Genomic DNA, 57,671 nt, shown 5'->3' on the forward strand with positions numbered 1-57,671 from the left:
GAGTTTAGTGGCTTTTTTACGCGTAAAAAAGCCACTAAACTCCGTCCCCAACCGGCACTCGTCCCCAACTGGCACTTTTGACTTGTGTATAAAACCTCCAATATTTCCACATACTATCCATACAACGCAGAATATGGAAATATAGGTATAATACAGGAGGTTTATAGATGTATGAAGGCAACAGGAATTGTACGGAGAATTGATGATCTTGGAAGGATTGTGATTCCGAAGGAGATAAGGAGAACACTTAGAATCAGGGAAGGAGACCCTCTGGAAATATTTACGGATAGAGAGGGAGATGTGATATTGAAGAAATATTCTCCGATTGGGGAGCTTGGGATTGTGGCGAAGCAATATGCGGAAAGTTTGTCGAATGTTTTAAATTGTATAGTATGTATCACAGATCATGACCAGATTGTAGCGGCAGCGGGGAATGGGAAGAAGGAGTTTGAGGAACAATATATTAGTAAGATGTTGGGAGAGCAGCTTCAAAAAAGGGAAGTGCTTCTGGCTGTGCCGGGGGAAAGGAAGTTCGTTATGGTAGTGGACAAAATGAGCGAGTATGAAGGGGAAGCAATCTGTCCGATATTGTGTAACGGAGATGTTATCGGCGGGGTTGTATTTCTAAATCGCGATAAAAAACGTAAATTTGGGGAAATGGAGCAAAAGCTTATAGAATGTGCTGCCAGATTTTTAGGAATGCAGATGGAGCAGTAAAAATGTACTGGATCATTACCGGCCGACATATAATGTATAAGAATGCATAGCATAGAATTACAGGTGTGGAGGTGTGGGAATGGAGAATCGTAAGGATCAAAAACCAGATATACAAAAAGAAGCAGTGTGGATATTAAAGTCACTTTTGGGTGCATATGTAGTGACGGGAATCCTGCTGCTTCTTTTGGCGTTGTTTGTCTATAAATTGAATCTAGAAGAGAAGCAGGTGACTGTTGCGGTGATGGCAATTTATCTGGTATCAACATTTGTAGGTGGATTTATGATTGGAAAATGGAATCGGGTACAAAAGTTTTTGTGGGGAATGATTGTTGGAGCAGGTTATTTTATTTTACTATTGTTTGTCTCTTTCGGTATATATCATTCATTGAAAAACAGTGGGGGAAATGTAATTACTACGATGTTTTTGTGCATTGGAGGGGGATTGCTTGGAGGAATGCTGGCGTAAATGGAAGTTACGAAAACCATAAGAAATTATGAAAAAACTCTTTTAAATCCAACGCCATTGTGGTATAATCCTATGAAGTGAATGTATAACTGCCAAAGAGCAGAAATAGTAGGAGGAGATAACGATGAAACATATCAAAACATTGAATACTCAGACATTGAACAATACAGTGAAAAAAGGTGGATGTGGAGAATGCCAGACATCATGTCAGTCTGCTTGCAAGACTTCTTGTACAGTAGGAAACCAGACATGTGAGCACAGCAAATAATTCGAATCCATTGAGAGAAAGATGTGTGAGATACACATTTGCAGCGTAGGTGATACGCGAGATGGCAAGGCAGCGGCCTTAGGTCGCTGCCTTTAATATGTTAGGATAATAATAGAAAGCGAGGTATCATTGTGATACATCAGTACCAAAATAATGGATATAACATTGTTCTTGATGTGAATAGTGGTTCTGTTCATGTTGTGGATCAGGAAGCGTATGATGTCATTGCCTGTCTGGAGGCAGAGAATACATTTCATACTCCGGATACGCTGAAAAGCGAAGAGACATTTGCACATTTGAAAGAAGAACTTGGAAACAAGTATTCAGAAGACGAGCTGAAGGAGATTCTGGAGGCTGTTATTGAACTGACAGAGGCAGGTCAGTTATTTACAAGAGATATTTACGAAGCTTATATTGGGGAAGTTAAGAAGAGAAAGACCGTTGTAAAAGCATTGTGCCTTCATATAGCACATGACTGTAATCTGGCTTGTAAGTATTGTTTCGCAGAAGAAGGCGAATATCATGGAAGAAGAGCGCTGATGTCTTATGAAGTAGGTAAGAAGGCGTTGGATTTCCTGATTGCGAATTCAGGAAGCAGAAGAAATCTGGAAGTCGATTTCTTTGGTGGAGAGCCTCTTATGAACTGGCAGGTTGTAAAAGACCTGGTTGCTTACGGAAGAGAGCTTGAGAAACAGTATGATAAGCATTTCCGCTTTACTCTGACAACAAACGGTGTCCTGCTCAACGATGAAGTTCAGGAATTTGTTAACAAAGAGATGGACAACGTTGTAATGAGTCTGGATGGAAGAAAAGAAATCCATGACCATATGCGTCCATTTAGAAATGGAAAGGGAAGCTACGATCTGGTCGTTCCAAAGTACCAGAAGTTAGCAGACAGCAGAAATCAAGAGAAGTATTACATCAGAGGAACATTTACAAGAAATAATCTGGACTTCTCAGAAGACGTAATGCATTTTGCTGATTTAGGATTCAAACAGATTTCTATCGAGCCTGTAGTTGGTGACGATACAGAAGATTATGCAATCCAGAAAGAGGATCTGCCACAGATTTTTAACGAGTATGATAAGCTGGCGAAGATGATGGTGGAAAGGGAGCGTTCAGGAAAAGGATTTAATTTCTTCCACTTTATGCTTGATCTGGAAGGCGGTCCTTGTGTGGCAAAGCGTTTGTCGGGATGTGGTTCAGGAACAGAATATCTGGCAGTTACTCCATGGGGAGATCTTTACCCATGTCATCAGTTTGTAGGTCAGGAAGAGTTCCTGATGGGAAATGTTGACGAGGGTATTACAAAACCTGAGATTGCAGATGAGTTCCGCGGATGTAGTGTTTATTCTAAGGAAAGCTGTAAGAATTGTTTTGCAAGATTCTACTGCAGCGGTGGATGCATGGCAAATTCATATAAGTTCCATAACACGATCAATGATACATATGAAGTGAGCTGTGAGATGGAAAGAAAGAGAGTCGAATGTGCAATCATGATTAAGGCTGCGTTAGCAGATGAAGAAAGGATGGAAGGACATGAAGAAGCGTAAAGGGATCCTGAGTCTGATCGCAATCGTAGCATTGATGGCACTTCTCGGTGTGACTACAACGATTGGTCTTGGAAAAGGACATTCCGGAGCGGCTAAGAATATTAATCTTGGTCTTGATCTGGAAGGTGGTGTCAGCATCACTTATCAGGTAAAAGGTGATACTCCGTCAGATAAGGATATGGCGGATACGATTTATAAGCTTCAGAAACGTGTGGAGCAGTATAGTACAGAGGCAAGTGTTTACCAGGAAGGTGATAACCGAATCAGTATCGAGATTCCTGGTGTGACAGATGCCAATAAGATTTTAGATGAACTTGGACAGCCTGGTTCTTTGTATTTTATCGCACAGAAAGGAAGCGATGGTTCAGAAAACTATACTAGAGTTGGCACTACAGGCGATGCAGGAACAGATTTCCAGCTTAATAAGACGATTGAAGAACTGCAGGAAGATGGTTCTATTGTGCTGACAGGATCTGATGTGAAAACAGCTACGGCAGGTGCATATACAGACAGTACAACAGGTTCAAAGGAAAATGTTGTTGACCTTGAGTTTACAAAAGAAGGTACAGAGAAATTTGCAGAAGCTACTAAAGTTGCAAAAGAGGCAGGACAGAGTATCGGTATTTATTATGATGGAGCATTTGTCAGTGTGCCGAATGTAAAAGCAGTTATTTCTGATGGACGTGCCCAGATTTCAGGAAGCATGTCTTATGAAGAAGCTGACCAGCTTGCATCTACAATCCGTATCGGTGGATTAAATCTGGAACTGGAAGAGCTGCGTTCTAACGTTGTAGGAGCACAGCTTGGTGAAGAAGCAATCAGCTCAAGTTTGAAGGCCGGTGCAATCGGTCTGGCAATTGTATTTGTATTTATGTGCTGCGTATACCTGCTTCCGGGTTTTGCTGCAGGTCTTGCACTGTTGATCTATACAGGTCTGGTACTGGTAGCACTGAATGCATTTGACATTACTTTGACATTGCCTGGTATCGCAGGTATCATCCTTGGTATCGGTATGGCGGTAGATGCGAACGTTATTATTTTCGCACGTGTGAAGGAAGAACTTTCATCGGGAAAATCTGTAAAAGCTTCGTTAAATGCCGGATTCCAGAAAGCAATGTCTGCAATTTTGGATGGTAATATTACAACCCTGATCGCTGCTGCTGTATTATGGCTTAGAGGTAGCGGTACTGTAAAAGGATTTGCACAGACATTGGCACTTGGTATCGTGCTGTCTATGTTTACTGCTTTGGTAATTACAAAAGTAATTGTATATTCGTTCTATGCAATCGGAATCCGTAATCCAAAAGTATACGGACGTGTAAAGGAAGAGAGAAAACCAATCAACTTCCTCGGAAAGAAAAAGATTTTCTTTACAATTTCAATTGCACTTATCGTGCTTGGATTTGTTGCAATCGGTGTAAACGAAGGAAAAGGAAATGGCGCGCTCAACTACAGTCTTGAGTTTATGGGTGGTACATCATCTACAGTGACATTTGATAAGGATTATACATTGGAAGAAATCGACCAGAATATCGTTCCATTGATTGAAGATGCTGTCGGAGATAAGAATGTTCAGGTTCAGAAAGTACAGGATTCTAATCAGGTAATCTTTAAGACACAGACATTGAATCTGGAAAAACGTGAGGCATTTAATAAAGTAATGGCTGATAACTTTGGTGTGGATGAGAATGAGATCGCAACAGAGAATATCAGTTCTACAGTAAGCTCAGAGATGAGAAGAGATGCCATTGTAGCAGTTATCATTGCAACAATCTGTATGCTGCTTTATATCTGGTTTAGATTTAAAGATGTGCGTTTCGCAACAAGTGCAGTGTTGGCATTGCTCCATGATGTGCTGATCGTATTAGGCTTCTATGCGATTGCGAGAGTATCGGTAGGTAATACATTTATCGCATGTATGCTGACAATCGTCGGATATTCAATCAATGCGACAATCGTTATTTTCGACCGTATCCGTGAGGAGCTGAAAACAAAGAAACGCGGAACACAGCTGGATGAGCTGGTAAATAAATGTATTACTTTGACATTGACACGAAGTGTTTATACATCACTTACTACATTTGTTATGGTAGCTGTTTTATATATCATGGGTGTAAGCTCTATTCGTGAATTTGCCCTTCCTCTGATGGTTGGTATTATTTGTGGTGCTTATTCTTCTGTATGTATTACAGGTGCACTTTGGTATGTAATGAAAACAAAAATCGGTGTTAAGAAGGCAGAAAGAAAATAGAAAATGATAAAAGGGATAGGCATGAGTTTCGTGTCTGTCCTTTTTTGAAAATGAAAAGGGGACGGAAGATGGAGAAGTGGTTTGTGACGATGAAGAAGGCGGATTTTTATCAGATTGGTGAAATGTTTCAGATTTCTCCCATTCTTGCACGCCTGATCCGAAATCGTGAGATGGTAACAAAGGATGAAATCGAGTTTTATCTAAATGGAACGATAGCCGATCTGTATGATGGAATGTTAATGAAAGATATGGATAAGGCAGTCACAATATTAAAAGAAAAAATCCAGGCAAATGAGCCGATCCGTGTAATAGGAGACTATGATATTGACGGTGTCAATGCGACATACATTTTACAGGAAGGAATCTCGAATCTTGGCGGGGATGTCGATACGGATATCCCGGACAGGATCAAGGATGGATATGGGCTGAATAAAGCGTTGATCGATCGTGCGATCGAAGATGGGATTGACACAATCATAACCTGCGACAATGGCATTGCGGCGATGGATGAAATCGCATATGGCAAACAGCAAGGCTTAACGATCATTGTGACAGATCATCATGAAGTACCTTATATAGATGTCGGGGACGGAAAAGAGTATTTATTACCACATGCAGATGCGGTGATAGACCCGCACAGGGAAGATTGTCCATATCCATTTAAAGGGCTGTGCGGGGCTGCGGTTTCTTATAAACTGATAGAAGCTCTTTATGGTGTGATGCAAAAGGATGCGGAAGATGTTGATTATTTGATGGAAAATGTTGCGATTGCGACGATTGGCGATGTGATGGATTTGACCGGAGAAAATCGCATTTTCGTAAAACAGGGATTAGAAATGCTTAAAAGAACGAGCAATGAAGGCTTGAAAGCATTGATGGAATGTACCGGTGTGCCGGTGGATTCTTTGAATGCGTATCACATCGGATTTGTGATTGGGCCATGCATCAACGCAGGCGGGCGTCTGGATACAGCGAAGAGAGCTTTGAATTTGTTAAATGCAAAGACAAGAAGAGAAGCGGTGATGCTTGCGGAAGATTTGAAAGCGCTCAATGACAGCCGAAAGGAAATGACAGAAAAAGGCGTGGAACAGGCGGTTGCTTTGATTGAAAATACTTCATTAAAAGAAGATAAGGTGCTGGTTGTCTATTTGCCGGACTGTCATGAAAGTATAGCCGGTATCATTGCGGGGCGTATCCGTGAGAAATATTATCGTCCGGTATTTGTGCTGACACAGGGCGAAGAGGATGTAAAGGGGTCCGGTCGCTCAATTGAGGCTTATAATATGTTTGAAGAAATGAATAAATGCAGGGCATTGTTTACAAAATTCGGAGGACATAAGCTGGCAGCCGGATTATCTTTGAAAGAAGAAAATGTGGAACGATTCCGCGAGTCGATCAATGAATGTGCAAATCTGACAGAGGATGATCTGACAGAAAAAATTTCGATTGACATGCAGCTCCCACTTCGATATGTGAACGAAAGTCTGATTCAGGAGCTGGAGCTTTTGGAACCATTTGGCAAGGGAAATCCAAAACCATTATTTGCAGAGAAAAATCTGAAGGTGATCGATCCTCGTATTATCGGAAAGAATAAAAACGTATTGAAATTCAAGGTGCAGGACAAAGACGGATATGAAATGGATGCGATCTGTTTTGGTGATGTAGAAGGATGCCTGGAAACGATTGAGCAAAGTGAAACGATGGCATTTACTTATTATCCATCGATCAATGAATTTCGAGGTGAGAGAACGATTCAAATGGTAGTTCAGAATTATAATCCTTCAAAGTAAGCTTTGACTTAAAAAGCGCTTGATAAGCTGGAAAAAACAGATTATTTACAATTTTGAAAAAAATGCTATACTATTTACATATATGCATATTACAAATGAGAACAAAAGGGGGAATTTTGATGGCAGGGACATTAGAATATCAATTATTGAATAAAAATTTGGAGATTGTTGATAGTCATGCCGTCAAAAATCCGGAAGATTATCAAGACCCGGAAAAGTTATATCAGGCATTGATCGCCAGAGTGACCAAATATCATCCGTCTGCCGATATTTCATTGATTGAAAAGGCCTATAAGATTGCGAGTGAAGCACATAAGGAGCAGTTTAGAAAGTCAGGAGAACCCTACATCATTCATCCTTTGTGGGTAGGGATCATACTGGCAGACCTTGAGATGGATAAAGAGACGATCGTTGCAGGAATGCTTCATGATGTCGTGGAAGATACCGTGATGACACTGGATGATATTACGAGAGAATTCGGCTCAGAGGTGGCTCTTCTTGTAGATGGTGTTACAAAGCTGGGACAATTGTCTTATTCGAAAGATAAACTGGAAGTTCAGGCAGAGAACCTGCGTAAGATGTTTCTGGCTATGGCTAAGGATATCCGTGTCATTATTATCAAACTGGCAGACCGTCTGCATAATATGCGTACATTGGAATTTATGACACCGGAGAAGCAGCAGGAGAAGGCGCGCGAGACGATGGATATTTATGCACCGATCGCACAGCGTCTGGGTATTTCTAAGATTAAGATTGAGTTGGATGACCTTTCATTAAAGTATTCGAATCCACAAGTGTATTATCAGCTTGTAAGAGATCTCAATGAACGTAAGACAAAGCGCGAAGAATTTGTGCAACAGATTGTTGCAGAAGTGTCAAAACATATGGAGAATGCAAACATCAAAGCGAAGGTATACGGAAGAGTAAAGCATTTCTTCAGCATTTATAAGAAGATGGTAAATCAGAACAAGACATTGGATCAGATTTATGATTTGTTTGCGGTTCGTATTATCGTTGACACAGTAAAGGACTGTTATGCAGCTTTGGGTGTGATCCATGAGATGTATACACCGGTTCCGGGAAGATTTAAGGATTATATTGCGATGCCAAAGGCGAATATGTATCAGTCCCTTCATACGACTTTGATCGGACCATCCGGACAGCCGTTTGAGATTCAGATCCGTACAGAAGAGATGCACAAGACAGCTGAGTATGGTATTGCTGCTCATTGGAAATATAAAGAGAGCGGAGATGGAACGAAGGGTGTAGCAAAGAACCAGGAAGAAGAGAAGTTGAGCTGGCTGCGTCAGATTCTGGAGTGGCAGCGTGACATGTCAGATAACAGAGAATTTTTAAGTCTGTTGAAAGGTGATTTGGATCTCTTTACAGAAGACGTGTACTGCTTCACTCCGAACGGAGATGTGAAGAATCTGCCGAATGGCTCTACACCTGTGGATTTTGCGTATGCAATCCATAGTGCAGTGGGCAATAAGATGGTCGGAGCACGAGTGAATGGAAAGCTTGTAAACATTGATTATAAAATTCAGAATGGTGACCGTATTGAGATATTGACGTCACAGAATTCGAAGGGACCAAGCAGAGATTGGCTGAATATTGTAAAGAGTACACAGGCAAAGAGCAAGATCAACCAATGGTTTAAGAAAGAGTTTAAGGAAGAGAATATTGTTCGAGGACGAGAACTGATTGCAGCATATTGTAAGGCAAAAGCAATCAACCTGGCAGATGTCAGTAAGCCAAAATATTTACAGATCGTGCAGCAGAAATATGGATTCCGTGACTGGGAATCTGTATTGGCGGCAATTGGTCATGGAGGACTCAAAGAGGGACAGGTTGTGAACCGTTTGCTGGAAGAATATCAGAAGGATCACAAAAAAGAAATTACAGACGAGACGATTTTGGAGACATTATCAGGAGTGCCATCTCAGAAGGTTCATATTGCAAAATCGAAGAGTGGGATTATTGTCAAAGGAATCGATGATATGGCAGTGCGTTTTTCGAAATGCTGTAATCCGGTTCCGGGAGATGAGATTGTTGGTTTTGTAACCCGTGGTCGTGGTATGTCTATCCATCGTACAGATTGTGTGAATATGCTTCATTTGTCTGCGGCAGAGCGTGAACGTCTGATCGATGCTGAGTGGGAAGGCGCAGGTGATAATGGCGGTCAGTATCTTGCGGAGCTGAAGATGTATGCACATGACAGACAGGGGCTTTTGATGGATATTTCAAAGATATTTACAGAAGCAAAGCTGGATGTAAAATCTATGAATGTGCGTACAAGTAAAAAAGGAACAGCTACATTAGACATGGGATTTATCGTACATGGAAGAGATGAGCTGAACAGGGTTATCGACAAGCTCCGTCAGGTGGAAGGAGTACTGGATATCGAGAGAACTGCCAGCTAATAGAAAGGTGTAAACGCATGAACGCGAATCATTCAGAAAAATGAGGAGTAGTTTGTGCAGGAGGATAACATGAGAATTAAGAAATTTGTGATAGGCATGATTGGGACGAACTGCTATGTGGTAAGCAATGAGAATACAAAAGAGTGCTTTATTGTAGACCCGGCAGTTTGTGACAAGAATGTTATATCTTATATAGAAACAGAAGGATTGAGCTTGAAAGCAATCCTTCTGACACATGGACATTTTGACCATATTATGGGAATTGACGGTGTGCGGGAGAAGTTTCAGGTGCCGGTGTATGCGTCTGAGAAGGAACAAGAGATATTACAGGATGCAAGGCTGAATTTGTCTGCGGCATATGGCGGAGGATATACATTTTCTGATGCAACATATGTGCGTGATGGAGAAGAACTGGAGATTGCCGGCATGAAGATAAAAGTAATCGAGACGCCGGGACATACAGCTGGCGGATGCTGTTATTATATTGCAGAAGAAGAGGTGCTTTTTAGCGGTGACAGTTTGTTCTGCGCATCAATCGGGAGAACCGATTTTCCAACCGGAAGCAGTTCACAGCTTGTAAGAGCGGTGAGAGATAAACTGATCGTGCTACCGGAAGATACGATGGTTTATCCGGGACATATGGAAGAAACGACAATTGGATATGAGCGGAAACATAATCCGTTCATTTAAATGCTAAGATACGAATTGTTTAACAGGGGGCATTGATTAACAGAATGATTCAAATTCAATGTAAAGAAACATTATATACTTATAACTTATATCATATAACGAAAGCATTTTTCCCAAATGCGGAAATCAAACAATGTGTCGATGCAGAGCAAGAACCGTTGGTCCGGATTGAGCTGGATGACGGCTCTTGTTTTTTGCTGGATGCGAAGGAGTTTGAGGAAAATCAAAAGAAGGAAGATGCACAGGAAAAGAAAAAAATAGTAACGAAAATGGTGTACCGGTTTTTATCTGAAAAGACAGGGCAGGAGATGGCGTGGGGGATGCTTACCGGAGTTCGCCCGACAAAACTTGCAATGCACCAGATGGAAAATGGAATGAACGAAGCACAGGCAAAAGCATTTTTGCAGGAAGTGTATTGCGTGTCAGAGAAGAAAGCAGGGCTGGCTGTTGATATTGCATGCAGAGAGAAGGCATTGCTTAGCAAACTGGATTATCTAAATGGCTTCAGTTTGTATGTCGGGATTCCATTTTGCCCAAGCATCTGCTCTTATTGTTCATTTAGTTCTTCACCGATCGATGTGTGGAGTCCACGTATGGATGATTATCTGAAGGCACTTTGCATCGAGCTTCACCATATCGCAAAAGAGACAGAAGGAAAGACGCTCAATACGATTTATATCGGAGGAGGAACGCCGACAACTCTTACAGCCAAGCAGTTGGAAAAATTGTTAAATGTAGTTGACGAGTTATTCTTAAATGAAGAACGTGGCGCAGAGCTTTTGGAATATACGGTGGAAGCGGGAAGACCTGATAGTATTACGAAAGAAAAACTGGAAGTGATATGCAGGCATTCGGTGACACGTATTTCGGTCAATCCGCAGACAATGCAGCAGAAAACGTTGGATCTTGTTGGAAGAAAACATACCGTTCAGGCTGTGAAGGATATTTTCCACCTCGCAAGAGAGCTGGGATTTGACAACATTAATATGGACCTTATTGCAGGACTTCCGGGAGAAAACGCAGAAGATATGAGAGATACACTTCGCCAGATTGAAGAATTATCTCCAGATAGTCTGACAGTACATTCTCTGGCAATCAAACGTGCTGCCAGAATGGCACAGGAACAGCCGGTGAGAGATTTGCACACAGAAATCACAGAGATGGTAGAGGATGCGGCAAAAACGGCAGAAAAGCTTGGATTAGTTCCGTATTATTTATATAGACAGAAAAATATTGCAGGTAATTTCGAAAATGTCGGTTATGCAAAAGCCGATAAAGCAGGAATTTACAATATACTGATCATGGAAGAAAAACAAACTATTTATGCAGCCGGAGCAGGTGCAACAACAAAGATTGTGTTACCTGAAAAAATTAAGACAGAAAATGGGAAAGAAACAAATCTGATCCGTATAGAAAATGTAAAGAATATTGAAGCTTATATTGACCGTATTGATGAGATGATCAAACGGAAAAGCAATTGACATACTATAACACAAAAACTATAATAGTGAGAGGTGAAAGTAGGGGAATACCGGCAGTAAAGGCGAGATGAAGAGAAAAGTTGAAAGTCTTGTCTTTCTGCAGACAGACTCTTCAAGATATAGATTTTGATAAAAAGGAGAATAAATACATGGCATTAAAGAAGAAACCAGTTACAGGTATGAAGGACATGATGCCGGAAGAGATGGAAATCCGGGATTATGTGATTGGGTTGATCCAGGAGACTTACAAGTCATTTGGATTTTCCAGAATTGAGACACCATGTGTAGAACATATTGAGAACCTTTGCAGTAAGCAGGGTGGAGACAATGAAAAATTGATCTTCAAGATTTTAAAACGTGGTGAGAAACTGAAGATCGATCAGGCAAAAGAAGAGATCGACTTGGTAGATGGTGGACTTCGTTATGACTTAACTGTTCCGCTTTCAAGATATTATTCCAATAATGCAAATGAATTGCCGGCACCATTTAAGGCACTTCAGATGGGAAATGTATGGAGAGCTGACCGTCCGCAGAGAGGACGTTTCCGTCAGTTTATGCAGTGCGATATTGATATTTTGGGCGAGCCATCTAATCTGGCTGAGATTGAGCTGATCCTGGCAACATCTACATTGCTTGGAAAACTTGATTTCCATAACTTTACAATCCGTATCAATGACCGCCGATTCTTAAAAGCAATGGCTGCATACAGCGGATTTGAAGAGAAGGATTATGACAGCGTATTCATTACTCTGGATAAGATGGACAAGATTGGTCTGGATGGGGTTCAGAAGGAGTTAGAGGAAAATGGCTATGCGAAAGAATCAGTCGAAAAATATCTCCAGATTTTTAAAGAGATTACGAACGATGTCGAGGGCGTACGCTGGTGTAAAGAGAAACTGGCTGGGTATCTCCCGGAAGAAGCGGCACAGTCGCTGGAGATGATCATTACAAGTGTAGAAAGTGCGAAAGAGGCTGAGTTTAAGATGAGCTTTGACCCAACACTTGTAAGAGGTATGTCTTATTATACAGGAACAATTTTTGAGATTTCAATGGACGAGTTCGGCGGTTCTGTCGGAGGCGGCGGACGCTATGATGAGATGATCGGTAAGTTTACCGGTCAGGATACACCGGCGGTTGGATTTTCAATTGGATTTGAGCGTATTGTTATGCTGCTTTTGGAACGTGGATACAAGATCCCGACAACGAAGGTGAAAAAAGCATATTTGCTTGAGAAGAAGCTTCCACAGGAAAAAATCCTGGAAGTATTAGAGGCTGCAAAAGCTGAGCGTGCTGCGGGAAAACAGATCATGCTTTTGAATATGAAGAAGAATAAGAAATTCCAGAAAGAGCAGCTTCAGCAGCAGGGATATGAAGAAATTGTAGAAGTTTTCAACAGATAATATAAAAACGAAAAGAAAAGAGGAACAAAGTAATGGCAGAATCAATGCAGGGATTACATCGTACACATCGTTGTGGCGAGCTTTCTGCGGCTAATGTCGGAGAGACAGTTACAATTATGGGATGGGTTCAGAAGAATCGTAATAAAGGAGGTCTTGTATTCGTTGATGTACGTGACCGTTCAGGAATTATTCAGGTGGTATTTGAAGATGGTTCATGTGATGCGGATTTAATTGCAAGAGCAGCAAGTCTTCGTTCTGAATATGTAGTAGCAATTGTAGGTAAGGTTGAAAAACGTTCAGGTGCAGTGAATGAGAATCTTGCAACAGGGGAGATTGAAGTAATTCCGGAACAGATGAGAATTTTATCTGAGTCCGAGACACCTCCGTTCCCAATTGAGGAGAACTCTAAAACAAAAGAGGACTTACGTTTGAAATATCGTTATCTGGACTTAAGAAGACCGGATCTTCAGCGCAATTTAATGATGAGAAGTAAGATTGCAACACTGACTCGTCAGTTCCTTGCAGATGAGGGATTTCTTGAGATTGAAACACCAATCCTTGGTAAGACTACACCGGAAGGAGCAAGAGATTATCTTGTACCTAGCCGTATTCATCCAGGAAGCTTCTATGGACTTCCACAGTCACCACAGCTGTACAAACAGCTTTTGATGTGTTCTGGATATGATCGTTATTTCCAGATTGCAAAATGTTTCCGTGACGAGGATTTACGTGCAGACAGACAGCCTGAATTTACACAGATCGATATGGAGCTTTCTTTTGTAGATGAAGAAGATGTTATGAGTATCAATGAAAGACTTCTTGCTAAATTATTTAAAGAGGTTCTTGATATTGATGTAGAGCTTCCAATTCAGAGAATGACATGGCAGGAAGCAATGGATCGTTTCGGTTCTGATAAACCGGATATCCGTTTTGGTATGGAACTTGTAAATGTGACAGAGACAGTAAAAGACAGTGAATTTGTTGTATTTAAAGGCGCTATTGAGAATGGCGGAACTGTTCGTGGTATCAACGCCAAAGGTCAGGGCTCAATGCCTCGTAAGAAGATTGATAAGCTTGTAAGTTTTGCAAAAGATTATGGCGCAAAAGGACTTGCTTACATCGCAATCCAGGAAGACGGAACTGTAAAATCTTCATTTGCTAAATTTATGAGCGAAGAAGAGATGCAGAATCTGATCAAAGCAATGGACGGAGAAAACGGAGACCTTCTTCTTTTTGCAGCAGACAAGAATAAGGTTGTATGGGATGTTTTGGGTGCATTACGTCTGGAACTTGCCCGTCAGTTAGAACTTTTGGATAAGAATGAATACAAATTCCTGTGGATCACAGAATTTCCACTTCTTGAGTGGAGCGAGGAACAGAATCGTTATACAGCAATGCATCATCCATTTACAATGCCGATGGAAGAAGACTGGCAGTATATCGATACAGATCCGGGACGTGTTCGTGCGAAAGCATACGATATTACATTGAATGGTAATGAGATTGGTGGAGGAAGTATTCGAATCCATCAGAACGATATTCAGGAGAAGATGTTTGAAGTACTTGGATTTACAAAAGAAGAGGCTTATCGTCAGTTCTCATTTTTGTTAGATGCATTTAAATACGGAGTACCGCCTCACGCCGGACTCGCTTATGGTCTGGACCGTCTGGTTATGCTGATGGCAAAAGTAGACAGCATTCGTGACGTAATGGCGTTCCCGAAAGTAAAAGATGCTTCATGCCTTATGACAAATGCACCGAGTCAGGCTGATGATAAACAGCTTGCTGAACTGGGGCTGGAGTTGAGACCGGAAGAAAGTGCTGAAGAATAAATAATAGAAAAATTTCGAAAAATATAAAAAAATAGAAAAATAGTGTTGACAGACGGAGAAAAGTCGTGTATAGTATATTTTGTTCTGACAAAGAACTATATATGCGACAGTGGCTCAGCTGGTAGAGTACGACCTTGCCAAGGTCGGGGTCGCGGGTTCGAACCCCGTCTGTCGCTCTCTTTTGAGGAGGAGTGATGCAACATGTTGCATTGCTTCTTTTTTTATAATATTTAGCGAGGGATTACAGGATGATAAAAGCAGTATTATTTGATATGGATGGCGTGATTTTTGATACAGAGCGTATCAACGCAAAAGGATGGAAGAAGGTAGCAGCGAGATATAAAATCACTTTGACAGATGAACGAATCGGAATGCTTCGAGGGAGAACTGCGGACGTGGCGAGAAATTTATTTCACGAATGGTTTGGAGACGAGGTGGATTATGATGAAGCAAGAGGTGCGAGATTAGAAATGCTGATGCAGCATTTGGACGAGCATGGAACACCGTTAAAGCCTGGTGTCAGAGAAATTTTTAGCTACTTAAAAGAAAATCATATAAAAACAGCACTTGCAACATCAACACAGAGGGAGCGAGTGGAAATGTATTTTGAAAAAGGAAATCTGCCACTGCAATTTGATGCGACAGTATGTGGACGCGAGGTTAAGAATGGTAAGCCTGCTCCGGATGTATTTTTGAAGGCGGCAGAATTGCTTGGCCTTAAGCCGGGAGAATGTCTTGTGATTGAAGATAGCTATAATGGGATACGTGCTGCAAATGCAGCGGGATGTCAGGTCGTTATGGTTCCGGATATGGACGAGCCGACCGAAGAAACAAAGGCAGTTTGTACACAAACATTGGAGTCTTTGCATGATGTAATCCGGTATTTAGATGAATTGAAGAAATTGTCAGAAAAATAAAGAAAAATTCAGATATAAAAAATGAAAAAAAGAGTTGACAATAGAGTATGTATCGTGTATAGTAGTTATTGTTCTGATGCAGAACAACTAACATATGCGACAGTGGCTCAGCTGGTAGAGTACGACCTTGCCAAGGTCGGGGTCGCGGGTTCGAACCCCGTCTGTCGCTCTCTTATTAAGGGCAATGCGAAAGCATTGCTCTTTTGTTTTGTGTGGAAGCATTGTAGCTGGTCACAGTTACTGTAAAAGAGCCAGAAAACCCCGTCCCGAACTGGCTCTCGATAACAACTTTTTAAAAATTGTACTAGAATTTTTAAAATACCTGTGTTACAATACACAAAATGCATTAGGGTAAAGTATTAAAGCATTAATGATTTTACAAGACCTTGCAAAGTATTTATAGTAGTCAGGAGAGGAAAACATGAATACAAAAAAGATAAAAGTAGCACTATTAGGAGTTGGTACAGTTGGTACTGGTGTATATAAATTAATCCAGCGTCGCGCTGATGTGATGGTTCGGACAATTGGAGCACAGATGGAAGTAAGCAAGATCCTTGTCCATAATCTGAACAAGCAACGTGAAGGTATCAATGCTTCACTTTTGACAGATAATTGGCAGGAGATTGTAAATGATCCGGAAATTCAGATTGTCGTAGAAGTGATGGGTGGAATCGAGCCGGCGAGAACGATGATACTTGAAGCATTGCATGCAGGAAAGCATGTTGTGACGGCAAACAAGGATCTCTTAGCTGCACATGGAAAAGAGTTGTTGGATGCTGCGGAAGAAAAGCATTGTGATTTGTTGTTTGAGGCGGCAGTGGCAGGCGGAATTCCAATTATCCGACCATTGAAGCAGTGTCTTGCGGGAAATGAGATCGATGAAGTGATCGGTATTGTAAATGGTACAACAAATTACATTTTAACAAAGATGTTTGAAGAGAACATGAGCTTTGAAGAAGCCCTGGCTAAGGCTACGGAGCTTGGATATGCGGAGGCTGATCCGACAGCAGATGTAGAAGGTCTGGATGCAGGACGTAAGGTTGCGATCATGGCATCAATCGCATTTCATTCAAGGGTTGTATTTGACGATGTCCATACAGAAGGAATCACAAAGATTACTTCAGATGATATTGCATATGCAAAAGAATTTGACAGCGTGATTAAATTACTTGGTGTTGCACATAATACTGAGGGCGGAATTGAAGTCGGGGTCTATCCGATGCTGTTGAATAAAGAACATCCTCTGGCATCCGTAAGAGATTCTTTTAATGCAGTATTTGTACATGGAGATGCAGTAGATGATGCAATGTTCTACGGACGTGGGGCAGGAGAACTTCCTACAGCAAGTGCAGTTATGGGAGATATCATTGATGTTGCCAGAAATATTGAGTATGGATGCAATGGTCGAATCAGTTGTACATGTTATAGAGAAACACCGATCAAAAAGTTTGATGAGGTAGAAAATAAGTTTTTCCTTCGTATGCAGGTGAAGAACCAGCCGGGGGTGCTGGCAAGTATTGCAACGGTATTTGGAAATCATGGCGTAAGTATTGCAAGAGTTGTTCAGAAGCATATAAAAGGCGATCAGGCCGAGCTTGTTATCGTAACAGATAAGGTGAGAGAAGATTATTTGAAAAATGCACTGGAACAGTTGAGAGATAGTGAAAATATTTTTGAAATCAGCAGTGTGATTCGAGAATATTAGGAGATTATAAAACTTAAGATAAATAAAGAATTTGCTTTGGATAAAAAAGGGGTTAGTTACAACAAACTTCTTCGTGAGATTTATTTACAAAAAGAAAAAACTGTGTTATAACTTAATATAGCAAGCTAGCGAATGTATAGCAACAAAAAGCTGCGCTCACAGAAAAACACCATAGCAAGTAGATGTTTTTCTGTGAGCCTTATTCATGTGAAGAGGCCAAAGGAGGAAGTTTATAATGAGTTATGCAGATAAAGTATTTATCGATATGTGTAAAGATATTATAGAGAACGGGACAAGTACAGAAGGTGAGAAAGTGCGTCCGGTGTGGGAGGACGGCACATCTGCTTATACGATTAAAAAGTTTGGTGTGGTGAATCGATATGATTTATCGAAAGAATTTCCGGCGCTGACGCTGAGAAGAACAGGAATTAAGAGTTGTACTGATGAGCTTTTATGGATCTGGCAGAAGAAGTCGAATAATATCCATGATTTGAACAGTCATATCTGGGACAGTTGGGCGGATGAGGATGGCTCAATCGGAAAAGCATACGGATATCAGATGCAGGTGAAACACCAGTATAAAGAAGGAATGATGGATCAGGTGGACCGCGTGATCTATGATTTGAAGAACAATCCGTACAGTCGTCGTATTATGACTAATATTTATGTACATCAGGATTTGCATGAGATGAATCTTTATCCATGTGCATACAGTATGACATTTAATGTAACAAAGGAAGCGGGAAGCGATAAGCTTACTTTGAATGGAATTCTCAACCAGCGTTCTCAGGATGTTCTGGCAGCAAATAATTGGAACGTTTGTCAGTATGCAGTTCTTTTACACATGCTGGCACAGGTTTGTGATATGAAGGTAGGAGAATTTGTACATGTCATTGCAGATGCACATATTTATGACAGACACGTGCCGCTTATCAAGGAATTGATATCAAGAGAGCCGCTTCCGGCACCGACATTCTGGTTAAATCCGGAAGTAAAAGATTTTTACGATTTCACACCGGATGATGTAAGACTGGATAATTATGAAACACATCCACAGATTAAAAATATTCCGATAGCAGTGTAGGAGGTTTTAGATAATGAATGCAATAGCAGCAGTAGATGCAAACTGGGCAATAGGAAATAAAAACAGACTTTTAACAAGTATTCCGGCGGATATGAAGTTCTTCAGAGAGAAGACAATGGGACATGTTGTTGTAATGGGAAGAAAAACTTTGGAAAGCTTCCCAAACGGGCTGCCTCTTAAGAACAGAGTTAATATCGTGTTGACAGCGAACCGTTCTTATAAAGTGAAAGATGCGGTTATCGTGCATACAAAAGAAGAATTGTTGGAAGAATTAAAAAAATATGATTCAAATGAGCTGTATGTAATCGGAGGAGGAAGCATTTACGAGATGCTGATCCCATATTGTGATACAGCGTATATCACAAAGATCGATCATGCATATGCAGCAGATACGTATTTCCCAAATCTGGATCAGATGGATGATTGGGAGATGACGGAGGTCAGTGAGGAGCAGACTTGTTTTGATTTGGAATATGTATTCGCAAAATATGAACGCAAATAATCAAAAAATAAATAAAAAGAAGAAAAGAAATTTTATATTCAGAGGTGTGAGTATACTCTGTACAATAGCATTTCTGGTCAGTGGATTATGCGGCTGTACAGCAGATGACAATGGAGAAGAAAATCATCCAAAAGACCAGAAGAAGCTTCGGGTCGTGACAACTATTTTCCCGCAGTACGATTTTGTACGGCAGATAGCGGGAGATAATGTGTCACTAACCATGCTTTTGAAACCAGGAGAGGAAACACATTCTTACGAACCAACACCACAGGATATCATTGCAATCCAGAATGCAGACTTGTTTATTTATGTCGGCGGAGAGAATGACGAGTGGGTGGAAGATATTTTGGAATCACCGGAGATGGAAGATGTGAAGAGACTTCGTCTGGTAGATTGTGTTGGAAATATTCTTGCAGAAGAGCATGTGGAAGGAATGAAGGAAGAGCGCGGGCATTCTCATGAAGATGAGGAAGAGGAGAGCCACGATGAAGAGGAACATTTTCTTCATTCTGCAGAAGAAACGGAAGAAGAGCATAATGAGCATGTACACACGATGGATGAGCATGTCTGGACATCACCGTGCAATGCGATTGACATTGTAGAGCATATCACAGAGGAATTATGTTCTTTGGATCCAGAGCATGGACAGACATATAAAGATAATGCAGAAGCGTATGAGACACAGTTGAAGGAACTGGATACATCGTTTCGCAATGTAGTGAAAAATGCGAAGAATCATACACTCTTGTTTGGAGACCGTTTCCCATTTCGATATTTTGCGGCAGAGTATGGACTGGATTATTATGCAGCATTTTCGGGTTGTGCATCAGATACAGAACCAAGTGCGGCAACGATGGCATTTCTGATTAATAAGGTTAAAGAAGAACATATCCCGGTCGTGCTGAAGATGGAGCTTAGTAATGATAATATTGCAAATGCGATTGCGGAGGCGTGTGATGTTCCGGTGAAAGTATTTTACAGCAGTCATAATATTAGTGCTAAGCAGTTTGAAGCGGGAGTAACTTATTTGGATTTAATGAAAGAAAATGTAGAAACGTTAAAGGAGGCTTTGAGATAATGGCTTTGATTCAATGTGAAAATATATCAATTGCATACGAAGGTCAGACAGTCATTGAGGATTTATCATTTCAGATGGATCAAGGGGATTATCTTTGTATTGTCGGGGAGAATGGTTCCGGAAAGAGTACTTTAGTCAAGAGTCTTTTGGGGTTAAAGAGTCCGTCGAAGGGGAAAATTATTTTCGGAGATGGATTGCTTCAAAGAGAGATTGGGTACCTTCCACAGCAAAATGATGTGCAGAAGGATTTTCCGGCAAGTGTGTATGAAGTAGTATTGTCAGGACGGTTAAATGGACGTGGTTTTCATCCATTTTACAAAGCAGAGGATAAGAGGCGGGCAAAAGAAAATATGCAGCTTTTAGGAATCGATGACCTTGCAAGAAGTTGTTTTCGAGATTTGTCCGGCGGACAGAAGCAGAGAGTTCTGCTCGCAAGAGCTTTGTGTGCGACAAAGAAGCTTCTTCTTCTGGATGAGCCGGTGACAGGACTTGATCCAATCGTGACAGCAGAGTTTTATCAACTGATCAAAGAGATAAATCAGAAGTCAGGGATTGCTGTTGTGATGGTCTCTCATGATATTGAAAGTGCACTTCGAGATGCAACACACATTTTACATTTGCAGGAAAATGCAAGGTTTTTCGGGACGACAGAGGATTATAAGAAGAGTGCTGTCGGCAGACAATATATTAAAAGTGGACAGATTGATGTTCAGGAAGCGGTAGTAGAGGAACGTCTGAAACAGATGAAAGGGGGAGATAAGTCATGAATACAATGATTGAGATGCTCTCCTATCCATTTATGGTGAGGGCGTTTACAGTAGGAATTCTGGTCTCTTTATGTTCCGCACTTTTGGGCGTGAGCCTGGTATTAAAGAGGTATTCGATGATAGGCGATGGCTTGTCGCATGTGGGATTTGGCGCACTGGCAGTTGCAGCAGCGTTAAATGTAGCACCGCTGGCGGTCGCAATTCCGGTCGTGATCATTGCGGCGATACTTCTTCTTAGGGTGAACAGTAGCAGTGTGCTCAAAGGTGATTCGGCGATTGCACTGATTTCCACCAGTGCACTTGCAATCGGTGTTATGGTAATATCCATGACAACAGGAATGAATACAGATGTTTACAATTACATGTTTGGAAGTATTCTGGCAATGAGTGCAGAGGATGTCCGCATGAGTGTGATTTTATCGGTAGTCGTATTATTGTTGTATATATTTTTCTATAATAAAATATTTGCGATTACATTTGATGAAATATTTGCAAAAGCAACAGGTGTGAAAGCTGATTTATATAATACATTGATTGCAGTTCTGACAGCTGTGACAATCGTGCTCGGAATGAGAATGATGGGAACATTGCTGATTTCCAGTCTGATCATATTTCCGGCACTTACATCTATGCGAGTCTGCAAGACGTTTCGAGGAGTGATTGTAAATTCAGCGATTATTTCTGTTGTGTGCTTCTGCATTGGCATTTCGGTGTCATACTTTTTTGCAACTCCGGCAGGAGCCAGTGTGGTTGTTGTAAATCTGGCATTTCTTGGTATTTATACAATAATAGGATTTATCAGACAGCGAAAATAACGTTTGCAAACAGGACGTTTTTATAAAGGGAGGTTTTTCTATGAAACAGATTTCAGGTAATAAGTTGTTAGTAAAAGCATTGAAAGAAGAAGGGGTAGACACATTATTTGGTTATCCGGGGGCTTGTACGATCGATATCAGTGATGAGCTTTATAAACAGGATGATATACGTGTGATTCTGCCTCGACATGAGCAGGCTTTGGTTCATGCTGCCGATGCATATGCCCGTACGACAGGTAAAGTCGGAGTCTGTCTCGTAACAAGCGGACCGGGAGCGACGAACCTTGTAACAGGTCTTGCAACAGCAAACTATGACAGTGTGCCATTGGTTTGTTTTACTGGTCAGGTTTCAAGACATTTGATCGGAAACGATGCTTTTCAGGAAGTAGATATCGTAGGTATTACAAGAAGTATTACGAAGTACGGTGTTACTGTCCATAAACGTGAGGACCTGGGTCGTATTATCAAAGAAGCCTTTTATATAGCAAGAACAGGGAAACCGGGTCCGGTACTGATTGACCTTCCGAAAGATGTTATGGCAGAGCTTGGAAGTGCAGAGTACCCGAAATCTGTAAATATCCGTGGATACAAACCGACTACGGCTGTTCATATCGGACAGTTGAAACGAGCTTTGAAAATGCTTGGAAAAGCAGAACGTCCGTTATTTCTTGCAGGTGGCGGAGTAATCATTGCAGATGCAAAAGAGGCATTTAAAGAAGTTGTAGAGAAGACAAATGTACCGGTTGTTACAACTGTTATGGGACGTGGTGCGATTCCAACGAACCACCCATTGTTTATAGGAAACCTTGGTATGCACGGTGCGTATGCGGCCAATATGGCAGTTAGTGAGTGTGATCTGTTGTTCTCTATCGGAACGAGATTTAACGACCGTATTACAGGGAAATTACATGAGTTTGCCCCACATGCACAAATTATCCACATAGATATTGATACAGCGTCCATTTCGCGAAATATCCATGTTGATGTTCCGATTGTTGCAGATGCGAAAGATGCAATTACAAAAATGAATGAATATGTTGTTCCATGTAAGACGAAGAAATGGCTAGATGAGATCAATGAGTGGCAGCATGTACACCCGTTGACAATGAAAAAGCATGCAGAAATGGGACCGATGGATATTATCGGGGAGATTAACAGACAGTTTGATGAGGCAATCATTGTAACGGATGTAGGTCAGCATCAGATGTTTGCGGCACAGTTTACAGAGATTACAGAGAAGAAGCAGATTATTATGTCAGGCGGACTTGGAACGATGGGGTATGGATTCCCGGGAGCAATCGGAGCAAAACTGGGCAATCCGGATAAGCCGGTCATTATGATCTCAGGAGATGGCGGTATGCAGATGAACATTCAGGAATTTGCAACGGCAGTATTGGAAGAACTTCCTGTTATCTTGTGTGTATTTAACAATACATATCTTGGAATGGTACGTCAGTGGCAGAAATTATTCTATGGAAAACGTTATGGAATGACAGATTTGCGCGCAGGTGCTTTGACAAGAAGAACAAATGGAGAAGAAAAGCCGGAGTATACACCGGATTTCATTAAGCTGGCAGAGAGTTATGGAGCAAAGGGTATACGTGTTACAAAAACAGATGAGATTGCAGCAGCATTTGAAGAGGCTAAGAAAAATACAAAAGTTCCGACATTGATTGAATTTATCATTGATCCGGAAGAAATGGTGTTCCCAATGATTAAGCCGGGCGGAACATTGGAAGAAATGATTATAGAGTGTTAGGAGGACTGAAAAATGGAGAATAGTATAAAGAAAAGATGGATTTCATTGTATGTAGAAAATCAGGTAGGTGTTCTTTCGAAAATTTCAGGACTCTTTTCCGGAAAGGCATATAACCTGGATAGTCTGACAGTAGGAACAACAGAAGATCCTACAGTATCACGAATGACAATCGCAACAGTCAGTGATGATGAAACATTTGAACAGATAAAAAAACAATTGAATCGAATGGTAGAAGTGATTAAAGTAATCGACTTTACAGATTTATTTGTCCGCATGAAAGAAATTTTATATGTAAAGGTTAAGAAATGCAGTAGAGAAGATAAGGCAGAGCTGTTTCGAATTGCAGAGACATATAAAGCAAAACCGATGGATATCGGAAGAGACAGTCTTTTGATTGAATTCGTTCAGACTGCAACAAAGAATGATGCAGTTATCAAACTGATGAAGGAAGAGTTCCAGAATATTGAGGTTGTACGTGGCGGAAGCGTTGGAATTGAGTCGATTAGCATGATGGAAAGATAAAAAATATAAAAAACAGAGTGCACTCTTGAATTTTCTTTTTAATCGTATTATAATCGACTAAAGATAGAAAGCTTGATATTGGAATGGAGGAACTACAGATGGATAAGAAAAATATTGATTGGGAGAATCTTGGATTTGGATATGTTCAGACAGAGAAGCGTTATGTTTCAAACTTCAAAGATGGAAAATGGGATGATGGAGTCCTGACAGAGGATGCGAACATTGTTCTGAATGAATGTGCAGGAGTACTTCAGTATGCACAGACAGTATTTGAAGGTATGAAAGCATATACAACAGAAGATGGACGAATTGTTGTATTCCGCCCTGATTTGAATGCAAAACGTATGGTTGATTCTGCGAAGAGACTCGAGATGCCTCCGTTCCCAGAAGAGAGATTTGTAGATGCGATTGAAAAGGTTGTTAAGGCAAATGCTGAATATGTACCACCATACGGTTCAGGAGCAACTCTGTATTTAAGACCTTATATGTTTGGAAGTAATCCGGTTATCGGAGTAAAACCTGCAAATGAGTATCAGTTCCGTATTTTTGCGACCCCGGTAGGACCATACTTCAAAGGTGGAGCGAAACCTGTAACAATCTGTATTTCAGATTTTGACCGTGCTGCACCGCATGGAACAGGACATATCAAGGCGGGATTGAACTATGCTATGAGCCTGCATGCAATTGTGACAGCTCATGCAAATGGGTTTGATGAGAACATGTATCTTGATTCTGCTACAAGAACAAAAGTAGAAGAAACAGGTGGAGCAAACTTCATTTTTGTAACAAAAGATAATAAAGTTGTAACTCCTCATTCAAATACAATTCTTCCATCTATTACAAGACGTTCTCTGATGTATATTGCAGAGCATTATCTGGGACTTGAAGTAGAGGAAAGAGATGTATATGTAGAAGAATTGAAAGATTTTGCAGAGTGTGGTCTGTGTGGAACAGCAGCCGTTATCTCACCGGTAGGTAAAGTTGTTGATCACGGAAAAGAAATCTGTTTCCCAAGCGGAATGGAGAAGATGGGACCAATCACTCAGAAATTGTATGATACATTGACAGGTATCCAGATGGGACGTATTGAAGCTCCGGAAGGATGGCTGAAAGTAATCGAATAATTCGGATAATATTTTAAATATAATTTGAAGAAATAGTCTGCAAAGTATTTGCAAGGTGGATAAAAGAGGGTGCATTCGCAAAAAATGTGAATTGCATCTTCTTTTTTTGACAAGGCTGTTTACAAGCATTTTACAGAATGATATGATAAAATGAAATGGAATTTTAGAATGGAAGTAAAACAGTAATGAAAAGGTATGTATATACTCTTGCTTTTTTCTGTATGCTTTGTTTTGGGTGGATGTTGAATCCCTTGACTGTGCATGCGGAGATTGCATCAGACCGGGCGTTTGATGGAGCAGTGTGGGAGAAGATTATAGAGGATGATATAGAAGCGGCAGAGGGTGTCGTACAATCTATGTGTGTGACAGATTATTATATCATTATGATGGAGAATGTTGCAGAGGATGGCACGACACCGGATATTATAAAAGCATATTACCGGTATGACCATGACGAGAATGGACAGCCTGTTGAACGGTATTCTCTTGCAAAACGTGTGCAGGATATGTGTTATGAACATTGTAACGGAATGGCATTTAACCCAAATACGCGTGAAATTGTGGTTGCGTTGTATACAAGCTATAATGCGGAAAACCGAGGCTGTGTTTTTTTGCTGGATGCGGATACATTAGAATTCAAAGGCCGGCTGAAGATTACAGATGATTATAATATACTTGGAATCGGTTATGATCAGGCAGAGGATTGTTACTATATCCAGACAAATGCAGATGGAGGATATACGTTTAAAAAGCTGGATAGTCAGTTTCAGATTATAGATGATTACGGAACGATGGAAGGCTATTCTAAGGGAACAAATTTTCAGGATCTTTGTGTAAGTGGAGATTATATAATTAATTTACCATTAACCTTGCACATGGGAATCGGTGATTATATTAACATGTATTCTATCTCCAGAAGAGTGATGGTGTCGGATACACAGATGAATTTCAATTTTGAAGGAGTAAGTGGAGATGAACCGGAAAGTATCTGTGAATTAGAACCTGGATTATTTGCGGTAACAGTAACGCAGTCATATGCAGACGGAAGAAGAACTGTGGCGGTCTATAAGACAATGGTTCCTTATAATTTCCCGGCAGCAGATATACAAAAGAGTACAGAGCCGATAAGTGAAGGTGTGAGTACGCCGGAAATAGTGGCCAGTGAAAAACAAGAAGAACAGCATGTTATATCAACTCCTGTAAAGCAAAAGATGTCAAGCCTTGCGAAGTTAAAGAGCAAGATCAAGCTGCCATCAGTAAAACAGGTTTTGAAGGTTATGTTATTGCTTGTGGTTGCAATTGTTATATTCCTTGCATTTTATATGCGGCTTATTGCCATCAGACGAGAACGTCAGCGCAAGCTGGAAAAGGCAAGGAGAGAGCGAAAAGTAATCAGAGAGAGATACGAGGACTAAGAAAGAAGAATATATTGATAAACGAGGTAGAAGATGGAAGCATATACAAGTTTTGCAGTAGTTTATGATACGTTCATGGATAATGTGCCTTATGAAGAATGGGGAGAATATTTACATGGATTGTTATTGGAATATGGGGTTGAAGACGGGTTGATTTTAGACCTTGGATGCGGAACCGGAACAATGACTGAAATTTTAGCTTCAAAGGGCTATGATATGACCGGAGTAGATTTTTCGGAAGAAATGTTAGATATTGCAATGCAGAAACGCACGAAGAGTGGACATGATATATTATATTTGATGCAGGATATGCGGGAATTTGAATTGTATGGAACAGTCAGAGCCATTGTAAGCGTTTGTGATTCTATGAATTATCTTACAGAAGATGGTGATTTGGAGCAGGTGTTCAGACTTGCCAATAATTATCTGGATCCGGGCGGATTATTTATTTTTGATATGAATACAGAATATAAATATCGTGAAATGCTGGGGGACCAGACAATCGCTGAAGAACGTGAGAATTGTAGTTTTATTTGGGACAACTATTATTATGAGGAAGAAAAGATCAATGAATATCAGTTGTCTTTGTTTGTGGAAGACCCGGTTTTAAGTGAAAAGACGGGACAGGATATTTGCAGAAAATTTCAAGAGATGCACTATCAGAGAGCGTACAGTCTTGCAGAAGTAAAGGCTGCATTGGAAGTGGCAGGGATGGAGTTTATTGCTGCTTACGATGCATTTACAAGGAATCCGGTGCATCAGGAAAGTGAGCGTATGTATATCATTGCGAGAGAACAGGGAAAGTAAGAGAGGAGAATAGATATGTCAGATTATATAGTAAGAGCAACAGCGGCAAATACACAGATTCGTGCATTTGCTGCATCAACAACAGAACTGGTAGAGGAGGCACGCAAGCGTCATCAGACAAGCCCGGTTGCGACAGCAGCGTTGGGACGTCTGCTTACAGCAGGTGTGATGATGGGAAGTATGATGAAGAATGACAGTGATGTATTAACATTACAGGTTCAGTGTGGCGGTGAGATCGGAGGAATGACGGTGACTGCAGACAGCCACGGAGATGTAAAAGGATATGTGAATAATCCGGATGTTATGCTGCCGCCAAAGAATGGCAAGCTGGATGTTGGAGGCGCATTGGGACCAGGATTTTTGAATGTAATCAAAGATATGGGACTAAAAGAGCCATATTCGGGACAGACTATGCTTCAGACAGGTGAGATCGCAGAAGACCTGACATATTATTTTGCAACATCAGAGCAGGTACCATCATCTGTCGGTTTGGGTGTTTTGATGGAGAAAGACAATACAGTGCGCTGCGCCGGTGGATTTATTGTACAGGTAATGCCATTTGTAGATGATGAGGTTCTTGATAAATTAGAGGCCAATATCCAGAAGATTCAATCTGTAACAGCGATGCTTGATAATGGACATACTCCGGAAGAGATGCTGAATCAGGTTTTGGAAGGGCTGGATGTAGAGATTACAGATACGCTTCCTGCTAAATTTAGCTGTAATTGCTCAAAGGATAGAATTGAAAAAGCAATTATCAGCATTGGTAAAAAGGAAATACAGGCTATGATCGATGATGATAAACCAATTGAAGTGAAGTGTCATTTCTGTAATACAGCGTATAAATTTGAAGTGGAAGAGTTAAAAAAACTGCTTAAGAAGGCAACGAGATAAGACGATTAATATCATGACAATGAAAGTTCTAAGTTAAAAGAACCGGATAAGAAACAGGAGTGATGAAAGATGAAACAGGGATTTGTAAAGGTTGCAGCCGTAACACCAAATCTTCAGGTTGCAGATGTAGAGTACAACACAGAAAAGATTTGTGAGGCAATTGATAAAGCTTATGAGAACAGAGCGAAAGTTGTTGTTTTTCCGGAGCTGTGTATTACAGGATATACGTGTAGTGATTTGTTTTTGCAGGATATATTGCTGGAGGAGTCAAAAAAGGCATTATTAAAAATAGCAAAATATACAAGAGACAAGGATATGCTGATTTTTGTCGGAATGCCGCTTATGCAGGATGGAAAGCTCTACAATGTGGCAGCAGCCTTAAATAAGGGAGATGTTTTAGGATTTACTACAAAAACATTTCTTCCAAATTATGGTGAATTTTATGAAATGCGTCAATTTACACCGGGACCAAAAGAAGCCAGATGGATTTTATTTGAGGGCAATAAAGTTCCGTTTGGTCCGCAGATTTTATTTGAATGTACAACGATGCCAAATCTTGTAGTTTCAGCTGAAATATGTGAAGATGTATGGGCTCCTATGCCGCCTAGTATTCAGGCAGCGTTAGAAGGGGCAACACTTATAGTGAACTGTTCAGCCAGTGATGAGACGATTGGTAAGAGCAGTTACAGAAGAGAATTGATCAAAGGACAGTCGGCTCGTTTGCTTGCCGGATATATTTATGCTAATGCGGGAGAGGGCGAGTCAACAACAGATCTTGTATTTGGCGGACATAATATTATAGCTGAGAATGGTTCTATATTGAGAGAATCAAGAAGATTTGTGAATAGAGCAATTTATTCAGAGATTGATATCAACCGTCTGGTTGGTGAGAGACGTAAGAATACAACATTTCAGGCAAATGATGTGCCAGGGCTGATACGTGTTCCTTTTTATCTTGAGATGGAGAAGACCTATCTTACAAGAAAGTTTTCAAAACACCCATTTGTACCATATAACGAGCGTGAGAAGGCAAGAAGATGCGAGGAAATTTTAAATATCCAGGCAATGGGATTGAAAAAACGTCTTGCACATACACATGCGAAGACAGCGGTAGTTGGAATATCAGGCGGCTTAGATTCTACGCTTGCATTGATTGTAACGGCAAGAGCATTTGATATGCTAAAGAAAGATAAAAAGCAAATTATAGCGGTTACAATGCCTTGTTTTGGAACAACGGACCGAACATATCAGAATGCCTGCAAGATGTCGAAACAGCTTGGAGCAACACTTATAGAAGTGCCAATCGCAGAAGCGGTGAATATTCATTTTCGTGATATCGGACACGATCCAAAAGATCATAGTGTAACATATGAGAATGGACAGGCGAGAGAGCGTACACAGGTCTTGATGGATATTGCAAATAAAGATGGTGGTATGGTTATCGGTACAGGTGATTTGTCAGAGCTGGCGCTTGGATGGGCAACATACAATGGCGATCATATGTCTATGTATGGGGTAAATGCTTCAATTCCAAAGACACTGGTAAGACATCTTGTACAGTATGCGGCGGATACGACAGTGGATAAAGAGTTAAAACATGTACTTTATGATGTGCTGGATACACCGGTAAGTCCGGAATTATTGCCTCCGAAAGATGGCAATATCGCACAGAAGACAGAAGACTTGGTTGGACCGTACGAATTACATGATTTTTATTTATATTATTTACTTCGTTTTGGGTTTGAACCAAGTAAGATTTTCCGCCTTGCGAAATATACATTTGAAGATACATATGATGATGTTACGATTTTGAAATGGCTGGAGACATTCTGTAAAAGATTTTTCGCGCAACAGTTCAAACGTTCATGCCTTCCGGATGGACCAAAAGTAGGTAGTGTAGCATTATCTCCGAGAGGAGACTGGAGAATGCCGAGTGATGCTTGCGTAGCTGTGTGGTTGAAGGATTTGGAGAATATTTCGTTGTCAGATATTTAAAAGAATAAGTTGTTAGCTGTGAAGAGAAAATCTTTGCAGACAGATAATAAAGAAAAGAGGCAGGATATCCGTTGAACGGACAACCTGCCTTTTTTCTCTTTAGGTGTTGAAATAAGTATAGCTATAAAAATAGCAAAATTGATCTTGAAAGATAAATCTTATAAAAATTAAAGTGAAATACGTGTACCAGTTACTCCATTGATACCGTCTTTTGCTTTTTCAAGCAATGTGATCAATGCCTGACGACCAGGTTTTGATTCTGCAAAGTCAACAGCAGCCTGAACTTTTGGAAGCATAGAACCAGGAGCGAAGTGACCTTCTTCCATGTACTGTTTTGCTTCCTCTACTGTCATATGATCGATCCATTTTTCATCTGGTTTTCCATAGTTTACAGCAACTTTTTCTACAGCTGTAAGGATGATAAGGAAGTCAGCATCCAGATCTTTAGCCATCAGGCAGCTTGCGAAGTCTTTATCGATAACTGCGCTGGCACCTTTTAAGTGATTTCCCTGCAATGTAACAGGAATACCGCCACCGCCACAAGCGATAACAAGTTCACCTGCATTAACCATGTTAGTGATTGTTCCAATCTCAACGATTTCCTGTGGCTTTGGAGAAGCAACAACACGGCGATATCCACGTCCTGCATCTTCTTTCATGATATAGTTATATTTCTCAGCCATCTCATCAGCCTGTTCTTTTGTTAAGAAACGTCCGATTGGTTTTGACGGATTTTCAAAAGCTGGATCATTTTCATCTACACGAACCTGTGTGATCATTGTAGCAACCGGAATATCTGTGATTCCACGATTTAACAATTCTTCACGTAATGCATTCTGCAAGTCATAACCGATATAAGCCTGGCTCATTGCAACACAAACAGAAAGTGGTGTGTTAGGCTGTTTTTCATCTTCATGAGTTAAAGCAAGCATAGCATTATTGATCATACCAACCTGTGGTCCGTTACCATGTGCAACAACAACTTCACAGCCTTCCTCAATCAAATCAACGATTGCACGAGCTGTAATTTTAACTGCTGCCATCTGCTCTGGAAGTGTATTGCCAAGAGCATTTCCCCCAAGAGCAATGACAATTCTCTTCTTTTTAGACATTTTATATTCCTCCAAACGAATTTTTTGTTTTTAAAACCAGAAGCGAAACAGGCTCGCTTCTGGTTCGTTATAAGACTATGTTTAATTTGTGCTCAAAATCTTATTCGAAAATTCTTGGGCATCCTTTTTCTTCCAGTTTTTTCAAGATCTCTGTTGGGTTCTCGAATTTAGCAAGGAAGATCATAGCTGCGATGATATATGGTTTGAAGCTAGCTTCTTTGTAAAGTGGATCTCTGTAACGATCGAATACAGTAGCGTCTACTTCACCTTCTTCACAGCTTACGCCTGTGATATCAGCTGGCAGGCAGTGCATGTAAAGAGCTTTTCCGTCTTTTGTTGTAGCCATAAGCTCTTCTGTACAAGCCCAATCTTTGTGCTCTGCGTTCTGAGCAAGAAGTTCTTTCTCAAGTTCTTTGATACCTTCTGTATCACCATTTCCGTACAGTTCTGTACGTTTTTCCATAGCTGCAAATGGAGCCCAGCTCTTTGGATATACGATATCAGCATCTTTGAAAGCTTCTGCCATGTTGTTTGTTTTTGTGAATGATCCGCCTGATTTTTTAGCGTTTTCTTCAGCAACTTTTTCTACATCTTCGAATACTTCGTATCCTTCTGGATGAGCAAGAACAACGTCCATTCCGAAACGTGTCATAAGTCCGATAATTCCCTGTGGAACTGAAAGTGGTTTACCATAAGATGGAGAGTAAGCCCATGTCATAGCAAGTTTTTTACCTTTCAAATTCTCAACTCCGCCGAACTCGTGGATGATGTGAAGCATATCAGCCATTGCCTGTGTTGGGTGGTCGATATCGCACTGAAGGTTAACAAGTGTAGGTTTCTGCTCTAAGATACCGTCTTTGTTTCCCTGTGTTACAGCGTCAACAACTTCGTGCATATATTTGTTACCTTTTCCGATGTACATATCATCACGGATACCGATTACATCAGCCATGAAAGAAATCATGTTAGCTGTTTCACGAACTGTTTCACCGTGAGCAACCTGAGATTTTCCTTCGTCAAGATCCTGAACTTCAAGACCTAACAGGTTACAAGCAGAAGCGAAAGAGAAACGTGTACGTGTAGAGTTATCACGGAATAAAGAGATTCCAAGTCCGCTTTCAAATACTTTTGTAGAGATGTTGTTTTCTCTCATGTAACGAAGAGCGTCAGCTACTGTAAATACAGCTTCGATTTCGTCGTCTGTTTTCTCCCATGTTAAGAAGAAATCACCATTGTACATCTCTTTGAAGTTTAATGCGTTTAATTTGTCAATATATCCCTGTAATTTTGCGTCCATTATAAAATCCTCCTGATAATTGTTTTTTAATAATTGTTTTAATGGATGGCGTCCGGCGGACCAGACGCCTGAATTTGGTTTTGAGTATATAATGCTAAGCAATGAGGTAACACATTCGGACATCGACTCGAAAAGACCTCGTCTGATGCCGAAGTGTACACAATCGCTAAGCTCAATGCAATTTCGCTAAGCGATTAGTGCATTATTTCACATATGATTTTGGAAGAGCAGCGTAAACTGCAGCACATGTAACAAGATCCTGTTTCCATGTCTTCTCGTTTGGTGCGTGAGCCTGAGCCTCTGCTCCAGGTCCGAATCCGATACAAGGGATTCCGTTACGTCCCATGATAGATACACCATTTGTAGAGAATGTCCATTTGTCTGTTAATGGACGAGCCTGTCTCATCTCAAGTGTCTCTTCAGCACCGATACGTGCATCTCCGTAAAGTCCTGTATAAGCTTCTTCAAGAGCTTTTGTTACAGCATGGTCTTTTGGAATAGCCCATGTTGGGAAGTAGCACTCGATTTCATATACACATCCTGTGTAAGAAGGACGGTCATAGTTGTACATAGAAACTGTTACGTCATCACCGTATTTCTGTACGCTAGGTAAAGCACGGATCTCATCTAAGCAGCTTTCCCATGTTTCTCCGAATGTCATACGACGGTCAAGAGATACTGAGCAAGAGTCAGCTACTGCACAACGGCTTGGAGATGTGTAGAAAATCTGAGATGTTGTAACTGTACCACGTCCAAGGAAACGAGCTTCTTCATAGTCTTTGTTGTATTTAGGATCAAGCATTTTAACAAGACCTTTGATTTCTGTTCCGTCTTCAGCGTCGTTCTCATTCAAAGCACGGATATCCTGGAGAATGTCAGCCATTTTGTAAATAGCATTGTCTCCACGCTCTGGAGCAGAACCATGGCAAGAAACACCTTTAACGTCAACGCGGATTTCCATACGTCCACGCTGTCCACGGTAGATACCACCATCTGTAGGCTCTGTAGAAACTACGAATTCAGGACGAACTTTGTCTTCGTTGATGATGTACTGCCAGCAAAGACCATCACAGTCTTCTTCCTGAACTGTACCAACAACCATTACTTTGTATCCTTCTGGGATAAGATCCTGTTCTTTCATGATCTTAGCACCATATACAGCTGATACGATACCGCCACACTGGTCAGATACTCCACGTCCACCGATCTCTGTCTCTGTCTCGTATCCTTCATATGGATCGAATGTCCAGTTGTCGATGTTACCGATACCTACTGTATCAATATGAGCGTCAAATGCGATGATCTTGTCGCCTGTTCCCATGTATCCGATTACATTTCCCTGAGGATCGATCTGAACTTCATCAAATCCTACTTTTTTCATCTCAGCAGCGATAGTGTCGATATGAGCTTTCTCATCACAGCTTTCTCCTGGGTTTTTTACGATTGCACGTAAGAATGCAGTCATTTCTTTCTCATATCCCTGTGCAGCCTCTTTGATTTTGTTTAAATCCATTGTTAAAAATCCTCCTTTTTAAAATATAAATTAATTTTTTCCTATTATATAAGTCTTATTAGACTTATTTTTCATTTCCATCCCAAACGATTGATTCATAACGTTCTGGGTCTGTGTTACCTTCTGTAGAGAAGAGTAATACTTTTGAGTTCTCATCTAATCCAAGATGTTCTCTTAATTCTTTGTATTCATCCATCATCATGATGCAAGCAAGTGTTCCGAATGGAGCAGCTCCTGATTCACCAGATGTAACCGGTTTGTCTCCTTTGATTGGAGCAGCAAGCATACGCATACCTTTTGCAGCAACCCAGTCAGGAGTAGAGATGAATGTATCTACATGGTTTTTCAAAATATCCCATGAAATTGTGTTTGGTTCACCACAAGCAAGACCAGCCATGATAGTAACCATATCGCCATCTACAATCTGGATACTTCCGTCACCAACAGAAGCACCTTTGTAAAGACATGCAGCAGCTTCAGCTTCTACAACAACAACTTTCGGTGGGTTTTCCGGATATCTGTTAGCGAAGTAACCCTGAACAGCACCGGCAAGTGATCCAACACCAGCCTGGATAAATACGTGTGTAGGACGCTCGCATCCATAATCCTGAAGCTGATCATAAGCTTCCATAGCCATTGTTCCATATCCCTGCATGATCCATGCTGGAATTTCTTCGTATCCGTCCCAAGCTGTATCCTGAACCATGATTCCGTTCTCTGTCTTCATAGCCATGTCATTTGCCATACGAACACATTCATCGTAGTTATATTCTTCGATAGTAGCTGTAGCACCTTCAGCAAGAATGTTGTTCAGTCGTGTCTGTGTTGTTCCCTTTGGCATTAAGACAACTGCTTTCTGTCCAAGTTTGTTTGCAGCCCATGCAACTCCACGTCCGTGGTTACCGTCTGTAGCTGTAAAGAATGTAGCCTGTCCGAACTCTTCTTTAAGAGCATCAGAAGTAAGTACATTATAAGGAAGTTCTGAAACATCTTTGCCTGTCTGCTTTGCAATGTAACGAGCCATTGCAAATGAACCTCCGAGTACTTTGAAAGCGTTCAGTCCAAAACGATAAGATTCATCTTTGATGTACACTTCACCAAGACCGAGCATGTCAGCCATCTTATCTAATTTAGTAAGTGGTGTTACTGTGTACTGTGGAAAACTCTCATGGAAAGCACGAGCTTTTTTAACTTCTTCCAGACTCATGACTTTCAGGTTTTCATCGTTTGTCTTTGGCATCTTATTGACTGCCCATTTGATTGATTCCATTTGGAATAACCTCCTTTATATTTTATTATTTGTTTTTGGGTTCCTATTTTGTTACTTGTTAGTCGCATCCATGTAATTATAGAGCGTAAACTTTGAAATGCCTAATAGGGAAGCAACTTTGTCGCCGGATTTTGTGATAAGAAAAGCACCCGCGCTATTTAAAAATTGTACAACCTTAACTTTGTCGTCTTTGTTCATTGCTGCGATAGGTTTGCCGACAAGTGCAAGAGCCTGTTCGATTAAAGAATCAAGTAGTTCATTTACATTGTGGGTGATTTTCTGCGGCTGTGCGATACCGCCATCAGAAATTCCGCTCCCTGTTTCCAACTCCAGCTCGGATTCTGTTGTGATCAGAGAGTGAAGAGCATTTTCTACCGTTAACAAAGAAGTAATATCGTAGTTTAAAGCAAAGATATACTCAATATTGTCATCATCACCACGAACATACATTGTACTGGACTTTAAAATCTGTCCGCTTTCTGTCTTAGTTAAATAAGAAAGTCTGTCGTGAATCCTAGATGGATCTCTTTTCAATGTTTCAAGAACAATGCGTGAAGGTCCGTCGCCGACCTGGCGTCCGGAGATAGAACCGTTTTCTACATATACAATAGAATGTTCGATTTCACGTTTTGTTAAGTCGTGGATGACAATTTCACAATTACTACCGAAGTGAACCGCAAGTCCATGACTAATCTGTTTTAATAAATCAAGCCTTTTACCCATGAATCTGTAACTCCTCTCTTTAGCATGAAAATGTCTTGTCATTTTTATTTGCTTCTGAATCCATCATAGCATAAAAAAAATGAAAATCAATACTTTTCTAAAAAATTTTTAGATATCTTAATTTTTTTAAGAATTTTGTTGCATTCGAGGTGGCATTATGGTATCATATTACAAAGAAAGTGGTTCAGAAATGTAATTTGTTGTGCGAAAATTACAAAAAAATCAGACAAATTAAACAGTTAAAAAAACTGAAAAAAAGAAAAGGAGAGATGCATATGTTGATTATTGGTAATGGTAGAGTAATCACAAGAGATTCCGCTAATCCTTATATTGAAAGTGGAGCCGTAGCAATTGAGGGAACACAGATTAAGAAGGTAGGAGATCTTGAGACTCTTAAGAAAGAATTCCCGGATGCAGAGTTTATTGATGCTAAAGGCAAGATTATCATGCCGGCATTTGTTAATGCACATGAACATATTTATAGTGCATTTGCAAGAGGAATGTCAGTCAACGGATATGATCCAAAAGGATTTTTAGATATTTTAGATGGTATGTGGTGGACAATCGACCGCAACCTTACATTGAATGATACTTATTTAAGTGCGATGGCAACTTATATTGATTGTATTAAGAATGGTGTTACAACAATTTTTGATCATCATGCAAGTTTTGGCTCTATCGAAGGTTCTTTATTCGAGATTGAGAGAGCAGCAAAAGAAACAGGAGTGCGCTCATGTCTTTGTTATGAGATTTCTGACAGAGATGGCATGGATAAGGCAAGAGCATCTGTTAAAGAGAATGCTGATTTTATCCGCCACGCATTAAAAGATGATACAGGCATGATCGCAGGTATGATGGGTATGCATGCACAGTTTACAATCTCTGATGAGACAATGGAGCTTGCTGCTGCTAACAAACCGGATGGAGTTGGATATCACATTCACGTTGCAGAAGGTATTGAAGATTTACACCATTGCCTGAAGCATTATGGTAAACGTATCGTAGATCGTCTTATGGATCATGGTATCCTGGGAGAGAAAACTCTTCTTGGACATTGTATTTATGTAAATGAGCATGAGATGGATTTGATCAAAGATACAAATACAATGGTAGTGCACAACCCGGAATCTAACATGGGTAATGCATGTGGATGTCCTCCGACAATGCATATCGTGCACAAAGGTATTCTGACAGGTCTTGGAACAGATGGATATACACATGATATGACAGAATCTTATAAGGTAGCGAATGTGTTACATAAACATCATTTATGTGATGCAAATGCAGCTTGGTCAGAAGTACCACAGATGCTTTTTGAAGGAAACGTACAGATTGCAGAACGTTACTTCCCACAGAAGCTGGGCGTGTTAAAAGAAGGTGCAGCAGCAGATGTGATCGTTGTAGACTATATTCCACCAACACCATTACATGCAGGTAATGTGAACAGTCATGTTCTGTTTGGTATGACAGGAAGAGATGTTGTTACAACAGTAGCGAATGGTAAAGTATTAATGAAAGAGCGTGAATTGTTGAATATCGATGCAGAAAAAGTACTTGCTGATTGCAGACAGGCAGCCGGAGCGCTTGCTGATAGAATTAACTCAAGATAATACTGGGAATATAGGAGGAAATACAATGGGCAAAAGTAAAGATAAAACTGGAAGCGATGAACTTTTTAGATGGGACGGCAATCCGACACCTGGACAGATTGCGCCACTGGCGATTCAGCATGTATTGGCAGCGGTAGTAGGATGTGTAACACCTGCGATTCTGGTTGCGAATGCTGCTAACAATGCTGGAGGAAGCGTAGACACTGGATTATTGATTCAGATGTCTCTGGTATTTGCAGCATTGTCAACGCTGTTACAGTTGTATGGAAATAAGATCCATATCGGATCAGGCCTCCCGGTTATTATCGGAGTCAGCTTTGCTTATGTGCCAACAATGACAGCAATTGCTTCTCAGGCAAAGGGCGTCGATACGATCCTGGGAGCGATGGTAATTGGCGGTATAGTAGCAATTTTAGTAGGATTATTTATTAAACAGATTCGAAAAGTATTCCCGCCACTTGTTATCGGAACAGTTATTTTCGCAATCGGACTTTCTTTATATAAGACAGCGATCAACTATATGGCTGGTAACGCAGCAAACACATATGAGTTGATAGTAGAACAGCAGGGTAAAACTGCTGCATTAGTATATGGTTCTTGGCAGAACTGGCTGATTTCAATCATTACACTTGCAATTGTAATAGGATTGAATCACTATGGAAAAGGCTTATTTAAACTTGCTTCTATTTTGATTGGTTTACTTTGTGGATACGTTCTTGCTCTTTGCTTTGGAATGGTTGATTTCTCAGCATTGCATTCAGCAGGATGGTTTCAGCTTCCAAAACCAATGGCATTTGGTATGAGTTTTGATGTTTCAGCAATTATACCACTTGCATTGTTATTCCTGGTTAATTCTATTCAGGCAATGGGAGATTTCTCAGCAACAACAACTGGTGGTATGGACAGATTACCTACGGACAAAGAGTTAAACGGCGGTATCATCGGATATGGTATCAGTAATATCGTAAGTGCATTCTTCGGATGCCCTCCGACAGCAACGTTCAGCCAGAATGTAGGTATTGTAGGTTCTACAAAAGTAGTAGCAAGAAAAGTATTTGCAACTTCCGCAGGAATTTTGCTCGTTGCAGGTTTAATTCCTAAGTTTTCTGCATTACTTCGTACAATTCCACAGTGTGTACTTGGTGGAGCTGTAGCTTCTGTATTTGCGTCAATCGCTATGACAGGTATTAAGCTTCTTGTAAGTGAAGGAATGTCAGCCAGAAACACAACAGTTGCAGGTATCGCAATTGCAATTGGAATGGGTGTATCACAGAGCAGTGGATGCTTGAACCAGATGACACAGAGCATTTACAATGGTCTTGGCATGACAATGGGTCTGGAAAATTTCCAGTCAATTATTAACAATACATTTGCATCATCACCGGTTGTATTAGCAACAATATTTGCAGTATTGCTCAATTTGGTATTACCGAAAGATGAGGTAAAGAAAAATTAAGTAAATTATACTCAGGGAGGTTTTAATATGAGTGAATTAATGACACCTATGTCGTTCGAACATCTTTTAAACTGGATTTTAAAAGAACACAAACAGTATGGAACAGTTTTTGGGGAACATGATCCATATGTTGCAGATAGCAAAAACAATCGTGAAATTTTCGGCCGTGCGCTGGAAACTCCAATTGGACCGGCAGCTGGTCCTCATACACAGCTGACACAGAATATCGTTGCTGCATACTATACAGGAAGCCGTTTCTTCGAATTGAAAACAGTTCAGAAAATGGATGGAGCAGAGCTTGCAGCATGCGTAAATAAACCATGTATCGTTGCAGATGATGAGTGTTATAACTGCGAGTGGTCTACAGAGTTATATGTACCACAGGCAATGGAAGAATATATCAAAGCATGGTTCTTATTGAAAGTATTGGCAAAAGAATACAAGCTTGGCGATCCTGACGGATTCCAGTTCAACATCAGTGTTGGATACGATCTGGAAGGAATTAAGAGTGAAAAGATTGATACATTTTTAAATACAATGCAGAATGCAGCAGACTGTGAAGTGTTTAAAAACTGCAAACAGTATCTGCTAGATCATGTTGATCTGTTTGAGAATGTAACAAAAGAAGATATCGAAGCTATTCAGCCGGAAATCTGTAATTCCGCTACAATTTCTACATTACACGGATGCCCTCCGCAGGAAATTGAAAGAATTGCAATGCACTTGATCACAGAAAAAGGATACAATATATTTATTAAATGTAATCCAACACTTCTCGGATATGAGTATGCAAGAAAAACAATGGATGATATGGGATATGACTATGTTGCATTCGGTGATTTCCATTTCAAAGATGATCTTCAGTATGAAGATGCAGTTCCAATGCTTCAGAGACTGATGGCTGTATGTAAAGAACGTAATCTGGAATTTGGTGTAAAAATTACAAACACATTCCCAGTTGATGTAAAACAGAATGAGCTTCCAAGTGAAGAGATGTATATGTCAGGTAAATCACTGTATGCATTGTCTATGTCTGTAGCAGAGAAACTTGCGAAAGACTTTGATGGACAGCTTCGTATTTCTTACTCTGGCGGTGCTGATTACTTCAATATTAAAGGAATCGTTGATTCTGGAATCTGGCCTGTAACAATGGCAACAACAATGTTGAAACCAGGTGGATACCAGAGAGTAAAACAGATGGCAGAAATTCTTGAAAAAGAAAATGACGTATTTACAGGAATTGACGCAGAGGCAGTATCTGCATTAGTAGAAGCAGCTAAGAAAGATCCACATCATGTAAAAGCTATAAAACCACTTCCTTCAAGAAAGATGAAAGAAAGCGTTCCGCTGTTGGATTGTTTCGAAGCACCATGTAAAGCAGGATGTCCTATTCACCAGGATATCACAACTTATCTTGAGCTTGTAAGCGAAGGAAAATATGAAGAGGCAATGGAAGTTATCACAGAGAAAAACCCACTTCCGTTTATTACAGGTACAATTTGTGCACACAATTGTATGAGCAAATGTACACGTAACTTCTACGAAGATCCTGTACACATCCGTAATATGAAACTGCTTGCAGCTGAGAACGGATATGAAGCATGGCTGAAGAAACAGGGCGTACCTGCAGTGACAAAAGAAAGTAAGGCAGCTGTTATCGGTGGTGGACCGGCTGGTATGGCAGCAGCATACTTCTTAAGAAGAGCTGGAATGGATGTTACAATTTTTGAGCAGAACGATGCTCTCGGTGGAGTTGTAAGACATGTGATTCCTGAATTTAGAATTGCTTCAAGCGCAATCGATAAAGATGCAGAGATTTTAAATACACTTGGAGTTCACGTTGAACTTAATACACGTGTTAAGAGTGTAGACGAATTGAAAGCTGAAGGATTTGATAAAGTAATCCTTGCAGTAGGAGCATCAAAACCTGGAACATTGAGATTAGAAGAAGGGGATGCTACAAATGCATTAGAGTTCCTGGCTGATTTCAAGGCAAACAATGGTGAGTTAAACATTGGTAAGAATGTTGTAGTTATCGGTGGTGGTAATACAGCTATGGATACAGCAAGAGCAGCAAAACGCACAACAGGTGTTGAGAATGTATATCTTGTATACAGAAGAACAAAGAGATTTATGCCTGCTGATGCAGAAGAGCTGGAGATGGCTATCGAAGACGGTGTAGAATTCAAAGAGCTTCTTTCACCAGTTAAAGTAGTTGATGGAAAACTGACATGTAAAGTGATGAAACTTGGGGACATCGATGAGTCAGGAAGACGCAGTGTAGTTGAGACAGATGAGATTTGCGAGATTGCAGCAGATACAGTGATCGCAGCTGTCGGAGAAAAAGTTCCAACAAAATTCTATGAAGCAAATAGAATCAATGTAAGTGAAAGAGGAAAAGCACTTGTAAACGATGATACATTAGAGTCTAATGTAGAGGGTGTTTATGTAGTTGGTGATGGTCTCGGCGGACCGGCAACTGTTGTTGAAGGAATTCGCGATGGTAAGAAAGCAGCAGAGGCAATTATCGGAACAACTCTTTCAAGAGACTTTGATGAGAACCTTGAAAGTGAAACAATCTTTGCAAGACAGGGAATCTTAGAATCAGAGAAAAAAGGACAGGCTGAGTCAACACGTTGTCTTGGATGTTCAACAATCTGTGAGAACTGTGTTCAGGTATGTCCAAACCGTGCAAATGTAGCAGTACATGTACCGGGAATGGAAAAAGCACAGATTATCCATGTGGATTCTATGTGTAATGAATGTGGTAACTGTAAGAGCTTCTGCCCATACAGCAGTGCACCATACAAAGATAAATTCACATATTTTGAGAAACCAGAAGATATGTCTGACAGTACAAATCAGGGATTTGCAATTCTTGATAGAGAGAAAGTAAGCTGCAAGGTAAGATTCCTTGGAGACGAGTTCATCTGGACAAAAGGAGAAGCTACAAAACTTCCTGAAGGACTGCAGAAATTAATTGAGGCTGTAATTGCAGATGGTATTTTATGATTTTACAATATAACTTAGGTAATTTACAAAAAGTAAATAACTACCGAGAGGCATTCCAACTTGTTGGAATGCCTTCTCAGGTTATTTCTTTTGTTGGAGGCGGAGGAAAAACCACTACAATCCGCCGTTTGGCAAAAACATATTGGGAAGAGGAAATTCCGGTAGTCGTGACGACGACAACACATATGAGATATGAAGATGTGCCATATATGCTGCTGGAGGAATCAATAGAAAAATTAATTGAATTATTAGATGTTTATGGAAAATGTGTTGTGGGAAACGCAACAGACAGGAAGACAGCAGACGGAACATCAAAATTTTGTTCAGCTTCAGAATCATTTTTTGAAGAAATATGTCAGGAAATGGAGCGAAGAGGTGGTATTGTTCTTGTAGAAGCAGACGGAGCAAAGGAGTTGCCATGTAAGGTTCCGGAAGAATGGGAACCGGTAATTCCAAAACAAACAACGCAGGTTGTGGCTGTATACGGACTTGATGCTATTGGAAAAACATTTGCAGAAACTTGTTTTCGGGCTGAATTAGCGGCAGAGTTACTGCATAAAAAAATAGAAGATAAAGTGACGACAGACGATATTGTTTGTCTTGCAGTATCTGAATTGGGCTCGAGAAAGTCTGTAGGAAACAAGAAATTACATTTATTATTAAATAAGGCAGATTCAGATGAGCGTATTGCGTATGCATTGCAAATTTGTAAAAAAATAGATACAATGGCAGAAAAGCCCGAAAATATTCTTATTACGGGATATGATTTATATGAAAGCAGATAAAGGAGATTGTCATGAAGATTTGGATTAGAGGTGCTGGGGATTTGGCAACAGGAATCGCATCCAGATTATATAGAAGTGGACATCAACTCTTGATGACAGAGCTTCCGGTACCTTTGACAGTGCGAAGAACGGTAGCATTGTCAAGAGCAGTTTATGAACAGCATGCAGAAGTGGAGGATATGTCTGCGTTGCTTGTGGATTCGATAAAAGAAGCACTGGAAGTACAAGCTATAGGAAAAATCCCGGTTATTATCGAAGAACCAGAAGTGATTTTAAAAGAATATCAGCCGGATGTTGTTGTGGATGCAATTCTTGCTAAAAGAAATCTGGGAACAGAAATTTCCTGGGCACCATTTGTTGTAGGCGTAGGACCTGGATTTACAGCAGGAGTAGATTGTCACTGTGTTGTTGAGACAAAGCGAGGTCATACATTGGGAGATGTAATCTGGGAAGGAGAACCGATTCCAAATACTGGAGTACCTGGAAATGTTGGAGGATTTACACTTGAACGTTTGATCAAAGCTACGGCAGATGGAGTGATTGAACCAAAGGTACAGATTGGGGATATTGTGGAAAAAGGACAGCTTGTAGCAATAACAGGCGGGGAACCGGTCTACGCAAAGATGTCTGGAATTGTGCGCGGAATGCTTCAGCCAGGAGTGACTGTGCAGAAAAACCTAAAAGCCGGTGATATTGATGCAAGATGTGAGAGAAAAAACTGTTATCTCATTTCTGACAAGGCAAGAGCTATCGGCGGAGGCGTATTGGAGGCAGTTACTCAGTTTGAACGCATTTACGGGCAATATGCAGTTGTTGTGCTTGCAGCCGGAAGTGGAAGCCGATTTGGTGGAAATAAATTGCAGGAATTAAAGTCCGATAAACCGATGTACCAATATATGTTAGATAAGATGGAAGGGCTGAAAGGTTTTCCGACATATATTGTAACCGGAGCAGATGATATTGCGGAGGAAGCGAAGAAGTATGGAATGAATATTGTAGAGAATAAGAAACCGGAAGAAGGAATTTCCCGTTCGGTAAAACTTGGACTGGAGGCATGCTTAGCAGAACATCCTGAGATAAGAGGAATTTTGTTCAGTGTTTGTGATCAGCCGGAACTTACATTTTCCACAATGTTTACATTAATCCGTAAGGCTATGCTTCGCCCACAGCAGATTATTTGCACAGGAAAAGACAAAGAAATGGGCAATCCGGTACTTTGGGATAAAAAATATTTTTCAGAGCTGATGGAACTTACAGGTGATGTTGGCGGAAAGAAAGTTATGCAGAATCATTTACAGGATATTATTATAGTAGAAATAGATGAAGCAGAATTAAAGGATATTGATTATCGTAGAGATTTGGAATAATCTGTACAATCAGAATCGTGCATGATATAATGGACAAGAAAAAGCAACAGTTTATGTATTAGACACAATAAAAGGAGGCCTAATTATATGTGGACGAGAGCAGATTTAAAAACAAGAGCAAAAGTTGCATTTAAACGAAATTATTGGACAGCAGTGCTTGTTGCATTTGTTATGACAATATTTGGTGCAGTTGGAAGTGGAGGCAATGCGGCAAAGAGCATATCCGACGGATATAATTCCGGAGGAAGTGCAGAAGCAATTGCATTTTCATTGGTAGTGGCTGCCATAGCAGCACTTAGTGGGCTGGTATTGCTTGTATTGTCTATCTTTGTTGGGAATGCATTGGAAGTTGGTGGATGTCGATTCTTTATTACCAATCAGACAGAACAGGCACAGGCAGGAACACTAGCCTATGCGTTCAAATCAGGAAATTATGGAAATATAATCCTGACTATCTTTTTGAGAGATTTGTACACAGTCTTGTGGTCATTGTTATTTGTAATACCGGGAATTATTAAGAGTTATGAATACCTTATGGTTCCATATATTCTGGCAGAGAATCCGGGGATGAACAGAAAAGAAGCATTTCTTATAAGTAAAAAGATGATGATGGGTCAAAAATGGAATACATTTGTGTTAGATTTATCATTTCTTGGTTGGAGATGTTTAGAGGCAATTACATTTGGTATTCTTGGAATCTTTTATGTTGAACCTTATATACAGGCAACAAGAGCGGAATTATATGCTTATAATCGTACGATAGCATATCAGAATGGATATATAAGATAATGAATATGTAAGACAGATAAGTTAAAAAACTGATTTATTTGGTCGAAGCAAATGGCTGCGGACAGCACATGCTGTGTGCAGCCATTTTCCTCTAACTTATTGAAACAACGAATAATTCGAAGTTCCTGTATCGTATGAAATTATCTTATCAAACAATTGTGACTGAAAGGTGTCATAGATAAAAAGAATTTCTTAAAATTCTTAAATTGGTATGAACTGGAAATCATTTATCATTTACAATGTGCATGCAGTCATGATCGGCTGCATGCCATTTTGTTTTATTTGATTCATATTGTTCAAATAGCCAGGAAATTGCATCATCCATGCCTTCTTCAGAAATAGGGAAGGATGCAGAAGTCTTTTCCTCATCGGGAGTTTGCTCAAAACACCATGGTTCAGGATAAACAAAAGCTGTAAAGCTTTCTTTACTATCATCACAAAGGAAATAATATCGCATGCCATGATGACATCCGGAAAAAGGTTCTTTTTTTAGTCCATTTACAGGAACAAGTCTTTTATCGATCATAAATACACATCCAATCTTTATAGAGTATCAAATAGAAATATAAAATTAGTATATAATAAGTATAAGGAAAAATTCAAGAGATAACGTGGAGAGAGTTTCTTGGACTAAAGAAAGAACAGAAAAATATTTTTAGACAAAAAGGAAGAGCCACATCGCTGTGACTCAAGGGGGAAAAAGTTTATGAAAAAGTGTTCTTTCTTTTGAACAATTACAGTATAGGAAAAAGATATGAGGAAACTATGATTCATTTTTGAACGAATTGTTAACAAATTAGAAAAAAATGTGTATTTGCCCCGAAAAAGTACAAAAAATCGATTTTTTAAGAAAATCTTGTATTATTTTATAGCCTTTTTGGCAAATTCAGTAGTTACTAAATCTTCATAAGGGACACGTTTTTCTAGTTCACCCGCAGTTTCAAGGATATCTTGGAGTAGATCGAAGCTAGATTTTTCAAAAACTAAATTATCTTTCCAAGTGTCCTGATCATAGTATCGGGTTACAATTGTAGTAATGGTATTCAAATCTGTTTCCGGAAATTGTGGTTCAATTACTTTTGCAATTTCAAAAGGAGAGTGGGACTGTACATAGTCCATTCCTTTTTGTAAAGCATTTGTAAATCCTTGAATGGTGTCAGGATATTGATTAATATAACTTTGTTTTGCACTGTAAGCGGTGTAAGGAACGTATCCGCTGTCCTTACCGAGTGAAGCTACAACATAGCCTTTGTTTTCACTTTCGAGTATGGTGGCGCTTGGTTCAAATTCAATGGTGTAGTCACCTAATCCTTCGGAAAATGCGGCTGCAGTTGAGCCAAAATCAATACTTTGGTTGATGGTGAGATCTGTGGTTGGGTCGATATCATGCTGTTTTAGAATGTATTCAAATACCATTTCCGGCATGCCACCTTTGCGTCCGCCAAGCACATTTTTACCCTTTAAATCATCCCAATCAAAATCTGGCATTTCTTCACGTGCGACGAGGAAATTTCCGGCACGTTGTGTAAGCTGGGCGAAGTTTACTACATGATCGTTCGCACCTTCATTATAAGTGTAGATGGATGATTCCGAACCCATAAATCCAATATCTGCTTCACCTGAGAGTACAGCGGTCATAGTTTTATCGGCTCCAAAACCAGTGACGAGAGTGAGTTTTATGCCTTCATCTTCAAAGTAGCCATTCTCAATAGCAACATACATTGGAGCGTAAAAGATAGAGTGAGCAACTTCATTTAGAGTGACAGAGACTGTTTCGGGTGTGTTCGAGACAGCTTTTGTAGTATTATTTGGGGTATGCGAGACAGTATCATCTGCGTGGTCAGAGCCACAGGCAGATAATAGACTGACAGCCAGGGTAGAAGCGAGAAGTATAGGAATAAATTTCTTTTTCATAAATCCTCCTGGAATAAAAAGAGTTTCTTATTTAATATATGCGAGTATAAAAAATAGGTGATCAGTATTTGGATTTATGTTATCATTACAAACAATTTGGGAAAAATCAATAGTGACTTTAAGATGTAATCATGATAGAATCATAAGGAAACATTTATAAAAAGAAGAAAGGAACCTCTATTCGTGATGAATGCGAATAGATATAGAAGAAACAGATGAATACACAAGAACGTAAGAGAAGCAGTTTTTCGGGAAAACTGGGATATGTATTATCAGCGGCCGGAGCATCGGTAGGTCTTGGTAACATATGGAGATTCCCATATTTGGCAGCAAAATATGGCGGGGGTATATTTCTGCTGATTTATATTTTGCTTGCACTGACATTTGGTTATACAATGATCGTTGCAGAATCAGCAATCGGACGTATGACAAGAAAGAGTCCTGTTGGGGCATTTAAGTCATTTGGAAAAGCAAAATGGTTATCATTTGGAGGATGGATCAATGCGATCATCCCGATTTTAATCGTACCATATTATTCAGTGATCGGTGGATGGGTAATCAAATATCTGGTAGAGTATATCAAAGGAAACGGTAAGAGCCTGGCAGTGGATGGATACTTTTCTGAATTTATTTCAAATGGAGTATCAACAGAGTTATGTTTCCTTGTATTTTGTCTCTTTACATTAGCTATCATTTATGCGGGTGTTCGCAATGGTATTGAGAGAGTGTCAAAGATGATGATGCCGGTTTTGATTTTGCTGTCTGTGATTATTGCAATTTATTCCGTTACAAGACCGGGAGCAATCGAAGGTGTAAAGTATTTCCTTATCCCGAATGTAAAGAATTTCTCATGGATGACAGTAGTTGCAGCTATGGGACAGATGTTTTATTCTTTATCAATTGCGATGGGAATTTTGATCACATTTGGTTCTTATATGAAAAAAGACGTCTCACTTGAGGATTCTACAAGAAATGTAGAAGTATTCGATACTGCAATTGCAATGATGGCAGGTCTTATGATTATTCCGGCAGTGTTTGCATTTTCAGGCGGGGACCCGGACACATTACAGGCCGGCCCTTCATTGATGTTTATTACAATCCCTAAAGTATTCCAGAATATGGGATTTGGAACAGCGGTCGGAATTCTGTTCTTCTTACTTGTATTGTTTGCAGCAATTACAAGTTCAATTGCTTTGACAGAAAGTGCAGTGTCTACATTTGAAGATGAATTAAGATGGAACAGAAAGAAATCGACAATTATAGTGGGAATTATTATGGTTGCCCTTGGAAGCTTATCCTCACTGGGATACGGACCACTTGCGGTTGTGAAAATTATCGGTATGCAATTTCTGGATTTCTTTGATTTTATGACAAACTCTGTTATGATGCCAATCGCAGCAGTGATGACATGTTTATTAGTGTCAAAAGTTGTTGGCATACAGCGAATTGAAGAAGAAGTTATGCAGGGAGAAAGTTCATTCCGCAGAAGAAAAATATTTATTGTTATGATCAAATATTTATGTCCGATTTTTGCAGTTATTATATTATTAAGTTCTGTTGCAAATGCATTTGGCTGGATTTCGATGTAAAGAATGAGGGTGAATAAGGCAGATGAATGATGCTGGCAGGTGCAACAGCTATTATCATGGCAGCAAACATAATTTATAGAAGAAAAAGAAACAAATAATGTTTTATATCATTAATAGACGTTCGACTTGAATAAGGCATCCCATGGCAAATTATAAGAAAGTATTTGTCAAGGGATGTCTTTTTTATCCAAAAAGGGAACAGGATGTTTTTTGCTGGAAAATAATGAACAAAAAAAGGTGCATATGACCTAAAATCTAAAAAAAATTTAGAATATAAAAAACATTTTGAGAAAAACATTGCTTTTTGGTTGAATTGTGATAAAATATAAAGAGATAGAACAGCATATAAGTAAAAAATTAACAAAAAACCAAGACGAATTTAGGGCTTCGTTTTGGATGATATGTTGAAATGAGAAAGGAGATTCTGATATGGCAACGTTTATCGTTAATGGACGAGAGGTTACCCCAACAAAAAATCAGAAGCTGTTAAGATTCCTCCGCGACGAATTACATTTGACATCAGCAAAAGATGGATGTAGTGAAGGCGCCTGTGGAGCCTGTACAGTTATTATTGATGGGCAGACCTGTAAATCATGTGTTCCGGATACAAATTCACTTGAGGGAAGAAGTGTAATCACGGTAGAAGGACTGACAGAGTGGGAGAAAAAGGTATACACATATGCTTACGGAAAAGCGGGAGCAGTACAGTGTGGATTTTGTATCCCAGGTATGGTAATGTGTACAAAAGCATTGCTGGATGTGAATCCAGAACCGACAGATGATGAGATAAAATATGCACTCCGCAATAATTACTGCAGATGTACAGGATATGTTAAAATCATGGATGCGGTTCGTCTGGCAGCTAAGATTCTGAGAGAGGGAGTAGTTCCGGATGATGGGGAAGATGACTGGACACTTGGAACAAGCGTAGCCAGAGTAGATGTAGAGGAAAAAGTACTTGGAACAGGAAAATATCCGGATGACTATTGTCTGGAAGGTATGTTATATGGTGTTGCACTGAGAAGTAAATATCCTCGTGCACGTGTGCTTTCAATTGATACATCGAAAGCAGAGGTACTTCCAAAGGTGGTTTCAGTAGTGACGGCGAAGGATATTCCTGGGGAGAATAAGATTGGACATTTGAAGCATGACCAGTATTCACTGATTCCGGAAGGCGGTCTGACACATTATCTTGGAGATGCAATTGCATTGATCGCAGCAGAAGATTTGGAGACAGCCGAGAAGGCTAAAAAGTTAATCAAAGTAGAATATGAGGTTCTTCCACATGTTCATACAGTTGAAGAGGCAGCAGCTCCAGATGCACCAAAGGTATATGATGAAGAAGAGAATAACATTTGTGCTTATAAGCATATCAGCCGTGGTAATGCAGATGAAGCAATTAAAAATTCAAAATATGTGCTTTCACATCATTTTGAGACACCATGGACAGAGCATGCATTCCTTGAGCCGGAATGTGCGGTATCTTTCTATGATGAAGATGGAGACATTTTCGTTTATTCTACAGACCAGTCCGCACATCAGACATTGAAAGAATGTAGAATGTTGCTTGGAACAGATAAAGTAAAAGTACAAAATGCTCTCGTAGGTGGTGGATTTGGCGGTAAAGAAGATATGACAGTACAGCATCTTAGTGCTTTACTCACATATGTTACAAAGAAACCGGTTAAGATGAGATTAACAAGAGCAGAGTCACTTCTTGTTCATCCAAAGCGTCATCCATTTTATATGGATTTCACAATGGGATGTGATGAAAATGGAGTGATCCAGGGAGTAAAAGCGAAAGTAACTTCTGACACAGGTGCATTTGCATCACTTGGAGGTCCGGTATTGGAACGTGCATGTACACATGCAGCAGGTCCATATCATTATGAGAACTTCGAGATTGAAGGAACTGCTTATTATACAAACAATCCGCCGGCAGGAGCGTTCCGTGGATTTGGTGTTACTCAGACATGTTTTGCAACAGAGACATTGTTGAATATGATGGCAGATAAAGTCGGCATTACACCTTGGGAGATTCGTTATCGTAATGCAATCCGTCCGGGAGAAGTATTACCGAATGGTCAGATTGTAGATGAATCTACAGGTTTAGTGGAAACACTGGAAGCAGTGAAAGAGGAATATGATGCAGCATTGGCTGAAGGAAAAGCAGTCGGACTGGGATGTGCGATGAAGAATGCCGGTGTTGGTGTTGGTATTCCGGATACAGGACGTGTGAAACTGATCGTAGAAGAGGATGAAAAGTTACACATTTTTACAGGTGCATCTTGTATCGGACAAGGATTGGGAACAGTACTTGTTCAGATGATCGTAACCAATACAGACCTGAAACGTGATGATATCGTATATGAGAGAAGTAATACATGGGTTTCACCTGATTCTGGAACAACATCCGGATCACGTCAGACATTGGTTACAGGTGAAGCATGCCGCAGAGCTTGTGAGAAATTCATGGAAGAAAGAAAAGCAGGAAAATCCATGAAAGATATGATTGGGGAAGTATATTATGGAGAATATCTTGCTAAGACAGATCCACTTGGAGCAGATGTGCCGAATCCTGTTTCCCACGTTGCTTATGGGTATGCTACACAGGTATGTATCATTGATCAAAAGACAGGTAAGATTGAAAAGATGATCGCAGCTCATGATGTCGGTAAAGCAGTCAATCCATTATCCTGTGAAGGCCAGATCGAAGGCGGAGTTGTTATGTCTATGGGATACGCACTTCGCGAGCAGTATCCAATCGATGAAAACTGTAAGCCAATTGATAAATATGGTTCACTGAGATTATTCCGTTCACATGAAATCCCAGAGATTGAGGCAATCGTAATCGATAAACCGGGACTGAATGTGGCATGCGGAGCAATTGGAATCGGAGAGATCACATCGATTCCAACAGCACCGGCAATCGCAGATGCATATTGTAGATACGATGGAGAGAGACGTTTTAGTCTTCCATTGTGTAACACACCATATGAAAGGAAGGATTGATTATGGCAATAAAAAAGAAATTTCCATATCGTTCAGCGGTTGTAGCCTGTAATGGAGGATGTAGAGCGAACAGCGAAGAGCCAACATGTACAAAAGGTTGTATCGGTTGTGGCGAATGTGTGAATAATTGTAAATTTGGTGCAATTTCAATCAATGAATACAACGTTGCAGAAGTAGATGAAGAAAAATGTATCGCATGTGGAAAATGTGTAAAAGCCTGTCCACAGGAAATTATCCATATTCATGAATGTGCAAATTATATCGTAGTGAAATGTTCAAATGATGCTAAGGGAGCCGATGCTCGTAAAGAGTGTGAAGTAAGCTGTATTGGATGTGGTATCTGTGAAAAAACTTGTACAGCCGGAGCAATTAAAGTAATAGATAATTGTGCGGTAATCAACGAAGAATTATGTTTGAGCTGTGGCATGTGTGCAGTGAAATGTCCAAGACATGCAATTTATGACTTAAGGGGAATTTATACAAAAGTCAGATAAGGCTAAAAAGAAAATATTGAAGTTTATGAGAAGATGAGAGACTTGTAAATCTGGTAAAAAATATCAGATTTACAAGTCTTTTTTTGATATTTTAGAAAAGCGTTTTCTTTGTTCATACTTGACACAAGTACGAAATCGGACTATACTAAAAATAAGTACGAAATCAGACTTATAGGAGGAAATATGGATCAAGAAAAGAAACCAGGAATATACATGAGTTCATATCTTTGTGAATTTAATCGTATTTTTAAAGAATTCAATGATATTTACCATGATGTAGCATTGAGATTAGGACTGTCGAACAGTGCCTTTGATATTTTTTATGCCATTTGCGAATTGGGGGATGGATGTTTACAGCGTGATATTTGTAAGACAACATTTATTCCGAAACAGACAGTAAATTCATCTATACGCAATCTCGAAAGAGAAGGATACTTGACATTAGTACACGGAAAAGGAAGGAATATGCACATTTATTTAACAGAAAGAGGAAAAAAGATGTTAAAAAATGTGATCTATCCGGTTATTGATGTGGAAAATGATTCATTTAAAGGACTCACAGATGAAGAGAGTGAACTGCTCTTGCGATTACTTGAAAAATATAATGTAGAGTTGAAGCATGGATTTGAGAAATTACCATGTATAAAAGAAAAAATGGATGAAGAAAAAGTGGACGGAGGAAGATAGCGTGAAGATACAACTATCAGAACATTTTACATATCGAAAATTATTAAGATTTGTAATGCCATCTATTATAATGATGATTTTTACATCAATTTACAGTGTAGTGGATGGATTATTTGTATCAAATTTTGTAGGCAAAACAGCATTGGCATCGATCAATCTGATCTTACCTTTTATAATGGGAATATCAGCGCTTGGCTTTATGATTGGTACTGGAGGAAGTGCTATCGTAGCAACAACAATAGGAGAGGGCAAAAAAGATCTGGCTAATGAATATTTCTCATTGTTAGTGTATGTAACGATAATCGGAGGAATTTTATTATCTATTTTAGGAATGTTTTTGACACCGGCTGTCGCTTCAGCACTTGGTGCAGAGGGAGAGCTTCTTAGGGATTGTATCTTGTATGGAAGGATTTCATTTATCTCTATGCCGGCATTTATGCTACAGAATGTGTTTCAGAGCTTTTTTGTAGCTGCAGAAAAACCGAAATTAGGATTAGGTGTGATTATTACAGCAGGTGTTACGAATATGGTGCTGGATTTACTTTTTGTCGGTCTGTGTGGATTTGGACTGGCAGGTGCTGCAGTTGCAACAGTGTGCGGCGAATTTATAGGAGGTCTTTTCCCGATAATCTATTTTGCGAGAAAGAATTCCAGTCTGCTTCAACTTGGAAAAACGCATTTGGATGTCCGTATTATTGTTAAGACTTGTGTAAATGGTTCATCAGAGCTTATGACAAACCTTTCAAGTTCCATCGTAAACTCGTTATTTAATATTCAGCTTATGAAATTTGCCGGGGAAAATGGTGTGGCTGCATATGGAACAATCATGTATGTAAGTTTCGTATTTGTATCTATTTTCCTTGGATATTCAATTGGAAGTGCACCACTTATCAGCTATAACTATGGTGCGGCTAATCATACAGAATTGAAAAATCTATTTAGAAAGAGTCTGAGTCTGATAGGAATTTCCGGCGTAGCAATTGCAATATTATCACAGTTCCTTGCAATGCCGCTGTCTGTTTTATTTGTTGGATATGATAAAGAATTACTTTTGATGACACAACATGCATTTCGAATTTATTGTCTGGTATATTTGATAAATGGATTTAATATTTATGGGTCATCTTTTTTCACAGCACTTAATAATGGACTAATATCAGCAGTTATTTCATTTTTGAGAACACTGCTTTTCCAAGTTGGTGCGGTTATAGTGTTGCCGGTGATATTTGGTATTGATGGGATTTGGTCAGCAGTGACAATTGCAGAAATATTGACTTTATGTGTGACAGTGACATTTTTGGTAAAGCAAAGGGAAAGATATCATTATGCGTAAGAAATGTCCAGAATAGGATAAGAAAATTCTTTTTTGCGAAGACGTTTTGAAGTATACTAATAGTTAGTAAAGGTAGAACGAAAGGAGGTCCAGGCGATGGACGTAAGAAGCATAGGGGAAGCAATCAAAAATGGAAATACTGCTTTAGGGATTGAATTTGGATCGACACGTATCAAAGCAGTTTTAATTGATGCACAGAACCAGCCAATCGCATCAGGAAGCCATGACTGGGAGAATCATTTAAAAAATAATATTTGGACATATCCATTAGAGGAAGTGTGGAGCGGACTTCAGGATTGTTATGCAAATTTGAAAAAAGAAGTAAAAGAAAAATATGGTGTTACAATCACAACATTTGGGGCGATGGGATTTAGTGCGATGATGCATGGATACCTTGCTTTTGATGAGAAAGATGAGCAACTGGCAGAGTTCCGTACATGGAGAAATACAATTACAGAGCAGGCTTCTGAAGAATTATCAAAAGTATTTCAGTTCCATATCCCGCAGCGCTGGAGTATCGCACATTTGTATCAGGCAATTTTAAATGGGGAAGAGCATGTAAAGGATGTAAGATTTTTCACAACACTTGCAGGCTATATCCATTGGCAGCTGACGGGAGAAAAGGCAATCGGAATTGGAGATGCGGCAGGAATGTTCCCAATTGATTCGGCTACAAAGGATTGGGATGTGAATATGATTGGACAGTTTGATCAGCTTGTCGAAGCGAAAGCATTTCCATGGAAATTAGAAGAGTTACTTCCTAAGGTACTGGTTGCCGGAGATGCGGCAGGCGTTTTGACAGAAGCAGGAGCAAAATTGTTAGATACAGAGGGTGATTTACAGGCTGGAATCCCTGTTTGTCCACCAGAAGGAGACGCCGGAACAGGTATGGCTGCAACGAATAGTGTAGCTGTTCGTACAGGAAATGTTTCCGCCGGAACAAGTGTATTTGCAATGGCAGTTTTGGAAAATACGTTGTCTAAACCATATGAAGAAATTGATATGGTTACAACACCGGCGGGAGATCCTGTTGCGATGGTACACTGCAATAACTGTACATCAGATTTGAATGCATGGGTAAATCTTTTGAAAGAATGTGTGGAAGCATTTGGCGTGAAAGTGGATATGAATACATTGTTTGGAACATTGTATAACAAAGCGCTGGAAGGGGATGCTGATTGTGGCGGACTTCTTGCATATAATTATTTTTCAGGAGAGCATATTACAGGATTTGAGGCAGGTCGTCCGATGTTTGTGCGTAAGCCAGAAAGCAAATTTAATCTTGCAAACTTTATGAGAGTGCATTTGAGTACATCACTCGGAGCATTGAAAACAGGTATGGATATTCTGACAAAGCAGGAACATGTGGAGTTAGATAAGATGTTAGGTCATGGCGGACTGTTTAAGACAAAGGGAGTCGGACAGAGAATCCTTGCAGCTGCGATTGATACACCTGTATATGTTATGGAGACAGCAGGAGAAGGTGGAGCATGGGGAATTGCACTGCTTGCTTCTTATATGCTAAATAAAGAAGAAGGAGAGTCATTGACTTCTTATCTTGCACAGAAAGTATTCGGCAAAGAAGAAGGAGAACGCATGGATCCGGTTGCATCAGATGTCGAAGGTTTTGAAGCATTTATGCAGAATTATAAAAAGGGTCTTGCAATTGAACGTGCGGCTGTAGAATCTCTTTGAAAAAAAATACTTGAATTATAAAAACGTTTTTGATAAAATCTCAAGAGGATGACATTAGGGGTGCCATTTGGGGACGGAGTTTAGTGGCTTTTTCGCTTGCAAAAAAGCCACTAAACTCCGTCCCCAAATGGCACAAATAGTTGTTTTATAGAGGAGTTAAATAATGAGCAAGACAATGACAAATGATATGACGTCAGGAAATCCTACAAAATTAATCATTAATTTTATGATTCCACTTTTTCTGGGAAATTTGTTTCAGCAATTTTATAATATTGCAGATTCTGTTGTTGCCGGAAAGTTTGTGGGGGTAAATGCTTTGGCAGCGATAGGTTCAACGACATCTCTTATGTTTTTGGTTACCGGTTTGTTAAATGGTGCCGGCAGTGGTTTCGCAATTTTGATATCACAATGGTTTGGGGCAAAGGATTATAAAAATATGCGGAGATATCTGGCAATGTCCCTATATCTGATGGTGATTATTGTAGTTGTTATGACGGTTGGACTGAGTTTGGCAAATGAACCTCTTTTGCGGTTGATGAATTCGCCGGAAAATTTGATCGGAGATATAAAAAGTTATATGGGTGTAATCTATGCAGGATTATTTGCAACCGGGGCATACAATATGCTTGCGGCGGTCCTAAGGGCGGTTGGAGATTCAAAATCGCCACTTTATTTTTTGATTATTTCAGGTGTGATCAATATTGTCCTTGATATCGTATTTGTTATATGTCTTGGAACCGGTGTTGTAGGCTGCGGTTATGCAACAGTGATCGCACAGGGGATTTCAGCGGTATTATGTTATATATATATTTTGAAAAAATTTCCGATTTTGCATTTAAAAAAGGAAGATTTTGAATTTTCAGGAGAGTTATGCAGAAGATTGCTGGCACTTGGTGTGCCGATGGCATTGCAGTTTTCAATTACATCAATCGGAACAATTATTGTTCAGGCAGCCATAAATGTATATGGTGCGACTTGTATAGCCGGTTTTGCAGCAGGTGGAAAAATTCAGAGTGTGATGGGAGTTATTTTTATTTCCTATGGCGCAGCAATGGCAACTTATGTTGGACAGAATTGCGGAGCAGGAAGGATGGACCGAGTAAGGCAAGGCGTGCGAAGCACACAGATTATGGTTTTGATTTGGAGTTTTGTATTGATGACATTGGTATTGGTGTTTGGAAAATACGCAATTTATCTGTTTGTGGATCGAACAGAAACAGATGTGGTCGAGGCGGCACTTACCTATTTCAAAGCAGTCGCATGGTGTTATCCTTTTCTCGGCAGTATTTTTATTTATCGGAACGCCCTGCAGGGAATGGGATATGGGCTTGTGCCAATGCTTGGCGGTGTGTTTGAGCTTGTAGCAAGAACAATAATTGTTATAAGTGTGGCCGGAAAAGCAAGTTATTTTGGGGTGTGCCTGTCAGATCCTGCGGCATGGATAGCAGCTTTGATTCCATTGATACCATATTATATTTATATAATGCGGAAGGTGTGAATTGTGCCGTTTGGGGACGGAGTTTAGTGTGCCGTTTGGGGACGGAGTTTAGTGGCTTTTTTGCTTGCAAAAAAGCCACTAAACTCCGTCCCCAAATGGCACCAAACGGCACTTGAATGGTTACTTGATGGTATCTAATGATTTGAACTGATATCCCATTTCTTCCCATTTTGTTAAAAGTTCGTCGAGAATCTCGCCATTCGTTTTGGAGGTGCTATGAAGTAGGACAATGGCACCTGGGTGAACACGTGTAAGTAACT

Annotated in this window: 46 protein-coding genes and 2 tRNA genes (1 of these 48 running past the window's edge); 40 read left to right on the forward strand and 8 right to left on the reverse strand. The window is 40.0% G+C overall.

Features of this window, described 5'->3' with window-relative positions:
* Nucleotides 1-171: 171 nt before the first annotated feature.
* From spoVT to D8Q48_RS12560, 27 genes are all read left to right on the forward strand, one after another.
* Entirely contained in the window at nucleotides 172-717 is a 546-nt protein-coding gene (spoVT, locus tag D8Q48_RS12430) for a stage V sporulation protein T (RefSeq protein ID WP_117991576.1), read from the forward strand.
* A gap of 79 nt (nucleotides 718-796) precedes the next feature.
* On the forward strand, nucleotides 797-1,183 hold the full coding sequence (locus tag D8Q48_RS12435; RefSeq protein WP_121056660.1) for a TIGR04086 family membrane protein: 387 nt from the start codon (nucleotides 797-799) through the stop codon (nucleotides 1,181-1,183).
* A 124-nt stretch (nucleotides 1,184-1,307) separates the two neighbouring features.
* On the forward strand, nucleotides 1,308-1,451 hold the full coding sequence (gene scfA / locus D8Q48_RS12440; protein ID WP_008369659.1) for a six-cysteine ranthipeptide SCIFF: 144 nt from the start codon (nucleotides 1,308-1,310) through the stop codon (nucleotides 1,449-1,451).
* Between the two features lie 131 nt (nucleotides 1,452-1,582).
* Complete coding sequence (scfB, locus tag D8Q48_RS12445) at nucleotides 1,583-3,004, forward strand: thioether cross-link-forming SCIFF peptide maturase (protein ID WP_121056662.1); 1,422 nt, start codon at nucleotides 1,583-1,585, stop codon at nucleotides 3,002-3,004.
* Nucleotides 2,991-5,255 (forward strand): protein translocase subunit SecD, encoded by a 2,265-nt coding sequence (gene secD / locus D8Q48_RS12450; protein WP_117991586.1) that lies wholly within the window; start codon nucleotides 2,991-2,993, stop codon nucleotides 5,253-5,255. The genes scfB and secD overlap by 14 nt, the downstream gene beginning before the upstream one ends.
* A 68-nt stretch (nucleotides 5,256-5,323) precedes the next feature.
* Nucleotides 5,324-7,045, forward strand: a complete 1,722-nt coding sequence (gene recJ / locus D8Q48_RS12455; RefSeq protein WP_117991589.1) for a single-stranded-DNA-specific exonuclease RecJ — start codon at nucleotides 5,324-5,326, stop codon at nucleotides 7,043-7,045.
* A gap of 119 nt (nucleotides 7,046-7,164) precedes the next feature.
* Nucleotides 7,165-9,468 (forward strand): bifunctional (p)ppGpp synthetase/guanosine-3',5'-bis(diphosphate) 3'-pyrophosphohydrolase, encoded by a 2,304-nt coding sequence (locus D8Q48_RS12460; protein WP_121056664.1) that lies wholly within the window; start codon nucleotides 7,165-7,167, stop codon nucleotides 9,466-9,468.
* Nucleotides 9,469-9,537: 69 nt separating this feature from the next.
* Nucleotides 9,538-10,158: an MBL fold metallo-hydrolase gene (locus D8Q48_RS12465; protein ID WP_121056666.1), complete on the forward strand. Its 621-nt coding sequence runs from the start codon at nucleotides 9,538-9,540 to the stop codon at nucleotides 10,156-10,158.
* 44 nt (nucleotides 10,159-10,202) lie between these two features.
* Nucleotides 10,203-11,639, forward strand: coding sequence for a coproporphyrinogen dehydrogenase HemZ (gene hemZ, locus D8Q48_RS12470; RefSeq protein ID WP_121056668.1), 1,437 nt, complete (start codon nucleotides 10,203-10,205; stop codon nucleotides 11,637-11,639).
* A gap of 149 nt (nucleotides 11,640-11,788) precedes the next feature.
* Nucleotides 11,789-13,039: a histidine--tRNA ligase gene (gene hisS / locus D8Q48_RS12475; RefSeq protein ID WP_118737774.1), complete on the forward strand. Its 1,251-nt coding sequence runs from the start codon at nucleotides 11,789-11,791 to the stop codon at nucleotides 13,037-13,039.
* 32 nt (nucleotides 13,040-13,071) lie between these two features.
* On the forward strand, nucleotides 13,072-14,871 hold the full coding sequence (aspS, locus tag D8Q48_RS12480) for an aspartate--tRNA ligase (RefSeq protein ID WP_117991601.1): 1,800 nt from the start codon (nucleotides 13,072-13,074) through the stop codon (nucleotides 14,869-14,871).
* Between the two features lie 103 nt (nucleotides 14,872-14,974).
* A tRNA-Gly gene (locus tag D8Q48_RS12485) sits at nucleotides 14,975-15,047 on the forward strand.
* A gap of 72 nt (nucleotides 15,048-15,119) precedes the next feature.
* Nucleotides 15,120-15,788 (forward strand): HAD family phosphatase, encoded by a 669-nt coding sequence (locus D8Q48_RS12490; RefSeq protein WP_121056670.1) that lies wholly within the window; start codon nucleotides 15,120-15,122, stop codon nucleotides 15,786-15,788.
* A 96-nt stretch (nucleotides 15,789-15,884) separates the two neighbouring features.
* Nucleotides 15,885-15,957 (forward strand) — tRNA-Gly (locus tag D8Q48_RS12495).
* A 252-nt stretch (nucleotides 15,958-16,209) separates the two neighbouring features.
* Nucleotides 16,210-17,493 carry a homoserine dehydrogenase gene (locus D8Q48_RS12500; protein ID WP_121056672.1) on the forward strand — a complete coding sequence of 428 codons (1,284 nt, stop codon included), beginning with the start codon at nucleotides 16,210-16,212 and terminating at the stop codon, nucleotides 17,491-17,493.
* Between the two features lie 235 nt (nucleotides 17,494-17,728).
* Nucleotides 17,729-18,577 (forward strand): thymidylate synthase, encoded by an 849-nt coding sequence (gene thyA / locus D8Q48_RS12505; RefSeq protein ID WP_022074442.1) that lies wholly within the window; start codon nucleotides 17,729-17,731, stop codon nucleotides 18,575-18,577.
* 13 nt (nucleotides 18,578-18,590) lie between these two features.
* A complete protein-coding gene (locus tag D8Q48_RS12510) occupies nucleotides 18,591-19,079 on the forward strand; it encodes a dihydrofolate reductase (RefSeq protein ID WP_117991610.1) in 489 nt (162 codons plus the stop codon).
* Nucleotides 19,080-19,125: 46 nt separating this feature from the next.
* Nucleotides 19,126-20,157, forward strand: coding sequence for a metal ABC transporter substrate-binding protein (locus D8Q48_RS12515; protein ID WP_243116294.1), 1,032 nt, complete (start codon nucleotides 19,126-19,128; stop codon nucleotides 20,155-20,157).
* A complete protein-coding gene (locus tag D8Q48_RS12520) occupies nucleotides 20,157-20,924 on the forward strand; it encodes a metal ABC transporter ATP-binding protein (protein ID WP_121056674.1) in 768 nt (255 codons plus the stop codon). The genes D8Q48_RS12515 and D8Q48_RS12520 overlap by 1 nt, the downstream gene beginning before the upstream one ends.
* Nucleotides 20,921-21,739, forward strand: coding sequence for a metal ABC transporter permease (locus D8Q48_RS12525; protein WP_117991614.1), 819 nt, complete (start codon nucleotides 20,921-20,923; stop codon nucleotides 21,737-21,739). Before D8Q48_RS12520 ends, D8Q48_RS12525 begins: the two co-directional genes overlap by 4 nt.
* 40 nt (nucleotides 21,740-21,779) lie before the next feature.
* A complete protein-coding gene (gene ilvB, locus D8Q48_RS12530) occupies nucleotides 21,780-23,498 on the forward strand; it encodes a biosynthetic-type acetolactate synthase large subunit (RefSeq protein ID WP_121056676.1) in 1,719 nt (572 codons plus the stop codon).
* 12 nt (nucleotides 23,499-23,510) lie between these two features.
* Nucleotides 23,511-24,020 carry an acetolactate synthase small subunit gene (gene ilvN, locus D8Q48_RS12535; protein WP_022074448.1) on the forward strand — a complete coding sequence of 170 codons (510 nt, stop codon included), beginning with the start codon at nucleotides 23,511-23,513 and terminating at the stop codon, nucleotides 24,018-24,020.
* Between the two features lie 98 nt (nucleotides 24,021-24,118).
* A complete protein-coding gene (locus D8Q48_RS12540; protein ID WP_022074449.1) occupies nucleotides 24,119-25,144 on the forward strand; it encodes a branched-chain amino acid aminotransferase in 1,026 nt (341 codons plus the stop codon).
* A 185-nt stretch (nucleotides 25,145-25,329) separates the two neighbouring features.
* Entirely contained in the window at nucleotides 25,330-26,559 is a 1,230-nt protein-coding gene (locus tag D8Q48_RS12545) for a hypothetical protein (protein WP_121056677.1), read from the forward strand.
* Nucleotides 26,560-26,592: 33 nt separating this feature from the next.
* The gene (locus D8Q48_RS12550; protein WP_117991625.1) at nucleotides 26,593-27,366 is read left to right on the forward strand and encodes a class I SAM-dependent methyltransferase; all 774 of its coding nucleotides are present in this window, start codon (nucleotides 26,593-26,595) and stop codon (nucleotides 27,364-27,366) included.
* 15 nt (nucleotides 27,367-27,381) lie between these two features.
* On the forward strand, nucleotides 27,382-28,260 hold the full coding sequence (gene hslO, locus D8Q48_RS12555; protein ID WP_117991627.1) for an Hsp33 family molecular chaperone HslO: 879 nt from the start codon (nucleotides 27,382-27,384) through the stop codon (nucleotides 28,258-28,260).
* 69 nt (nucleotides 28,261-28,329) lie between these two features.
* A complete protein-coding gene (locus D8Q48_RS12560; RefSeq protein WP_121056679.1) occupies nucleotides 28,330-30,255 on the forward strand; it encodes an NAD(+) synthase in 1,926 nt (641 codons plus the stop codon).
* 167 nt (nucleotides 30,256-30,422) lie between these two features.
* Here the strand turns inward: D8Q48_RS12560 and arcC are convergent, their stop codons facing one another.
* The 5 genes from arcC to D8Q48_RS12585 form a co-directional block, all read right to left on the reverse strand.
* Nucleotides 30,423-31,367, reverse strand: coding sequence for a carbamate kinase (arcC, locus tag D8Q48_RS12565; RefSeq protein ID WP_117991633.1), 945 nt, complete (start codon nucleotides 31,365-31,367; stop codon nucleotides 30,423-30,425).
* A gap of 100 nt (nucleotides 31,368-31,467) precedes the next feature.
* Nucleotides 31,468-32,664, reverse strand: a complete 1,197-nt coding sequence (ygeW, locus tag D8Q48_RS12570) for a knotted carbamoyltransferase YgeW (RefSeq protein WP_117991636.1) — start codon at nucleotides 32,662-32,664, stop codon at nucleotides 31,468-31,470.
* A gap of 202 nt (nucleotides 32,665-32,866) precedes the next feature.
* The gene (locus D8Q48_RS12575) at nucleotides 32,867-34,177 is read right to left on the reverse strand and encodes a YgeY family selenium metabolism-linked hydrolase (RefSeq protein WP_117991639.1); all 1,311 of its coding nucleotides are present in this window, start codon (nucleotides 34,175-34,177) and stop codon (nucleotides 32,867-32,869) included.
* A 64-nt stretch (nucleotides 34,178-34,241) separates the two neighbouring features.
* Nucleotides 34,242-35,447, reverse strand: coding sequence for a diaminopropionate ammonia-lyase (gene dpaL / locus D8Q48_RS12580; RefSeq protein ID WP_117991641.1), 1,206 nt, complete (start codon nucleotides 35,445-35,447; stop codon nucleotides 34,242-34,244).
* Nucleotides 35,448-35,498: 51 nt separating this feature from the next.
* Nucleotides 35,499-36,170, reverse strand: a complete 672-nt coding sequence (locus tag D8Q48_RS12585) for a helix-turn-helix transcriptional regulator (protein ID WP_121056681.1) — start codon at nucleotides 36,168-36,170, stop codon at nucleotides 35,499-35,501.
* Between the two features lie 275 nt (nucleotides 36,171-36,445).
* Between D8Q48_RS12585 and ssnA the strand changes: the two genes are divergently transcribed.
* The 6 genes from ssnA (at nucleotide 36,446) to D8Q48_RS12615 (ending at nucleotide 45,189) form a co-directional block, all read left to right on the forward strand.
* Entirely contained in the window at nucleotides 36,446-37,780 is a 1,335-nt protein-coding gene (gene ssnA / locus D8Q48_RS12590; protein WP_121056709.1) for a putative aminohydrolase SsnA, read from the forward strand.
* A gap of 25 nt (nucleotides 37,781-37,805) precedes the next feature.
* The gene (locus tag D8Q48_RS12595; protein ID WP_117991646.1) at nucleotides 37,806-39,236 is read left to right on the forward strand and encodes a nucleobase:cation symporter-2 family protein; all 1,431 of its coding nucleotides are present in this window, start codon (nucleotides 37,806-37,808) and stop codon (nucleotides 39,234-39,236) included.
* A 27-nt stretch (nucleotides 39,237-39,263) separates the two neighbouring features.
* Nucleotides 39,264-42,248 carry a putative selenate reductase subunit YgfK gene (gene ygfK / locus D8Q48_RS12600; RefSeq protein ID WP_121056683.1) on the forward strand — a complete coding sequence of 995 codons (2,985 nt, stop codon included), beginning with the start codon at nucleotides 39,264-39,266 and terminating at the stop codon, nucleotides 42,246-42,248.
* Nucleotides 42,245-43,033, forward strand: a complete 789-nt coding sequence (gene yqeC, locus D8Q48_RS12605; RefSeq protein ID WP_121056685.1) for a selenium cofactor biosynthesis protein YqeC — start codon at nucleotides 42,245-42,247, stop codon at nucleotides 43,031-43,033. Before ygfK ends, yqeC begins: the two co-directional genes overlap by 4 nt.
* Before the next feature lie 11 nt (nucleotides 43,034-43,044).
* Nucleotides 43,045-44,400: a selenium-dependent molybdenum cofactor biosynthesis protein YqeB gene (yqeB, locus tag D8Q48_RS12610; protein WP_121056687.1), complete on the forward strand. Its 1,356-nt coding sequence runs from the start codon at nucleotides 43,045-43,047 to the stop codon at nucleotides 44,398-44,400.
* An 87-nt stretch (nucleotides 44,401-44,487) separates the two neighbouring features.
* A complete protein-coding gene (locus D8Q48_RS12615) occupies nucleotides 44,488-45,189 on the forward strand; it encodes a DUF975 family protein (RefSeq protein WP_117991658.1) in 702 nt (233 codons plus the stop codon).
* A 223-nt stretch (nucleotides 45,190-45,412) separates the two neighbouring features.
* Here D8Q48_RS12615 and D8Q48_RS12620 read toward each other — a convergent pair whose 3' ends face one another.
* Together D8Q48_RS12620 and D8Q48_RS12625 are read right to left on the reverse strand one after the other, a co-directional pair.
* A complete protein-coding gene (locus tag D8Q48_RS12620; protein WP_117991661.1) occupies nucleotides 45,413-45,715 on the reverse strand; it encodes a hypothetical protein in 303 nt (100 codons plus the stop codon).
* A 335-nt stretch (nucleotides 45,716-46,050) separates the two neighbouring features.
* The gene (locus tag D8Q48_RS12625) at nucleotides 46,051-47,103 is read right to left on the reverse strand and encodes an ABC transporter substrate-binding protein (protein WP_121056689.1); all 1,053 of its coding nucleotides are present in this window, start codon (nucleotides 47,101-47,103) and stop codon (nucleotides 46,051-46,053) included.
* Nucleotides 47,104-47,318: 215 nt separating this feature from the next.
* Here D8Q48_RS12625 and D8Q48_RS12630 point away from each other — a divergent pair, with 215 nt between their 5' ends.
* The 7 genes from D8Q48_RS12630 to D8Q48_RS12660 all read left to right on the forward strand — a co-directional run bounded on the left by D8Q48_RS12630 (nucleotide 47,319) and on the right by D8Q48_RS12660 (nucleotide 57,411).
* Nucleotides 47,319-48,692, forward strand: coding sequence for a sodium-dependent transporter (locus D8Q48_RS12630; RefSeq protein WP_117991666.1), 1,374 nt, complete (start codon nucleotides 47,319-47,321; stop codon nucleotides 48,690-48,692).
* 429 nt (nucleotides 48,693-49,121) lie between these two features.
* Nucleotides 49,122-51,704 carry a selenium-dependent xanthine dehydrogenase gene (xdh, locus tag D8Q48_RS12635; protein WP_117991669.1) on the forward strand — a complete coding sequence of 861 codons (2,583 nt, stop codon included), beginning with the start codon at nucleotides 49,122-49,124 and terminating at the stop codon, nucleotides 51,702-51,704.
* Between the two features lie 2 nt (nucleotides 51,705-51,706).
* Nucleotides 51,707-52,198, forward strand: coding sequence for a 4Fe-4S binding protein (locus D8Q48_RS12640; RefSeq protein WP_121056691.1), 492 nt, complete (start codon nucleotides 51,707-51,709; stop codon nucleotides 52,196-52,198).
* A gap of 183 nt (nucleotides 52,199-52,381) precedes the next feature.
* Nucleotides 52,382-52,885 carry a MarR family winged helix-turn-helix transcriptional regulator gene (locus tag D8Q48_RS12645; protein WP_243116295.1) on the forward strand — a complete coding sequence of 168 codons (504 nt, stop codon included), beginning with the start codon at nucleotides 52,382-52,384 and terminating at the stop codon, nucleotides 52,883-52,885.
* 1 nt (nucleotide 52,886) lies between these two features.
* Nucleotides 52,887-54,218, forward strand: a complete 1,332-nt coding sequence (locus D8Q48_RS12650) for an MATE family efflux transporter (RefSeq protein ID WP_117991675.1) — start codon at nucleotides 52,887-52,889, stop codon at nucleotides 54,216-54,218.
* Between the two features lie 96 nt (nucleotides 54,219-54,314).
* Nucleotides 54,315-55,913 (forward strand): FGGY-family carbohydrate kinase, encoded by a 1,599-nt coding sequence (locus D8Q48_RS12655; RefSeq protein WP_121056693.1) that lies wholly within the window; start codon nucleotides 54,315-54,317, stop codon nucleotides 55,911-55,913.
* A gap of 163 nt (nucleotides 55,914-56,076) precedes the next feature.
* Entirely contained in the window at nucleotides 56,077-57,411 is a 1,335-nt protein-coding gene (locus tag D8Q48_RS12660) for an MATE family efflux transporter (RefSeq protein WP_121056695.1), read from the forward strand.
* A gap of 120 nt (nucleotides 57,412-57,531) precedes the next feature.
* Here the strand turns inward: D8Q48_RS12660 and pdaA are convergent, their stop codons facing one another.
* Nucleotides 57,532-57,671, reverse strand: the 3' portion of a protein-coding gene (pdaA, locus tag D8Q48_RS12665) for a delta-lactam-biosynthetic de-N-acetylase (protein ID WP_117991685.1). 709 nt of this gene lie beyond the right edge of the window; only the last 140 of its 849 coding nucleotides appear in the window; its start codon lies off the right edge, out of view; its stop codon occupies nucleotides 57,532-57,534.

The sequence above is a fragment of the Ruminococcus sp. B05 genome, from assembly GCF_003628495.1.
Lineage (GTDB): Bacteria > Bacillota > Clostridia > Lachnospirales > Lachnospiraceae > Schaedlerella > Schaedlerella hominis.

Coding starts and splice junctions, on each gene's coding strand:
- D8Q48_RS12560 (WP_121056679.1), top strand. CDS start 28,330: ATGAAACAGGGATTTGTAAAGGTTGCAGCCGTAACACCAAATCTTCAG.
- D8Q48_RS12545 (WP_121056677.1), top strand. CDS start 25,330: ATGAAAAGGTATGTATATACTCTTGCTTTTTTCTGTATGCTTTGTTTT.
- xdh (WP_117991669.1), top strand. CDS start 49,122: ATGGCAACGTTTATCGTTAATGGACGAGAGGTTACCCCAACAAAAAAT.
- D8Q48_RS12640 (WP_121056691.1), top strand. CDS start 51,707: ATGGCAATAAAAAAGAAATTTCCATATCGTTCAGCGGTTGTAGCCTGT.
- aspS (WP_117991601.1), top strand. CDS start 13,072: ATGGCAGAATCAATGCAGGGATTACATCGTACACATCGTTGTGGCGAG.
- ilvN (WP_022074448.1), top strand. CDS start 23,511: ATGGAGAATAGTATAAAGAAAAGATGGATTTCATTGTATGTAGAAAAT.
- ygeW (WP_117991636.1), bottom strand. CDS start 32,664: ATGGACGCAAAATTACAGGGATATATTGACAAATTAAACGCATTAAAC.
- D8Q48_RS12655 (WP_121056693.1), top strand. CDS start 54,315: ATGGACGTAAGAAGCATAGGGGAAGCAATCAAAAATGGAAATACTGCT.
- yqeC (WP_121056685.1), top strand. CDS start 42,245: ATGATTTTACAATATAACTTAGGTAATTTACAAAAAGTAAATAACTAC.
- secD (WP_117991586.1), top strand. CDS start 2,991: ATGAAGAAGCGTAAAGGGATCCTGAGTCTGATCGCAATCGTAGCATTG.
- D8Q48_RS12620 (WP_117991661.1), bottom strand. CDS start 45,715: ATGATCGATAAAAGACTTGTTCCTGTAAATGGACTAAAAAAAGAACCT.
- D8Q48_RS12595 (WP_117991646.1), top strand. CDS start 37,806: ATGGGCAAAAGTAAAGATAAAACTGGAAGCGATGAACTTTTTAGATGG.
- D8Q48_RS12575 (WP_117991639.1), bottom strand. CDS start 34,177: ATGGATTTAAACAAAATCAAAGAGGCTGCACAGGGATATGAGAAAGAA.
- D8Q48_RS12465 (WP_121056666.1), top strand. CDS start 9,538: ATGAGAATTAAGAAATTTGTGATAGGCATGATTGGGACGAACTGCTAT.
- hisS (WP_118737774.1), top strand. CDS start 11,789: ATGGCATTAAAGAAGAAACCAGTTACAGGTATGAAGGACATGATGCCG.
- scfA (WP_008369659.1), top strand. CDS start 1,308: ATGAAACATATCAAAACATTGAATACTCAGACATTGAACAATACAGTG.
- D8Q48_RS12630 (WP_117991666.1), top strand. CDS start 47,319: ATGAATACACAAGAACGTAAGAGAAGCAGTTTTTCGGGAAAACTGGGA.
- D8Q48_RS12550 (WP_117991625.1), top strand. CDS start 26,593: ATGGAAGCATATACAAGTTTTGCAGTAGTTTATGATACGTTCATGGAT.
- D8Q48_RS12585 (WP_121056681.1), bottom strand. CDS start 36,170: ATGGGTAAAAGGCTTGATTTATTAAAACAGATTAGTCATGGACTTGCG.
- arcC (WP_117991633.1), bottom strand. CDS start 31,367: ATGTCTAAAAAGAAGAGAATTGTCATTGCTCTTGGGGGAAATGCTCTT.
- ygfK (WP_121056683.1), top strand. CDS start 39,264: ATGAGTGAATTAATGACACCTATGTCGTTCGAACATCTTTTAAACTGG.
- ssnA (WP_121056709.1), top strand. CDS start 36,446: ATGTTGATTATTGGTAATGGTAGAGTAATCACAAGAGATTCCGCTAAT.
- D8Q48_RS12510 (WP_117991610.1), top strand. CDS start 18,591: ATGAATGCAATAGCAGCAGTAGATGCAAACTGGGCAATAGGAAATAAA.
- recJ (WP_117991589.1), top strand. CDS start 5,324: ATGGAGAAGTGGTTTGTGACGATGAAGAAGGCGGATTTTTATCAGATT.
- D8Q48_RS12500 (WP_121056672.1), top strand. CDS start 16,210: ATGAATACAAAAAAGATAAAAGTAGCACTATTAGGAGTTGGTACAGTT.
- D8Q48_RS12525 (WP_117991614.1), top strand. CDS start 20,921: ATGAATACAATGATTGAGATGCTCTCCTATCCATTTATGGTGAGGGCG.
- D8Q48_RS12490 (WP_121056670.1), top strand. CDS start 15,120: ATGATAAAAGCAGTATTATTTGATATGGATGGCGTGATTTTTGATACA.
- yqeB (WP_121056687.1), top strand. CDS start 43,045: ATGAAGATTTGGATTAGAGGTGCTGGGGATTTGGCAACAGGAATCGCA.
- spoVT (WP_117991576.1), top strand. CDS start 172: ATGAAGGCAACAGGAATTGTACGGAGAATTGATGATCTTGGAAGGATT.
- D8Q48_RS12625 (WP_121056689.1), bottom strand. CDS start 47,103: ATGAAAAAGAAATTTATTCCTATACTTCTCGCTTCTACCCTGGCTGTC.
- D8Q48_RS12520 (WP_121056674.1), top strand. CDS start 20,157: ATGGCTTTGATTCAATGTGAAAATATATCAATTGCATACGAAGGTCAG.
- D8Q48_RS12460 (WP_121056664.1), top strand. CDS start 7,165: ATGGCAGGGACATTAGAATATCAATTATTGAATAAAAATTTGGAGATT.
- D8Q48_RS12660 (WP_121056695.1), top strand. CDS start 56,077: ATGAGCAAGACAATGACAAATGATATGACGTCAGGAAATCCTACAAAA.
- ilvB (WP_121056676.1), top strand. CDS start 21,780: ATGAAACAGATTTCAGGTAATAAGTTGTTAGTAAAAGCATTGAAAGAA.
- hslO (WP_117991627.1), top strand. CDS start 27,382: ATGTCAGATTATATAGTAAGAGCAACAGCGGCAAATACACAGATTCGT.
- dpaL (WP_117991641.1), bottom strand. CDS start 35,447: ATGGAATCAATCAAATGGGCAGTCAATAAGATGCCAAAGACAAACGAT.
- thyA (WP_022074442.1), top strand. CDS start 17,729: ATGAGTTATGCAGATAAAGTATTTATCGATATGTGTAAAGATATTATA.
- D8Q48_RS12540 (WP_022074449.1), top strand. CDS start 24,119: ATGGATAAGAAAAATATTGATTGGGAGAATCTTGGATTTGGATATGTT.
- D8Q48_RS12615 (WP_117991658.1), top strand. CDS start 44,488: ATGTGGACGAGAGCAGATTTAAAAACAAGAGCAAAAGTTGCATTTAAA.
- D8Q48_RS12435 (WP_121056660.1), top strand. CDS start 797: ATGGAGAATCGTAAGGATCAAAAACCAGATATACAAAAAGAAGCAGTG.
- D8Q48_RS12645 (WP_243116295.1), top strand. CDS start 52,382: ATGGATCAAGAAAAGAAACCAGGAATATACATGAGTTCATATCTTTGT.
- hemZ (WP_121056668.1), top strand. CDS start 10,203: ATGATTCAAATTCAATGTAAAGAAACATTATATACTTATAACTTATAT.